56 protein-coding genes and 1 pseudogene (2 of these 57 running past the window's edge) are annotated in these 56269 nt (G+C 70.3%); 38 read left to right on the forward strand and 19 right to left on the reverse strand.

Going from position 1 to position 56269, the window contains the following annotated elements; translation table 11 throughout:
• Window positions 1–672, forward strand: the 3' portion of a protein-coding gene (locus FG385_RS33765) for an IniB N-terminal domain-containing protein (protein WP_268815897.1). Its footprint begins 516 nt before the window's first position; only the last 672 of its 1188 coding nucleotides appear in the window; the start codon falls outside the window, past its left edge; the stop codon is at window positions 670–672.
• Window positions 673–726: 54 nt separating this feature from the next.
• Here the strand turns inward: FG385_RS33765 and FG385_RS03405 are convergent, their stop codons facing one another.
• Window positions 727–1749 carry an LLM class flavin-dependent oxidoreductase gene (locus tag FG385_RS03405; protein ID WP_139095090.1) on the reverse strand — a complete coding sequence of 341 codons (1023 nt, stop codon included), beginning with the start codon at window positions 1747–1749 and terminating at the stop codon, window positions 727–729.
• Between the two features lie 426 nt (window positions 1750–2175).
• On the opposite strand from FG385_RS03405, the gene FG385_RS03410 reads away from it, so the two are divergent.
• Window positions 2176–2466, forward strand: a complete 291-nt coding sequence (locus FG385_RS03410) for an aromatic acid/H+ symport family MFS transporter (protein ID WP_139095091.1) — start codon at window positions 2176–2178, stop codon at window positions 2464–2466.
• 8 nt (window positions 2467–2474) lie between these two features.
• Here FG385_RS03410 and FG385_RS03415 read toward each other — a convergent pair whose 3' ends face one another.
• The 4 genes from FG385_RS03415 to FG385_RS03430 form a co-directional block, all read right to left on the reverse strand.
• Window positions 2475–3866, reverse strand: a complete 1392-nt coding sequence (locus FG385_RS03415; RefSeq protein ID WP_139095092.1) for an FGGY-family carbohydrate kinase — start codon at window positions 3864–3866, stop codon at window positions 2475–2477.
• Window positions 3863–5194, reverse strand: coding sequence for an MFS transporter (locus FG385_RS03420; RefSeq protein WP_139095093.1), 1332 nt, complete (start codon window positions 5192–5194; stop codon window positions 3863–3865). Before FG385_RS03420 ends, FG385_RS03415 begins: the two co-directional genes overlap by 4 nt.
• A 72-nt stretch (window positions 5195–5266) precedes the next feature.
• Window positions 5267–6055 (reverse strand): DeoR/GlpR family DNA-binding transcription regulator, encoded by a 789-nt coding sequence (locus FG385_RS03425; protein ID WP_139095094.1) that lies wholly within the window; start codon window positions 6053–6055, stop codon window positions 5267–5269.
• 13 nt (window positions 6056–6068) lie between these two features.
• Window positions 6069–6674: a histidine phosphatase family protein gene (locus FG385_RS03430; protein WP_139095095.1), complete on the reverse strand. Its 606-nt coding sequence runs from the start codon at window positions 6672–6674 to the stop codon at window positions 6069–6071.
• A 68-nt stretch (window positions 6675–6742) separates the two neighbouring features.
• On the opposite strand from FG385_RS03430, the gene FG385_RS03435 reads away from it, so the two are divergent.
• The 10 genes from FG385_RS03435 (at window position 6743) to FG385_RS03480 (ending at window position 16792) form a co-directional block, all read left to right on the forward strand.
• A complete protein-coding gene (locus tag FG385_RS03435; RefSeq protein WP_139095096.1) occupies window positions 6743–7420 on the forward strand; it encodes an HAD family hydrolase in 678 nt (225 codons plus the stop codon).
• Window positions 7417–9102 (forward strand): dihydroxyacetone kinase family protein, encoded by a 1686-nt coding sequence (locus FG385_RS03440; protein WP_139095097.1) that lies wholly within the window; start codon window positions 7417–7419, stop codon window positions 9100–9102. Before FG385_RS03435 ends, FG385_RS03440 begins: the two co-directional genes overlap by 4 nt.
• Entirely contained in the window at window positions 9093–9557 is a 465-nt protein-coding gene (locus FG385_RS03445; RefSeq protein WP_139095098.1) for a ribose-5-phosphate isomerase, read from the forward strand. Before FG385_RS03440 ends, FG385_RS03445 begins: the two co-directional genes overlap by 10 nt.
• 29 nt (window positions 9558–9586) lie before the next feature.
• Entirely contained in the window at window positions 9587–10615 is a 1029-nt protein-coding gene (locus tag FG385_RS03450; protein WP_139095211.1) for a 2-hydroxyacid dehydrogenase, read from the forward strand.
• Between the two features lie 75 nt (window positions 10616–10690).
• Window positions 10691–12139, forward strand: a complete 1449-nt coding sequence (locus FG385_RS03455) for an FGGY-family carbohydrate kinase (protein WP_200834275.1) — start codon at window positions 10691–10693, stop codon at window positions 12137–12139.
• Entirely contained in the window at window positions 12136–12789 is a 654-nt protein-coding gene (locus FG385_RS03460) for a class II aldolase/adducin family protein (RefSeq protein WP_139095212.1), read from the forward strand. Before FG385_RS03455 ends, FG385_RS03460 begins: the two co-directional genes overlap by 4 nt.
• 895 nt (window positions 12790–13684) lie before the next feature.
• The gene (locus tag FG385_RS03465) at window positions 13685–14422 is read left to right on the forward strand and encodes an IclR family transcriptional regulator (RefSeq protein ID WP_139095100.1); all 738 of its coding nucleotides are present in this window, start codon (window positions 13685–13687) and stop codon (window positions 14420–14422) included.
• 98 nt (window positions 14423–14520) lie between these two features.
• Entirely contained in the window at window positions 14521–15501 is a 981-nt protein-coding gene (locus tag FG385_RS03470; RefSeq protein ID WP_139095101.1) for a thiamine pyrophosphate-dependent dehydrogenase E1 component subunit alpha, read from the forward strand.
• 26 nt (window positions 15502–15527) lie between these two features.
• On the forward strand, window positions 15528–16562 hold the full coding sequence (locus FG385_RS03475) for an alpha-ketoacid dehydrogenase subunit beta (RefSeq protein ID WP_139095102.1): 1035 nt from the start codon (window positions 15528–15530) through the stop codon (window positions 16560–16562).
• Complete coding sequence (locus FG385_RS03480) at window positions 16559–16792, forward strand: biotin/lipoyl-containing protein (RefSeq protein WP_139095103.1); 234 nt, start codon at window positions 16559–16561, stop codon at window positions 16790–16792. The genes FG385_RS03475 and FG385_RS03480 overlap by 4 nt, the downstream gene beginning before the upstream one ends.
• Before the next feature lie 14 nt (window positions 16793–16806).
• Here the strand turns inward: FG385_RS03480 and FG385_RS03485 are convergent, their stop codons facing one another.
• Entirely contained in the window at window positions 16807–16998 is a 192-nt protein-coding gene (locus FG385_RS03485) for a hypothetical protein (protein ID WP_139095104.1), read from the reverse strand.
• A gap of 206 nt (window positions 16999–17204) precedes the next feature.
• On the opposite strand from FG385_RS03485, the gene FG385_RS03490 reads away from it, so the two are divergent.
• Complete coding sequence (locus tag FG385_RS03490; RefSeq protein WP_139095105.1) at window positions 17205–17981, forward strand: SDR family NAD(P)-dependent oxidoreductase; 777 nt, start codon at window positions 17205–17207, stop codon at window positions 17979–17981.
• Between the two features lie 10 nt (window positions 17982–17991).
• Here the strand turns inward: FG385_RS03490 and FG385_RS03495 are convergent, their stop codons facing one another.
• Window positions 17992–18711 carry a hypothetical protein gene (locus tag FG385_RS03495; protein ID WP_139095106.1) on the reverse strand — a complete coding sequence of 240 codons (720 nt, stop codon included), beginning with the start codon at window positions 18709–18711 and terminating at the stop codon, window positions 17992–17994.
• Window positions 18712–18867: 156 nt separating this feature from the next.
• Here FG385_RS03495 and FG385_RS03500 point away from each other — a divergent pair, with 156 nt between their 5' ends.
• Together FG385_RS03500 and FG385_RS03505 are read left to right on the forward strand one after the other, a co-directional pair.
• Window positions 18868–19230, forward strand: a complete 363-nt coding sequence (locus tag FG385_RS03500; RefSeq protein ID WP_139095107.1) for an ArsR/SmtB family transcription factor — start codon at window positions 18868–18870, stop codon at window positions 19228–19230.
• Window positions 19227–21218, forward strand: a complete 1992-nt coding sequence (locus tag FG385_RS03505; RefSeq protein ID WP_139095108.1) for a heavy metal translocating P-type ATPase — start codon at window positions 19227–19229, stop codon at window positions 21216–21218. Before FG385_RS03500 ends, FG385_RS03505 begins: the two co-directional genes overlap by 4 nt.
• Window positions 21219–21242: 24 nt before the next feature.
• On the opposite strand, the gene FG385_RS03510 is transcribed toward FG385_RS03505, so the two are convergent.
• Genes FG385_RS03510 through menC form a run of 3 tightly spaced genes read right to left on the reverse strand, consistent with a single transcriptional unit; the run spans window position 21243 to window position 22915 of the window.
• Entirely contained in the window at window positions 21243–21563 is a 321-nt protein-coding gene (locus tag FG385_RS03510; protein ID WP_139095109.1) for an SDR family oxidoreductase, read from the reverse strand.
• 29 nt (window positions 21564–21592) lie between these two features.
• Entirely contained in the window at window positions 21593–21775 is a 183-nt protein-coding gene (locus FG385_RS03515; RefSeq protein ID WP_139095110.1) for an SDR family NAD(P)-dependent oxidoreductase, read from the reverse strand.
• Between the two features lie 36 nt (window positions 21776–21811).
• Entirely contained in the window at window positions 21812–22915 is a 1104-nt protein-coding gene (gene menC, locus FG385_RS03520) for an o-succinylbenzoate synthase (protein ID WP_139095111.1), read from the reverse strand.
• Window positions 22916–23079: 164 nt separating this feature from the next.
• On the opposite strand from menC, the gene FG385_RS03525 reads away from it, so the two are divergent.
• Entirely contained in the window at window positions 23080–23901 is an 822-nt protein-coding gene (locus FG385_RS03525) for a serine hydrolase domain-containing protein (RefSeq protein WP_139095112.1), read from the forward strand.
• Complete coding sequence (locus FG385_RS03530) at window positions 23880–24320, forward strand: hypothetical protein (RefSeq protein ID WP_139095113.1); 441 nt, start codon at window positions 23880–23882, stop codon at window positions 24318–24320. The genes FG385_RS03525 and FG385_RS03530 overlap by 22 nt, the downstream gene beginning before the upstream one ends.
• A gap of 521 nt (window positions 24321–24841) precedes the next feature.
• Here FG385_RS03530 and FG385_RS03535 read toward each other — a convergent pair.
• The 5 genes from FG385_RS03535 to FG385_RS03555 form a co-directional block, all read right to left on the reverse strand.
• Window positions 24842–25159, reverse strand: a complete 318-nt coding sequence (locus FG385_RS03535) for a hypothetical protein (protein ID WP_139095114.1) — start codon at window positions 25157–25159, stop codon at window positions 24842–24844.
• Between the two features lie 434 nt (window positions 25160–25593).
• The gene (locus FG385_RS03540) at window positions 25594–26832 is read right to left on the reverse strand and encodes a hypothetical protein (RefSeq protein ID WP_139095115.1); all 1239 of its coding nucleotides are present in this window, start codon (window positions 26830–26832) and stop codon (window positions 25594–25596) included.
• 13 nt (window positions 26833–26845) lie between these two features.
• Window positions 26846–27184, reverse strand: a complete 339-nt coding sequence (locus FG385_RS03545; protein ID WP_139095116.1) for a hypothetical protein — start codon at window positions 27182–27184, stop codon at window positions 26846–26848.
• Window positions 27185–27194: 10 nt separating this feature from the next.
• Complete coding sequence (locus FG385_RS03550; protein ID WP_139095117.1) at window positions 27195–27866, reverse strand: SAV_915 family protein; 672 nt, start codon at window positions 27864–27866, stop codon at window positions 27195–27197.
• Between the two features lie 254 nt (window positions 27867–28120).
• Window positions 28121–28747 (reverse strand): TetR/AcrR family transcriptional regulator, encoded by a 627-nt coding sequence (locus FG385_RS03555; RefSeq protein WP_200834276.1) that lies wholly within the window; start codon window positions 28745–28747, stop codon window positions 28121–28123.
• 82 nt (window positions 28748–28829) lie between these two features.
• On the opposite strand from FG385_RS03555, the gene FG385_RS03560 reads away from it, so the two are divergent.
• From FG385_RS03560 to FG385_RS03590, 7 genes are all read left to right on the forward strand, one after another.
• Window positions 28830–30299, forward strand: a complete 1470-nt coding sequence (locus FG385_RS03560) for an MFS transporter (RefSeq protein ID WP_235022365.1) — start codon at window positions 28830–28832, stop codon at window positions 30297–30299.
• A gap of 139 nt (window positions 30300–30438) precedes the next feature.
• A complete protein-coding gene (locus FG385_RS03565) occupies window positions 30439–31962 on the forward strand; it encodes an FAD-dependent monooxygenase (RefSeq protein ID WP_139095118.1) in 1524 nt (507 codons plus the stop codon).
• Complete coding sequence (locus FG385_RS03570; RefSeq protein WP_139095119.1) at window positions 31959–32705, forward strand: maleate cis-trans isomerase family protein; 747 nt, start codon at window positions 31959–31961, stop codon at window positions 32703–32705. Before FG385_RS03565 ends, FG385_RS03570 begins: the two co-directional genes overlap by 4 nt.
• Window positions 32702–33427 (forward strand): TetR/AcrR family transcriptional regulator, encoded by a 726-nt coding sequence (locus FG385_RS03575; protein ID WP_139095120.1) that lies wholly within the window; start codon window positions 32702–32704, stop codon window positions 33425–33427. The genes FG385_RS03570 and FG385_RS03575 overlap by 4 nt, the downstream gene beginning before the upstream one ends.
• 85 nt (window positions 33428–33512) lie before the next feature.
• Window positions 33513–34142, forward strand: a complete 630-nt coding sequence (locus FG385_RS03580) for a VOC family protein (protein WP_139095121.1) — start codon at window positions 33513–33515, stop codon at window positions 34140–34142.
• Window positions 34139–34387, forward strand: coding sequence for a hypothetical protein (locus FG385_RS03585; RefSeq protein WP_139095122.1), 249 nt, complete (start codon window positions 34139–34141; stop codon window positions 34385–34387). The genes FG385_RS03580 and FG385_RS03585 overlap by 4 nt, the downstream gene beginning before the upstream one ends.
• The gene (locus FG385_RS03590) at window positions 34384–35634 is read left to right on the forward strand and encodes an alpha/beta fold hydrolase (protein WP_139095123.1); all 1251 of its coding nucleotides are present in this window, start codon (window positions 34384–34386) and stop codon (window positions 35632–35634) included. The genes FG385_RS03585 and FG385_RS03590 overlap by 4 nt, the downstream gene beginning before the upstream one ends.
• Here the strand turns inward: FG385_RS03590 and FG385_RS03595 are convergent.
• The 4 genes from FG385_RS03595 to FG385_RS03610 are packed head-to-tail and all read right to left on the reverse strand — an operon-like array spanning window position 35610 to window position 39130.
• Window positions 35610–36587 carry an AraC family transcriptional regulator gene (locus FG385_RS03595; protein WP_139095124.1) on the reverse strand — a complete coding sequence of 326 codons (978 nt, stop codon included), beginning with the start codon at window positions 36585–36587 and terminating at the stop codon, window positions 35610–35612. The two genes, FG385_RS03590 and FG385_RS03595, sit on opposite strands and share 25 nt — an antisense overlap.
• A gap of 41 nt (window positions 36588–36628) precedes the next feature.
• A complete protein-coding gene (locus FG385_RS03600) occupies window positions 36629–37801 on the reverse strand; it encodes a cytochrome P450 (RefSeq protein WP_139095125.1) in 1173 nt (390 codons plus the stop codon).
• A complete protein-coding gene (locus FG385_RS03605; RefSeq protein WP_160148717.1) occupies window positions 37794–38918 on the reverse strand; it encodes an NAD(P)/FAD-dependent oxidoreductase in 1125 nt (374 codons plus the stop codon). The genes FG385_RS03600 and FG385_RS03605 overlap by 8 nt, the downstream gene beginning before the upstream one ends.
• Window positions 38915–39130 carry a ferredoxin gene (locus FG385_RS03610; RefSeq protein ID WP_235022366.1) on the reverse strand — a complete coding sequence of 72 codons (216 nt, stop codon included), beginning with the start codon at window positions 39128–39130 and terminating at the stop codon, window positions 38915–38917. Before FG385_RS03610 ends, FG385_RS03605 begins: the two co-directional genes overlap by 4 nt.
• A gap of 166 nt (window positions 39131–39296) precedes the next feature.
• On the opposite strand from FG385_RS03610, the gene FG385_RS03615 reads away from it, so the two are divergent.
• The 14 genes and pseudogenes from FG385_RS03615 to FG385_RS03680 form a co-directional block, all read left to right on the forward strand.
• A complete protein-coding gene (locus FG385_RS03615) occupies window positions 39297–39992 on the forward strand; it encodes a TetR/AcrR family transcriptional regulator (RefSeq protein WP_160148718.1) in 696 nt (231 codons plus the stop codon).
• 206 nt (window positions 39993–40198) lie between these two features.
• A pseudogene (locus FG385_RS35550) lies at window positions 40199–40687 on the forward strand (CoA-transferase); the annotation flags it as partial.
• Window positions 40688–40925: 238 nt separating this feature from the next.
• A complete protein-coding gene (locus FG385_RS03625) occupies window positions 40926–41771 on the forward strand; it encodes a CoA-transferase (RefSeq protein ID WP_139095128.1) in 846 nt (281 codons plus the stop codon).
• Window positions 41768–43078, forward strand: coding sequence for an acyl-CoA dehydrogenase family protein (locus FG385_RS03630; RefSeq protein ID WP_139095129.1), 1311 nt, complete (start codon window positions 41768–41770; stop codon window positions 43076–43078). The genes FG385_RS03625 and FG385_RS03630 overlap by 4 nt, the downstream gene beginning before the upstream one ends.
• Window positions 43056–43964 (forward strand): enoyl-CoA hydratase, encoded by a 909-nt coding sequence (locus FG385_RS03635; protein ID WP_139095130.1) that lies wholly within the window; start codon window positions 43056–43058, stop codon window positions 43962–43964. Before FG385_RS03630 ends, FG385_RS03635 begins: the two co-directional genes overlap by 23 nt.
• Window positions 43961–46078, forward strand: a complete 2118-nt coding sequence (locus FG385_RS03640; protein ID WP_139095131.1) for a hydantoinase/oxoprolinase family protein — start codon at window positions 43961–43963, stop codon at window positions 46076–46078. Before FG385_RS03635 ends, FG385_RS03640 begins: the two co-directional genes overlap by 4 nt.
• A gap of 70 nt (window positions 46079–46148) precedes the next feature.
• The gene (locus FG385_RS03645; protein ID WP_139095132.1) at window positions 46149–48452 is read left to right on the forward strand and encodes a hydantoinase B/oxoprolinase family protein; all 2304 of its coding nucleotides are present in this window, start codon (window positions 46149–46151) and stop codon (window positions 48450–48452) included.
• The gene (locus tag FG385_RS03650) at window positions 48442–50070 is read left to right on the forward strand and encodes a (2,3-dihydroxybenzoyl)adenylate synthase (protein WP_139095133.1); all 1629 of its coding nucleotides are present in this window, start codon (window positions 48442–48444) and stop codon (window positions 50068–50070) included. The genes FG385_RS03645 and FG385_RS03650 overlap by 11 nt, the downstream gene beginning before the upstream one ends.
• Entirely contained in the window at window positions 50067–51083 is a 1017-nt protein-coding gene (locus FG385_RS03655; protein ID WP_139095134.1) for a phosphotransferase family protein, read from the forward strand. The genes FG385_RS03650 and FG385_RS03655 overlap by 4 nt, the downstream gene beginning before the upstream one ends.
• Before the next feature lie 18 nt (window positions 51084–51101).
• Window positions 51102–52421, forward strand: a complete 1320-nt coding sequence (locus tag FG385_RS03660; protein ID WP_235022368.1) for an acetyl-CoA C-acetyltransferase — start codon at window positions 51102–51104, stop codon at window positions 52419–52421.
• The gene (locus FG385_RS03665) at window positions 52418–53527 is read left to right on the forward strand and encodes an NADH:flavin oxidoreductase/NADH oxidase (protein ID WP_139095135.1); all 1110 of its coding nucleotides are present in this window, start codon (window positions 52418–52420) and stop codon (window positions 53525–53527) included. Before FG385_RS03660 ends, FG385_RS03665 begins: the two co-directional genes overlap by 4 nt.
• The gene (locus tag FG385_RS03670; protein WP_139095136.1) at window positions 53524–54099 is read left to right on the forward strand and encodes a flavodoxin family protein; all 576 of its coding nucleotides are present in this window, start codon (window positions 53524–53526) and stop codon (window positions 54097–54099) included. The genes FG385_RS03665 and FG385_RS03670 overlap by 4 nt, the downstream gene beginning before the upstream one ends.
• Entirely contained in the window at window positions 54096–55226 is a 1131-nt protein-coding gene (locus FG385_RS03675; protein ID WP_139095137.1) for an FAD-dependent monooxygenase, read from the forward strand. The genes FG385_RS03670 and FG385_RS03675 overlap by 4 nt, the downstream gene beginning before the upstream one ends.
• A 117-nt stretch (window positions 55227–55343) precedes the next feature.
• On the forward strand, window positions 55344–56269 hold the 5' portion of the coding sequence (locus FG385_RS03680; protein ID WP_139095138.1) for a hydantoinase/oxoprolinase family protein. The gene runs 1192 nt beyond the window's last position; the window shows 926 of its 2118 coding nt (coding positions 1–926); it begins with the start codon at window positions 55344–55346; the stop codon falls past the right edge of the window.

The raw sequence follows: 56269 nt of genomic DNA on the forward strand, positions 1-56269 counted from the left end.
GAGCACGTGGCCGACGGCAAGCTCGTCGGTTCGGTGGTCGACGCGGCGACGAACCACCTCGGCGACGCCCAGTTGACGCATGCCGCGATCAACACCGTGAGCTCGCTGCCGGGTGTCGGCGGCCCGCTCGGCGACCTGGCCGGCCAGGTCCGGTTCGACGGCGGCGCGGCGCTCGGCATCGGCAACGAGACCCTCGGGTCCACGCCGGTCGGCGTGCCGAGCGGGCAGGCCCTCGCGAGTCAGTTCCTCGGCGGCGACTTCGGCCCGAACGGCGACCTGTCCAGCACGCTGGACCACGCCGCGGCCACCCTCCCCGCGGCGCCTGCCGTTCCGGCACTCCCGGCCGTGCCCGCCCTGCCGGCGGTCCCCGCGGTTCCCGCGGTGCACGCGCTCCCGGCCGTGCCGGCGGTTCCCGCCGTGCCCGCGGTGCCGAACCCGAGCGACGCCGTCAGCACGGTGACCGGCACCGCGAGCGGTCTCGCCGCGCACGCGCCTGTCGCGGGCCCCGTCGTGGACCACGCCCTGAGCTCGTTCGGTGGCTCCGGCGTCACCGACCTGCATCACGACGTGAGCGCGGTGCAGGATCACGTCAGCAGCATCGCTCCGCACACCGACGCGCTGGACCTGCACAGCGCGGAGACCCCGCTGCACGACCTCGGCCTCGGGCTCTGATCGTCGGCACCACGGGCCCGGACCTTCCCCGCGGAGGTCCGGGCCCGTCGCTGTTCAGCGCCAGCCGAGTTCCGGTGCCACGTAGGTGAGGATGTTCTCGAGCAGGTGGGCGTTGTAGTCGACCCCGAGCTGGTTCGGGATCGTCAGCAGCAGCGTGTCCGCGGCCTGGATGGCCTCGTCTTCCTTGAGCTGGGTGACCAGCACGTCGGGCTCGGCGGCGTAGGAACGTCCGAAGATCGCCCGCGTGGTTTCGTCGATCATGCCGATCTGGTCGTGCGAGTCGCCGTCGTGGCCGAAGTAGGCCCGGTCGGTGTCGGTGGTCAGGGCGAAAATGCTGCGGCTGACCGACACTCGCGGCTCTCGCGCGTGACCGGCCTTTCGCCACGCTTCGCGGTAGGCCTCGATCTGCTTGCGCTGCTGGACGTGCAGCGGCTCGCCGCCTTCGTCGTTCTTGAGCGTGGAGCTCTGCAGGTTCATGCCCAGTTTGGCGGCCCAGACACCGGTCGCGTTCGAACCGGAGCCCCACCAGATGCGCTCCCGCAGTCCTTCGGAGTACGGCTCGATCCGCAGCAGGCCCGGCGGGTTGGCGAACATCGGCCGCGGGTTCGGCCGCGCGAAGCCCTCGCCCTCGATCACCTTGAGGAAGACCTCGGTGTGCCGGCGGGCCATATCCGCGTCGGACTCACCGTCGGCCGGGGCGAAACCGAAGTAACGCCAGCCCTCGATGACCTGCTCGGGGGAGCCCCGGCTGATGCCGAGCTGGAGCCGGCCGCCGGAGATGAGGTCGGCGGCGCCCGCGTCCTCGGCCATGTACATCGGGTTCTCGTAGCGCATGTCGATCACGCCGGTGCCGATCTCGATCTTCGAGGTGCGCGCCCCGATCGCCGAAAGCAGCGGGAACGGGCTGGCCGCCTGGCGGGCGAAGTGGTGCACGCGGAAGTACGCGCCGTCGGCACCGAGCTCCTCGGCGGCGACCGCCAGATCGATCGACTGATGCAGGAAGTCGGCGCCGGACCGGGTCTGCGAGTGCGGGCTCGACGACCAGTGACCGAACGAGAGGAATCCGATCTTTTTCACGCCACCTCACAGCGCCCGGCGGCCGGGTTTGATTCCCGCGTGCCGCCACAGTGTGAGCAGGACGTGAGATCGCCAGCCGGCATTTCACCCTTGCCGGTGGCGGAAGGCACTTCAGCGTAGGCCACTCGCCACACCAGGCTCCTTCCGCGTCCGGCGTGCCTCAGTGCCTAGTGTCGTGTGATCCTGTCCGGTTTACGTTGCCGTGTTTGCCCGTAGGGTCGTTGGGTTTGTCCGCTGCGGTGTCGAGTTGGCTGGTCCGGTCGCTGACTGTGCCCCCGGCGACAGCGGCCGGCCAACTCGATAACGCCCCGAGCCAACTCTGCGACGCCAAGGGCCAACTCAGTAGCCTGGCAAACAAACACACCCGCGCGCAAAGACAACAAGATCACGAAACACTAGACGAGATCCTTCGGCACAGTATCGATCGTGGGTGGCGCGAAGGTGGCCGGTATCGGCCGGGGCGCGGTGTTCTACCCGCCGGACGCGCGGTCCACGGGCGTCAGCTGGGCACTCGTCGTCGGCCGGGACGGCGGCATCCTCGGCCCGCTCGTGGCCGGTGCCGCGCTCGGCGCCGGCTGGGCTGGGATGCACGCACAGCGTTCCTCATGCTCGCGGTCCCGGTGGTGGCTTCGGCGATCACGGTGCGCTACCTCGGCCGCCGGTCTCGCCGCACCGCGGTCACGCGGGCCGCGAGGCGAGCAATCGTCGGCGGGCTGAGGGGTACGTCAAGTCAGCCAGCCGCGCCTCCGCAGTTCGCCGAGGAACCGTTGGTAGGACTCGGCAAGCGCATCGGACTCACGCGGATCCGGGTCGATCACCGTCCCGCCCCGGGGCAGCCGGGCACTCGCTTCCGCCAGCCCACCCGGTGCGACCGCGGCCGCGGCCAGCAGCGCGGCACCGTAGGCTGTCTCCGCGTGCGGGGAGACGCGAAGGCTGAGCCCGGTGACGGTCGCCCGGATCCTCGTCCACAGTGGACTTCTACTGCCCCCGCCCGCGGCGAGCAGCGGGCCGCGCACCTCGATGCCGAGTGAATGCAGGTGCTCCAGCGCGAGCCGTTCGACGAAGGCGACCCCTTCCAGCCGTGCCCGGTGCAGTTCCCCTTCGCCGGCCGGGGTGCCGAGCACGAAACCACGCGCGTCGGGCGCGACGAAGGGGAAACGCTCGCCGGCCCGGGCCAGCGGGTAAGCCACGATCCGCGCCGGGCCCCGGCCGGCCAGCGCGTCAAGGGCCGCCAGATCCTCGCCGCGGAGGCCTTCCCCGCCGGTGTTGGACGCACCGCCCGGCAGCCACCAGCCCTCGGGATGCCGGTGGCTGTACATGGCGCCGCCCGGATCGGGTACGAGCCGCTCGGTCACTCCTTTGAGGACATAGGTGGTACCGAGGATTCCCGCGAACGTGCCCGGCAGCACCGCACCCGTGGCCAGTTGCCCGGCGCAGCCGTCGGTCATCCCCGCCACGACCAGACATCCCTTGGGCAGCCCGGCGACCGGCCGCTCGACCTCACCCAGCACCGATACGGGGGCGACGACCTCGGGCAGCCATCCACGCGGCACCCCCAGCGCGTCGAGCACCTCCCGCGCCCACTCGCCGGCCAGCGGGTCGTAACCGCTCTTCAAGGCGTGCGACCAGTCCGTCGCGACCGGCCCCCCGGTCAGCTTCGCGCAGATCAGGTCCGGGGTGTGCCGGACACCTGCCGCCTCCGGGAAGGCCGAGTGCAGCCACGAGATCCGGCCGAGTGCGGCGGTCGGTGACACCGACATGCCGAGTGCGTGCCACCGTTCCGCGCCGAGTTCGGCGGCTTTGGCGTTGTCCTGGGCGCCGCGCCGGTCGTCGTACATCAGCGCGGGGGACACCGGTTCCCCCACACCGTCGACCGCGACGACGGTGCCCGACGTGGCCGAAACCGCGACCGCCTCGACCGTCAGGCCCTCGCTCACCTCACGCACCGCGGATTCGACGGCGGGCCACCACGCCCGCGCGTCCTGTTCGCTGCGCCCGCCTTCGGCCCGCACCGGCCCGGGCAGCGACCGCGCCGCCCGAGCCAGGACTCGGCCGTCGTCGGCCACCGCGAAGGCGCGAACCCCCGCGGTGGCGACATCGATCCCGATGACGGTCAATGGACCACCGCCGAGACATCCTGCAGGTTGGCGTCCTTGGCAATCGCCCGCTCGGTGGCCTCCGGCAGCTTCAGGAACCGCACGATCACGGCCGCGACCAGGTACAGCGCGGCGAAGATGATCACCACTCCGGCCGCGCCGGCAGGGCCGAGGAACAGGCTTACGATCGCGGGCCCGACGAACGCCGCGGCACCGGCGCCCAGGTTGAGCAGCGCCATCGCGCCGCCCTTGTTCTCCGGGGCGAGCGAGGGCAGCAGCGCCGAGATCGGCACGAATCCCGCGAGCGTGGCACCGTAGAGCGCCCCGACGATCAGCGCGAGCCAGTAGTAGTTCGCGCCCATCGCGGTCGGGACGAAGTACAGCAGCAGGATCGAGATCGCGCAGCCGATCGCGCCGAACCAGAAGATCGTGGTGCGCCAGCCGATCCGGTCCGAGGCCAGGCCGAAGATCAGGTTGAAGAAGATGTTCGTGCCGTAGATGACCGATACCAGCAGCAGCCACCGTTCCTCGCCGAAGCCGATCTTGTCGGAGAAGATCGTCGGGAAGAACACCAGCATGCCGAACTCGGGGGCGGTGTTGATCACGCGGGCGATCATGCCGAGGCCCACCCGCGGCTTCTGCCACGCGATCGACACGCTGGAGACGAGGCTCTGCACGGGTTTCACCTCCGGCGGTGCCAGGCGCTGGTAACCGACGCGCTCCCGCACGCCCACTACGGCGATCAGGCCGCCGACTGCCAGGATGCCGACGGACAGCCACAACGTGCCGTAGTGGCCGAAGATCGGGTTGGTGATACTCGCGACGAGCGAGCCGAGCGTGGGCAGGCCGCCGGTGAACGCGAAGTAGAACCAGCCGACCGCGGCACCGAGCCGCGCGACCGGCGCGACCGCGGTGATCCAGACCAGGAAGCCGAACGCGAACATCGGGTACCCGAAGCCGCGGATGCCGTAGAAGATCAGCATCAGCGGATAGTTGTGGCCGCCCACCGCGAGCGCGAGGAACAGCACGTCGAAGACCACCCAGACGCCCAGCCCGACCAGCATCACCCGCCGAGGGCCCCACAGTTCCGACAATGCGCCCGACAGCCACGACGCGAGCATGACGGCGACGCCGTACACGGTGATCACATAGGACGCGTGGATCTCACTGCCCGCGCCGTTGCCGGCCATATACGGCGCGATGAAGCCGGACTCGACGCCGTCGCCGACCATGAACAGGAGCAGGCCGGCATATCCGAACAGCAGGGGCGCCGGAAGCCCCCACCTGTTGAGGAGCCCGGCGAATCCGCTGCCGGGCTCGGACAACCTCGATGTTGTCATCGCACTCATCACGCCTCCATGGGTGTCGATACCCGAAGTATCATGACCCATGTGAAGTTCACATGCAAGATGTGAATTGAGTCAGAGGGGCGCGACCTCCACCTCGGTCCGGCCGCGCAGCTCCTCGACCAGCACTTTCGGGGCCTTGTCGTCCACGATCAGCCGGTGGTACTCGGTGACGGGTGCGAGCCGGTGCAGCGCGGTGCGCGGCATCTTGCTGGAGTCCATCAGCAGGACCCGGGTCTGCGCGGCGGCCAGCATCGCTCGCTTGACCATCACGATCTCCGGTTCCTGGTGGTAGGTCATCTCGGCGTTCATCGCGGAGGTGGACACGAACACCACGTCGACGGTGATCCGCTCGATCGCCTCCAGGCACGGCATGCCGAGGAACGAGTCGTGCGTCGACGAGTAGTCGCCGCCGATGCAGATCAGCCGCACGTTCTCGATCTCCTTGAGCACGTCGATGGCCTGGAGGTAGTTGGTCGCGACGGTGAGCGGCGCGTACTGGGTCAGCAGCAGCCTCGCGAGCGCGAGCGCGGTCGTCGAGTCGTCGAGCATGACCGACATCCCCGGTTCGACGTGGTCGAGCGCCTTCCGCGCGATCGCCGCCTTCGCCTCGACATGGGCGTTGAGGCGGTACTCGGAGTTGCTCTCGAACACCGTCGAGGGCTGCGCCGTCACGCCGCCGCGGAACTTGCGCAGCAGCCCGCGCCGGGCCAGTTCGTCCAGGTCCCGGTGCACCGTCATCAGGCTCACGCCGGTCAGTTCGGCCAGTTCGGCGGCCGACGCGGATCCCCTGTCGACCACGTAGTCGGTGATGCGCTGCTGCCGGAGGCTCCGCGAGCGCGCGCTGCCTGACGAGTCGTTCATGGGCGCAAGGATCTCACTCCACGGGTGCATTGAGGCGCCGCAGGCTCGTGGTGTCGCCGTCGATCCAGATCTCGGTGATCGCCCCGTTGTCCAGGCGCGGGAACACCGTGCGGTAGGCGCCTACCGGGATGCCGAGCAGCCGGCACAGCGTCACCCGTAGCAGCGTGTTGTGCGCAACCACCAGCACAAGTCGCCCGTTCTCGCGTTCGGCGATACCGCGCAACGCGGCGGCTCCTCGCGCGGCGGCCTCGTCCGGTGGCTCGGCACCGGGAAAGGCTCCGGCGATGGGGTCGGCGCGGAAACGTTCGGCCAGGTCGGCGGGCAGTTCGCGGAGCAGCCGGCCCTCGGCGATGCCGAAGCCGGTCTCCCGCAGCGCGTCGACCGTCTCGATGGTCAGGTCCAGCGCCTTCGCCGACGGTTCGGCCGTGCGCCTGGCGCGGCTGAGCGGTGAACAGTACAGCGCGGTGGGGCGCTCGGGCCGGGCCGACAGGTAGTCGGCCAGCTGCTCGGCCTGGCGGAGACCGGATTCGGTCAGCTCCACGTCGCTGGTACCGGCGTAGCGGTTTTCGGCGTGCCATTCGGTCTCGCCGTGCCGGACCAGCAGAAGCCGGGTTCGCATCAATCCTCCCATGACAGATCTCGCGGTCTGTGTTAATTTAACACCAATGACGTGAAAGGGGAGTCTTCATGGGGTTTGCCGCGGTGGTGTTCGACCTCGACGGGGTGCTGGTGGAAAGTGAGCACCTCTGGGAGGAGAACTGGGCCGCCTACTCGGCGCGCCACGGCGTCGAGTGGACAACCGGGGACACCGCGACGGTACAGGGCATGAGTGCGCCGGAATGGGCCTCCTACCTGGCCCGTCGCAGCGGTACCCCGGAGACCCCCGAGCAGGTGGAACGCGCCGTGGTGGACGGGATGATCGCCTCGATCGAGGCGGGCGAGGCCCCGCTGCTGTCCGGCGCCAGGGCGATGGTGCGCGACGTGAGTGCCCGCGTGCCGGTCGCGCTCGCGTCGTCGGCGGCCCGGCGCGTCATCGACGCGGTGCTCGCCACCCACGGTCTCACCGGAGAGTTCACCGCGACGGTGTCCAGCGCCGAGGTGCCGCGCGGCAAACCGAGCCCGGACGTCTACGCGGAGGCGGCCGCGCGCCTGGGGTTCCGTGGCGAGCAATGTCTCGGCGTCGAGGACTCGAGTAACGGTATCCGCGCCGCCGCGGCGGCGGGGCTGACCGTGATCGCGCTGCCGAACCCGGCGTACCCGCCCAAGCCCGACGCGCTCGAACTCGCCGCGGAGGTCGCGGCGAGTAACGACGACGTCCGCAGGACGCTGCTCGCCTACCTCACCGGGGAGCTGGTGCGATCATGACCGTTCTTGGCGCAGCCGAGACGTTCAAACGCGACTGGCTGGACGGTTTCGTCACCGCCTACGGGCGCGAGGTCCGCAAGGTGCCGGAGGCGTACGGGGTGGTCGGCCGGCACGTACCGCGCCGGGGCAAGGTCGCCGTCGTCATCGGCGGTGGTTGCGGGCACTATCCGGCGTTCGCGGGACTCGTCGGCCCCGGCCTCGCGGACGGCGCCGTGGTGGGTGACGTGTTCACCAGTCCCAGCGCGGAGCAGGTCTACCGCACGGCACGCGCGGCCGACGGCGGGGCGGGTGTGCTGTTCGGCTACGGCAACTACCAGGGCGATGTGCTGCATTTCGGGCTCGCGGCGCGAAGGCTCGCCGCGGAGGGCATCGACAGCAGGACGATCCTGGTCACCGACGACATCGCGAGCGGGTCCGCGGACAAGCCCGAGGACCGCCGTGGCGTGGCGGGCGGCTTCCTGGTGTTCAAGGTCGCGGGTGCGGCCGCGGAACGGGGGGACGACCTCGACGGCGTATACGCGGCCGCGGTGAAGGCGAACGCGAACACGCGCACGTTCGGCGCGGCCTTCGGCGGGTGCACGCTGCCGGGCGCGGGTGGACCGCTGTTCACCGTCTCCGACGCCGAGATGGAGCTGGGGCTGGGCATCCACGGCGAGCCGGGAGTGCGGACGGTCGGCCGCCTCGGCGCCGCCGGCCTGGCCGACGAGTTGGTCGACGGCATCCTGCCGGAGCTGCCCGCCGGCGACGGCCGGGTCGCGGTAGTGCTCAACGGGCTGGGGCGCACGAAGTACGAGGAGATGTTCGTGGCCTACAAGCGGGTGCACGAACGTCTCGTCGCCGCCGGGCTCGATCCGGTGCACATCGAGGTGGGAGAGTTCGTCACCTCGCTGGACATGGCGGGCGTGTCCCTGTCGGTGATGGCGCTCGACGACGAGCTGGCGGAGCTGTACGGGGCACCGTGCTCCTCGCCGGCGTACCGCGGCGGCGGGCTGCGGCTGGAATCCGTGCCCTTGTCGTCCACAGTGGACGACACGCTGGCCAGGCCCGATGGCGACGGCAGGGAGGTCGCCGATCGGCTGCTCACCGCGGCCATGCGCACGATCGAGCAGAACGAGGCCGAGCTGGGCAGGCTCGACGCCGTGGCCGCCGACGGTGACCACGGGCTGGGCATGACGCGCGGTATGCGGGCGGCCGTGGCGGCGGCGCGGCTGGTCGACGGGCAGTCCATTGCGGACAGTCTGCTCGCGGCGGGCACAGCGTTCGCGGACGCGGCTGGTGGCGCCTCCGGCGCGCTGTACGGGGTGTTGTTCGCGGAGACCGGAGCGGGGCTGCGTGGGGAGATCACTGCGCACACGCTGGCGGGCGCGGTCGATGGAGCGGTCCGTGCCTTCGTGGAGCTGGGCAAGGCCAGGCCGGGGGACAAGACGATGCTCGACGCCATCGAGCCGTTTCGTGTCGCGCTGCGGGAGCACGCCGGTTCGGGCGTCGCCGAAGCGTGGCGCAAGGCCGCGCAGGAAGCCGTCGTGGCCGCACAGGCGACGGCGAACCTGGTGCCTGCCAAGGGCCGCGCGGCCCGGCTGGCGCAGCGAAGCCGGGGGCATGCCGACCCGGGAGCCACGTCGTTCGCGCTGATCGTCACGGCGATCGGCGAAGTGCTGGGAAGGGAAGACCGATGCGGGTAGTGGTGGCCGCCGACAACGCGGGTGTGCTGCTCAAGAACGAAGTTCGCGACCTGCTGAAGAACGACGAGCGGGTGTCCGAGGTGATCGACGTGGGTGTCGAGAGCCTCGACGACGACCGCGCGTATCCGGTGCTGGGGCTCGCGGCGGCGGAGAAGATCGCGAATGGCGAGGCGGACCGCGGGGTGCTGGTGTGCGGCACCGGGATCGGGGTGGCGATTTCGGCGAACAAGGTGCCCGGCGTGCGGGCCACGGTCGCGCACGACTCGTACTCGGCGGAGCGCTCGATCAGGTCGAACAACTGTCAGGTCATCACGTTCGGCGCGCGGGTGATCGGGCCCGAGCTGGCGAAGAAGATCGTCACCGAATGGCTCGGCTACGAGTTCGATCCGGCCTCGGCGAGCGCGGCGAAGGTCGCGCACATCACCGAATACGAAGAGGTCCACGCCGCGAGCTGAGCTCGTGAAACAGTGAGAGGACAATGACGTTGCTGGTACTCGCTGCGGGAGACGAGTTCGTCGGGACGGAGCTTCTGGTCGGCGCGGTCCGGGCCGAGGTCGCCGAAGCGGAGTTCGCCCGGCTGTCGTCGCGGTGGCCGGTCGAACCGTTCGGTCCGGTCGGCGGCGTACAGGAGGCGAGCGGCACCGAGGAGCAGGTGATCGAGGCGCTCGGCGGAGCCGAAGTCGCGGTCACCCAGATGGCGCCCTTCACCAAGACGGTATTCGCCGCGGCGCCGCGGCTGCGCATGGTGTCGGTTTCGCGCGGCGGGCCGGTGAACGTGGACCTCACGGCCGCGACGGAGGCCGGGGTCGCGGTCACCTTCGCGCCGGGCCGCAACGCCGCCGCGGCGGCCGAGTTCGCGGTCGGTCTGATCCTCGCGGCCATGCGCCGCATCCCGACCGCGTCCGCCGAACTGCTGGGCGGCCAATGGCGCGGTGACTACTACGCCTACGCGAACGCGGGTCTCGAACTCGAGGGCAGCACCGTCGGTCTGGTCGGCTACGGCGCGATCGGGTCCCGCGTGGCCAGGGTGCTGCTGGCCTTCGGTGCGCACGTGCTGGTGGCGGACCCGTTCGCCGATCCCGCCCGCATCGCCGCCGACGGCGCGGAGCTGGTCGAACTGGACGAGCTTCTGCGCCGGAGCCCGGTGGTCAGCCTCCATGCGAGGCTCACGGAGCAGACCCGCCATCTGGTCGACGCCGAGAAGCTCGCGCTGTTGCCCGAAGGCGCGGTGCTGGTCAACTCCGCGCGCGGGGGCCTGCTTGACTATGCCCCGCTCGCGGGCATGCTGCGCAGCGGCAGGCTCGGCGCGCTCGCGCTCGACGTGTACGACGTGGAGCCCCCGCCGGCCGACTGGGCCCTGCGCGATGCGCCGAACGTGATCGCCACCCCGCATCTCGCCGGCTGCAGCAGGCAGACGGCGGAGCGCGCGGCGCGTATCGTCGCGGCCGAGGTCGGCCGCTACGCCCGCGGAGAAAAGCTCCTCAACGTCGCGAATCCGGACGTGCTGCGATGATTCCCGGCCCGCGTTCGCGATCCGCGACTCGCCGTGAAGACAAGACCGTCAATGTTGCCGGATCGGAGTGCAGTAGTGATCATCGGCGTCGACATCGGGACATCACTGACGAAGGCCGTGGTCTTCGACGCGTCGGGGGTGTCCATCGCCCAGGCCAGCACCCCCTCGGAGATCCGCCAGGTGCCGGGCGGGCGGGTCGAACAGGATCTCGATCAGGTCGTCGGCACGGTGGCAACCGTGGTCCGCGAGGTCGCGGGCGCGATCGACGGGCCGGTGACCGCGCTCGCGCTGACCGGGCAGGGCGACGGCGTCTGGCTCCGTGACGAGGACGGCAACGCGGTCCGGCCAGCCATCTCCTGGCTCGACGGCCGCGCCAACGCACTGCTGGAGAAATGGCAGGCGGCCGGGGTCACGCGCGAGGTGTTCCGCCGCACGGGCTCCGGGATGTTCCCTGGCTGCGCCGCCACCATTCTGTCCTATCTGGACGAATGTGAGCCCGGTGTGCTCGACCGCGCCGCCGTCGCCGGGTACTGCGTGGATGCGGTCGTGCAGCGGCTGACCGGCGAGATCACGGTCGACGTGTCGGATGCCTCGCTGCCGTTCCTCGATCCCGCCACGCGCCGCTACGACGAGCAGGCGATCGCGGCTTGCGGGCTGTCGCACCGGCGTGGCCTGCTCGCCGAGCCTGCGGCACCGAACGCCGTGTTCCACCTCAACGCGTGCGGCGCCGATCTGCTCGGCCTGCCCGCGGGGCTGCCGGTCACGGCGGGCCCGTTCGACCTGCCCGCGAGTGCGATCGGTGCGGGGGTGCGCGACCCGGGCGACGGGATCCTGACCGCGGGCACCACGCTGGCCTGCCAGGTGCTCACGGACAATGCGGCCTTCGACGCCGAAGGCGAGCCGGCCGGCATGTTCCTGTCCACACCGAGAGCCGGCGAGTTCCTGCGCGCGATGCCCGCGATGGTCGGCACGGCGAGCATCGACTGGGCGTGCAAACTGGTGGGTATCGAGGTCGAGCAGGTCGGCGGGCTGCTCGCGTCGAGCCCACCCGGCGCGAACGGTGTGCGGGCGCTGCCGTTCCTGTCGGCGTCGGGGGAGCGCGCGCCGTTCGTAGACGCCGCCGCCCGGGCGCAGTTCTCGGGGCTGAGCCTGGAGCACGGGCGGGGTGACGTGGTGCGCGCGTTGTGCGAGTCGATCGCTTACGCCGCAAGGCACTGCTTCGAAGCGGCTGGATTGTCGGGCCGGTTGTACGCGTGTGGCGGCGGGATGCGCTCGGCCGAGTGGACCCAGATCTTCGCCGACGTGCTCGGTCACTCGATCGTGATCCCGAGCGATCCGGGAGTGGGGGCGCGGGGCGCCGTGCTGGTCGCGGCCGAATCACTCGGCACACCGTTCGATGTGGAGGCGTGGGCGAGCAATTCGCGTACGGTGGAGTTCGTGCCGGAGAACGTCGACCTGTACCAGCCGGGGTACGCCGACTACCAGGCTTCGCTTTCGGCGGCGAGGGGGTTGTGGCGGCTGTGATCCTGGCGGAAGAACGGGCCGCGGTCTGCGAGTACGCGCGGCGGCTGGCGGCGGACGGGCTCGTCGTCGGCACGTCCGGCAACATCTCGGTGCGCTCGGACGACCTCGTGGCGGTCACGCCGACGGGCGTCGACTACGCGAACATGCGCGGTGAGGACGTGCCGGTGGTGTCGCTCGAAGGGGCCATCGTGGAGGGTGCGCTGCGCCCGACGAGTGAGCTGCCGATGCACCTGAGCGTGTACGGCGAGGCCGCCGATCCCGACGGGGCACCGGTGAACGCGGTGGTGCACACGCATTCGGTGTACGCCACGGCAGTGTCCACTTTGGTCGATGAGGTCCCGCCCGTTCACTACATGCTGGCCGCGATCGGCCCCAGCGCGCGGGTCGCGAAGTACGCCACCTACGGCACGCTCGAACTCGCGGACGCGATGCTGGCCGCCCTCGACGGCCGCCGTGGTTGCCTGCTCGCCAACCACGGCACGATCGCGTACGGCGAAAGCCTTGCGGTGGCGTACAACCGGGTGCAGCAACTGGAATGGGTGTGCCAGGTGTGGCTCATCGCCCGGTCGGCCGGTGCGCCGGCCCTGCTGCCTGGGGACGAGATCCGGCACGTCATGGAGAAGTTGAAGGGGTACGGGCAGGCGAGGTAACGCGGATACCGCCAGCGGCGCTGGCGCCGACGTCCATCCGGTAGGGGTTGCGGGTGCAGCCTGAGGTGGGTTGCGGGTGGGTGGCTGCGAGGGGCCATCGGTGGGGGTTGAGGTGGGTTGCGGAAGGCGGCTGCGATGGGTCACCGGCGGTGGCTGAGTCGGATTGCGGGTGGGTGGCTGCGAGGGGTCAGCGGTGGTGGTCGAGGCGGGTCGCGGGCGGGTGGCTGCGACGGGTCACCGGTGGGGGTCGAGCCTGCGGGGGCGGCGAGATCGGGCTCGGTGATCCGGGTCGAGCCCCCGCAGCAGGTCTGGCCGCGCGACCAGCGCCGGGGTCGGCCAGACCCGACGGTTGTTGACCTTGGTGGCGCTGGTCAGCGGCGCGGTCCGCCAGCGCGGGTTCGCGTGGTAGCCGACCGCGGCCAGCCACAGCAGGGGTGCTCTGCGGGATTTCGCCCGCCCCGGCGCCGATCGGCACGCTGAACGTACAGTCGCCTTCGGCGTCGGGCACGCGGGTGGTGTCCGGGGTCGCGGAAGTTGAGCCGTCGGGTCCGGCTGTGGCGTCCGCGGGCCGCGTGCGGAACAGCCCGTATGTCGCGCCCGCGAGCGGTTCGATGGTCGTGGCGCTCGCGCGCTGGTTGCCGATGCGCACGCGCCAGTACCGGGCTCGGGGATCGCGGCCCGTGCGGGGGCCCGGGGATCAGTGCGTTGCGCCCCAGGCTCGATGGATCCGGATTGTGCGCATGAGCCGCTGTCCGCTCTCGTCGGGTCACGGTCATGTCGCGACCCGCATGTCGCGGACCCGGGCGCTTTCCGCGCCGGGCGCGGGCACCTTGCCCGCCCGCCCGTCGCGCAGCATCCTGGTGGGAGCGGCGACGGTGACGCGGAGGTGATCGGAATGGCGGGCGGGCCCACCCTGATCGGTTCGGTACAACGTGCGCTGCATCTGCTCGACGCGGTGGGCGCCAGCGAGCGGCCGGTCACCGCGAAGGCGCTCGCGCGAGCAGTCGGCCTCCCGCTGCCGACGACCTACCACCTCCTGCGCACCCTGGTGCACGAGGGTTACCTGTGCCGGCTCGACGACGGCTACGTACTGGGCGAGCAGGTCACGGGGCTGCGGCGGCGCAACGGCCGGCAGGCGCTGCTGCCGAGGATCCGCCCGGTACTGCGTGCGTTGCGGGACGAACTCCACGCCGCCGCCTACCTCTCGCTCTACTCGGGCGGCGAGATCCGGCTGATCGACGTCGTCGACGGCCCGGCCACCCCGTCGGTGGACCTGTGGGTGGGCGTGCACGAGGCCGCGCACGCCACCGCGTTCGGCAAATGCATCCTGTCCTGCCTGGACGCCGAGGGCCGGCGTGCCTATCTCGCGCAGGCCCGGCTCGCGGACCTCACGCCCAACACCATCACCGACGCCCGGGTCCTCGAACAGCGCCTCGCCGAAAGCGGCGACGTCTTCAACGACCGTGAGGAGTACCTGCTCGGCACGGCCTGCCTCGCGACACCGGTACGAGCGCCCGGCGTGATCGGCGCGATCGCGATCTCGCTGCCCGCGCGGCGGCTCCGCTCCGCTCAGCCGCTGTCACTCCGCCGGGCGTCTGCGCGGGTGTCGCGCACCTTTGCCATGACGCCCTGACCTGCGTGAACCCGCGCTTTATCACCATCTGAAATCCGCGGCGTTGTCCGCCGCCGCGGGCGCCGCGAAAGTGACTTCCACAGCCGCAGGGAGGTCAGATGGAACCGGAGCGCAGGCTCGAGGCGTACCGCACGATGGTCCTCATCCGCACCTACGAGGAGGCCATCCTCCGCGAGTACCACGCGGACAAGAAACCGGTCTTCGACATCGGCGCCGGGCTCGTCCCGGGGGAGATGCACCTGTCGGCGGGGCAGGAGCCCGTGGCCGCGGGCGTATGCGCCCATCTGACGACCGAGGACGCGGTCACCGCGACGCACCGGCCGCACCATTTCGCCATCGCGCACGGGGTGAACCTCGAGAAGATGACCGCCGAGATCTTCGGCCGGGCGACCGGTCTCGGCAGGGGCCGCGGTGGGCATATGCACCTGTTCGACCCGGAGACGCACTTCTCGTGCTCCGGCATCATCGCCGAGGGCTACCCGCCCGCCCTGGGGCAGGCGCTGGCGTTCCAGCGGCGCGGCACCGACCGGGTCGCGGTCGCGGTCACCGGTGAAGGCGCCGCCAACCAGGGCGCCTTCCACGAGTCGCTCAACCTGGCGGCGCTGTGGCGGCTGCCCGTCGTGTTCGTCGTCGAGGACAACGACTGGGGCATCTCGGTTCCGCGCAGCGCTTCGACCTCCGTCACCTCGAACGCGGTCAGGGCAGCCGGATACGGCATCCCGGGCGAACGGGTGAAGGACAACTCGGTGGAGGAGGTGCACCGGGCGGCGGGCCAGGCGGTCGCGCGGGCGCGCGCCGGTGAGGGACCGAGCCTCATCGAGGTGCACACGCTGCGCCTGTGGGGGCACTTCGAGGGCGACGCCCAGGGGTACCGGTCCGACTTGGACAGTGTGCCGAGCCGGGACCCGTTGCCCGCTTACGAACAGCAGTTGCGTGCCGACGGGATCCTCGACGATGCCCTGGTGTCGGGCATCTCCGCGGAGGCCGGTGAGCGCGTCGAGGCGGCGATCGCCTTCGCCAAGCAGAGCCCGGAACCGGATCCGGCCACCGCTGCCGACTTCGTCTTCGCCTCCGCCTGACCCACCATCGACGAGGAGATGCAGTAATGACGCTCACCGACGCGGCCACCCCGGTACGCCGGAAGCTCAGCACCGCGAAGGCGATGGTCGAGGCCATCGCCCAGGAGATGGAGCGCGACGAGAACGTCTTCGTCCTCGGCGAGGACGTCGGCGCCTACGGCGGCATCTTCAGCTCCACCACGGGGCTGCTCGAGAGGTTCGGGCCGAAGCGCGTGATCGACACCCCCATCTCGGAGACCGCGTTCATCGGCACCGCGATCGGGGCCGCGGTCGAGGGACTGCGCCCGATCGCCGAGTTGATGTTCGTGGACTTCTTCGGCGTGTGCATGGACCAGATCTACAACCATATGGCGAAGATCCACTACGAGTCCGGCGGCAACGTCAAGGTGCCGATGGTGCTGACCTCGGCCGTGGGCGGCGGGTACTCCGACGGCGCCCAGCATTCCCAGTGCCTGTGGGGCACCTTCGCGCATCTGCCCGGGATGAAGGTGGTCGTGCCGAGCAACCCGGCCGACGCCAAGGGCCTGATGACCGCCGCGATCCGCGACGACAACCCCGTGGTCTACCTGTTCCACAAGGGAGTCATGGGCCTGCCGTGGATGGTCAAGAACCCCCGGTCCATCGCACCGGTGCCGGAAGGGGACTACGAGGTGCCGATCGGGAAGGCGGCCGTCGCGCGGCCCGGCACCGACGTCACCGTGGTCACCCTGTCCCTGTCGGTGCATCACGCGCTCGACGTGGCCGAAGAGCTTGCCCCGCAAGGAATCGAGTGCGAGGTCGTGGACCTGCGCAGCCTCGTCCCGCTCGACACGGACACGATCGTGGAGTCCGTCGCCCGCACCGGCCGGCTGCTCGTGGTGGACGAGGACTACCTCTCGTTCGGGGTCTCCGGCGAGGTCATCGCCCGCGTCGCCGAGCGCGACCCCAGCCTGCTCCGCGCGCCCGCGGCGCGGGTCGCGGTACCCGACGTGCCCATCCCGTACGCCCGCCCGCTGGAGTACGCGGTCCTGCCGACCGCGGACCGCATCCGCCGGGCCGTCCTCGGCCTGGTGAACGCATGACGGAGATCGCCTTCCCCGTCCTCTCCGAGACCGACCCCGATGCCGAAGGCGTGCTCGCGACCTGGTTCTTCGGCGACGGCGACAGCGTGGCCGAAGGCGATCTGATCGCCGAGGTCGCGGTCGACAAGGTCGACATGGAGATACCCGCCCCGGCCCCGGGGGTGCTGCGCCTGCTGGTCAAGGAGGGAGACGTCGTCAAGCAGGGCGCCGTGATCGCCCGGATCGAGTGAACGCCGGGTGCTCGTCAGGAACGCTTACCCTGCCCGAGCACGATCATCGCGATGCCGATGATCACCACGACGCCGATCGAGAGCGCGCCGATGCCTCCGGTGGCGACGGTGAACAGGACGCTCGCGGCGAGTAGGGCGACCCAGGTGAACGCGGCGGCCGAGTGACCGCGACGCGGGCCGGTGCTGGTTTGCCGAGGGGCGGTCATGACGCCCTCCTCTGGTCGGAATCTCCGGTACAACTCGGCATACTCCGGCACCTCCTGGCGGCTCGCGACGGCCGTTGGTCAGCGTTCCGGGTGCCACTGGTCATGTGCCTGGCACTGCCGTTCCCAGGAACGCGGGGTACTGGCTGGTGCCCGCGGTCGCGCGGACGATCGAGGACGGGAAGGCAGCCACCGGAAGGGAACCCGTCATGAGCAAGCTCGCACTCGTCACCGGCGCCACGTCGGGCATCGGCAAAGCGTTCGCCGGGCGGCTGGCGGCCGGCGGCTACGACCTCGTCGTCGTGGGCCGCGACGAGGACCGGCTCAAGGACCTGGTCGGCGCGCACCCGCGGGTTTCGGTTCGTCCCGTCGCCGCGGACCTGGCCACCGAGGCCGGTATCGGCGCCGTCGCGGACATCGCCGCGGCCGAACCGCTGGACCTGCTGGTCAACAACGCCGGGGTCGCCCACTACATGCCGCTCGCCGACCTGCCCGCGGACAAGGCGCGCGAACTGGTGCACGTCAAGGTCGTCGCCCCGACAATGCTCACGCGGGCCGTGGTGGGCGGTATGCAGGAGCGTGGTGCGGGCGTCATCATCAACGTCGCCGGGATGATCGCGTTCTCCGGACCCGCCCCGAGTTCGGTGATGCCGCGCCGCGCCGTCTACGCCGGTGCCCTCGCGAATCTGGTCGCCATGTCCCAGGCACTGGCCGCGGAACTGGAAGGCACCGGCGTGCGGGTCCAGGCCCTCGTGCCGGGTGTGGTCGCCACCGAATTCCACTCGCGTCAGGGCATGGATCTCAGCGCCGTGCCGCGGATGAGCGCCGAGGACGTGGTCACCGCGAGCCTGCGGGGGCTGGAGCTCGGGGAGGTCGTCGTCGCCCCGGGCGTGGACGACGCGAGCCTCCTCGACGCGGTCTTCGACGCGGACCTGGCGGCGTTCGGCGCCCAGCGCCCCGAACTCGCCGCCCGGTACCGCGGCTGACCGGCGCGGCTTACCGGGCCCGCACCCATTCCCGGTGCGATCCGTCCGGGGTCAGATGGTCCCGCTCGCCGGGCTGATGATGGATCGGCACGAACGTGCGGCTGCCGGCCTCGCCGAATTCCCCGAGGGCGCTCAGCGTCGCGGACTCGGTCCACTTCGCGGCCTGGTCCGGCGAATCCCAGTGCGTCAGCAGGAGGTACCGGGCCGGTGCGAGCTCCGGTGCCTCCTGCAGCGGGCCCACGAACTGGTACGGCTGCGGCTCGAACCGGCCGATCAGCGTTTCGAAGGGGCGCGGGCTGTAGGAAGGCAGCGCTTCGTCCACTATGGCCAGTGCTGAGGCCAGCTCGGCCTCCGCCAGGGGCTGCGGGCGGCCCAGCGACGTTTCCACGAGGACCCGGCCGGTCACCGCCTCGCCCTCCTCCGGAAGGCGCCATTTGCGGATGTAGTACGAATCGAACCAGGTCTCGTGTGCCTTGTCCTGCACCGTGCGGTGCTTCCGGCTGTGGTGCCAGTCGTCCATGTCCGCGGGGGTCGCGAAGATCCCGCCGAAGTACAGCCAGGACGAGTTCGCGATCGGACCGCCGAGCACGCCCCGGAAACCGGGAGCGGCGGCGGCGATCGGCCCGAACCGGTCCTGGGCGGGCCAGAACTCGCCCTCCACACCGGGAGCGAGCGTGAAGCAGGCCTCCATCATGGTCAGTGTCTGAGGTATCCGGGCCGGTGCTGACATGGCGCACCCCTCTCCTGGATGTTCCGGGGCTCGAAGCGTATCGCGTTCATGTGACGACCGTCAACACAAAGGAATGGGCGACCACGTCCCAGGCACGGGCGCGTTACTGGCCGCGCCTTCTTGTCCGAACATATCGACGGTTGTTAGATTGTTCAGGTGAGTGACGACCGGTGTGAACTGCTGTGCCTCGACCTCGACCGTGCCGAGGCGTTGCGGGTGGCGCTGCCCCAAGGCGATCTGGTGGCGCGGCGCGCGGAGCGCCTGCGGGCGCTCGGTGACCCGACGCGGTTGCGGATCGCGCACGCTCTGCATGTGGGGGACGAGCTGTGCGTGTGCGATCTGGCCTGGATCGTCGGCTCCTCGCAGGGGCTGGTGTCGCACCATCTGCGGCAGCTGCGCTCGGCCGGGCTGGTCGCTTCGCGCCGGGACGGGAAGCTGGTCATGTACCGGCTCAACGCCGCCGGTCACCGGTTGCTGACCACGATCACCGAGCCCGCGACGGAGGTGGACCCGGTATGAGCGACGCCTGCTGCGGCACGGGCGAGAAGCCCGAAGAGACGGCGGAAAGCCAAGCGCCGCAACAGATCTGGCAGGTACGGGAGATCCGGTTCGCCGGCGTGGCCGGGGTGTTCCTGCTCGCCGGGTTCGTGGCGTTGTGGCTCGGTTCGCGGCCCGCGGGTACCGGGCTGCACCTGGCCGCCGCGGTGGCGGGCGGGTGGACGTTCGTGCCGGGCACGGTGCGGGCGTTGTGGCGGCGCCGGATCGGCGTCGGCACCTTGATGACGATCGCACTGTTCGGTTCGTCACTGCTGGGACAGTTCGCCGAGGCGGCGATGCTGGCGTTCCTGTTCTCCATCAGTGAGGCGCTGGAGGACTATTCGCTGTCGCGGACCCGCCGCGGGCTGCGGGCGCTGCTGGCGCTGGTGCCGGAGAAGGTCACCCTGATGCGCGGCGGTGCCGAGGAGACGGTGGCGCCCGGGGAGCTGCGCGCCGGGGATCTCATGCTCGTGCGAGCGGGAGCGCGCGTCGCCAGTGACGGCGTGGTCCGTAGTGGACGGTCCAGTCTGGACAATTCGGCGATCACCGGCGAGTCCGTGCCGGTCGAGACCGGGCCCGGCGGCGAGGTGTTCGCCGGCGCGATCAACGGCACCGGGGTGCTCACCGTCGAGGCCACCGCCACGGTCGCGGACAACTCGCTCGCCAAGGTCGTGCGCGTGGTGGAGGAGGCGCAGCAGCGCAAGGGCGCGCGCCAGCGGCTCGCCGACCGGATCGCGCGGCCGCTGGTGCCGGCGGTGATGGTGCTGGCCGTGCTGATCGGTGGCGTGGGGGCGCTGCTCGGCGATCCGGCGACGTGGCTCGAGCGGGCGCTGGTCGTGCTGGTCGCCGCCGCGCCCTGCGCGCTGGCGATCTCGGTGCCGGTGACCGTGATCGCCGCGGTCGGCGCGGCCGGCAGGCTCGGCGTGCTGGTCAAGGGCGGCGCCGCGCTGGAGACCCTCGGCGCCGTGCGCACGGTCGCGCTGGACAAGACCGGCACGCTGACCCGCAATGCCCCGGCTGTCACCGAGATCGTCCCCGCCGGCGATGGCGGCGCCGCGCGGGTGCTCGCGGTCGCCGCGGCGCTCGAGGCGCGCAGTGAGCACCCGCTCGCGGCGGCGATTCTGGCCGCCGCGCCCGAACCCGTCCCGGCCGGCTCGGTGGCGGTGGTGCCAGGCGCGGGCTTGGCGGGTGTTGTCGAGGGCACGCCGGCGCGGCTGGGGAAGCCCGGCTGGATCGACCCGGGCCCGCTGGCCGCCGATGTCGTGCGGTTGCAGGAAAGCGGCACGACGGTCGCGGTCGTCGAACACGGTGGCGTGGTGCTGGGACTGGTCGGCGTCCGTGACGAGTTGCGTCCCGAAGCGGCCGAGACGGTCACCGAACTGCGCGGCGCCGGGATGACCGTGGCGATGCTGACCGGTGACAACGCGCGCACCGCCGGGGCGCTCGCCGCGCGGGCCGGGATCGGTGACGTGCACGCCGAGCTCACCCCGGCCGGCAAGGCCGGTGCCGTCCGCCGGTTGCAGGACGGCGGGCGGGTGGCGATGATCGGTGACGGGGTCAACGACGCCCCCGCCCTGGCCACCGCCGACATCGGCATCGCGATGGGCGCCATGGGCAGCGACGTGGCGATCGAGACCGCCGACGTCGCCTTCATGGGCAGCGACCTGCGTCATCTGCCCCAAGCCCTGCGGCACGCCCGCCGCGCCCGGGTGATCATGCTGCAGAACATCGGGCTCTCCGCCGCGATCGTGCTCACCCTCGTCCCGCTGGCGGCGCTCGGGGTGCTCGGGCTGGCCACGGTCGTGTTCATCCACGAACTCGCCGAGGTCTTCGTCATCGGCAACGGCGTCCGCGCCGGGCGACTACGCCCACTGCGCGGCGTGGCCGGCCCGGAACCCGTTCCCCCGCAACGTGTATCGCTCGCCGCGTCCGTGCGCGTGCCGAGCACGCCGGAGCGGTCCGGCCGGTAGCCGCCGGGTGTCGCCGCGCTCCCGCTACTCCGGGCGCGCCAGGTTCGCGCGCGCCCACGTGGCGGTTCGGCGAGTGATCTTCTCGACCACTCCCGGCATGAGGCGCTGCATCAACCACTGCAGCCTGGCCGAGCTTGGCGCGATGATCACCGCTCGGTTGCGCTCCACCGCCCGCAGCACGTCGAGCGCGAACCGGTCGGCCGGGTACGGCCGTCCCACCCGGGTGACCAGTTCGCGTGATCCGCCGGCCAGCATCCCGGACGCCAGCGGCGGCAGATCCGGCGGGTTGCCTTTGTCCAGGATGGGCGTCTCGATCACGCCCGGGCAGATCACGCTGACCCGCACGCCCCGCGCCGCTGCCTCCCCGCGCAGGCTCAGGCGGCCACCGCGGTGCCGGCGAACCCCGCGAGCTGCCCGGTGACGCGCGCGAGCCGTGCGCTGTCATTGTCGGCGAGGATCACCGTGTGACCACGCCGGCACAACTCGCTCGACAACGCCTGACCGATTCCCGAGGCCGCACCCGTTACCAGTGCCACCTGCCCCGTTTGACTGACCATAGGCGCCAAGGTAAACCCGGCCGGGGTTCCCGAGATCTACAGCGGTAGCCACTCGGCAGATTCGGTCACCGCGTCAAGGGCTCCGGGGAGCGGTCGCACCCCGAGACCCGGCCCGCCGGGCACGGCGAGGGTTCCGTCGTCCAGGACGAACGGCTCGGTGATGTCGGTGCGGTAGTACCGGTCGGACGCCGACGTATCGCCGGGCAGGGTGCAGCCGGGCAGCGCGGCGAGCGCGAGATTCGCCGCCCGGCCGAGTCCCGTTTCCAGCATCCCGCCGCACCAGGCCGGCACGCCGTGCGCGAGGCACACGTCGTGGACGCGGCGTGCCTCCAGGTAACCGCCGACCCGGCCGGGCTTGATGTTCACCACCTCGCAGGCGCCCAGTGTGATCGCGGCGGCGGCGGACCGCGCCGACGTGATCGATTCGTCGAGGCAGATCGGCGTCCGCACGAGTTTCGCCAGTTCGGCGTGCCCGAGCACGTCTTCCTCCGGCAGCGGCTGTTCGAGCAGCAGCAGGTCGAACGGGTCGAGCCGGGCCAGCAGCCGCGCGTCCGCCGGCGTGTAGGCGGTGTTCGCGTCCACCTGCAGCAGGATGTCGCCGAAGCGCTCACGGACCGCGCGCACGGGTTCGACGTCCCAGCCCGGTTCGATCTTGAGCTTGATCCTTCGGTAGCCCTCGCCGAGGTACGAGCCGACCGCGTCCAGCAGCGCGCCGATCGAGTCCATGATGCCGACCGAAACCCCGCACGGCACCCGGTCCCTTGTCGCGCCGAGTTCACGCGCCAGCGGCACCCCGCGCGAGCGCAGTTCGGCGTCGAGCACCGCCATCTCCAGCGCCGCCTTCGCCATCCGGTGCCCCTGGAACGGTGCGAGCGCGGGTGCGACCGCGTGCGCGTCCAAGCGTTCCGCGGCCGCGACCGCGGGGATGAGGAAGCGGCGCAGCACGTCGGCGGCGCCGTCGACGTACTCCGCGGAGTAGCGCGGTTCGGCCAGCGCGGCACATTCGCCCCAGCCTTCACCGTCGGCGGTGACCACGCGCAGCAGCAGGGCCGGCCGCGTGGTCTGCGTCCCGAACGAGGTGCGGAACGGGGACACCAGCGGCAGCGCCACCCGTCGCAGCTCGATCCCGGTCAGGTTCACTGTTTCTCCTCCGTCTGGGCAGCCGCCCGATTGTCACCGCGGCCGTCCCGGTCGCACTTCCTCGAATCGGAGGAACGAGGGGCCGATCGCTCGTGCGAACCGACGATGCGGTGGCCGCTTCCGCGCGCTTAGCAGCTCCGAAACACCGACAGCCAGGAGGAGCAGTGACCGGAGCGAACGAGCTGACCGACCGGCTGCGAGCGCTGACCGCGAAGCACGGGGTACCCGCCGCGCAGGCCGCGGTGCTCGCGGGCGGCGAGGTGACCGACGCCGCCGTGGGCACGCTCAGCCTCGCGACCGGCGTCGAGGCGACCACGGACTCGGTGTTCCAGGTCGGCTCGATCACCAAGGTGTGGACGGCCACGCTCGTCCTGCAACTGGTGGACGAGGGCCTCGTCGAGCTCGACTCCCCGGTCTCGGAATACCTCGACGGGTTCGGTCTGGCAGGCGGGACGATCACCGTCCGGCAGCTGCTCAACCACACCGCCGGCTTCGAGGGCGACCTGTTCCACGACACCGGCAGCGGTGAGGACGCGGTCGCGAAGTTCCTCGACACGATCAGCGAGGCGCCCCAGCTGTTCGACCCCGGGGAGCGGTTCTCCTACTGCAATGCCGGATACGTCGTCCTCGGCCGGCTTGCGGAAGTCCTGCGCGGCAAGCCCTTCGCGCAGGTGCTGCGGGAACGGCTGGCGCAGCCGCTCGGCCTGACCCACCTGGCCACCTCGGCGGGTGAGGCGATCCTGTTCCGTGTCGCGGTCGGCCATCTCGACCTGCCCGGTGCGCCGGGCCTGGTCCCGGCGCCCGTGTGGTCCCTGCCGCCTGCCATCGCCCCGGCGGGCTCGAGACCGCCGACCGGTTGCCGACATCATTCACGCCGCCGACCTGGTCGCCGAAGACCTCTACCCACCTTCCGGCGCGGTCGTGCGTTCCGGCTGGCAGTACACCGCGAGCGCGGTGCGCGCTCGTGGTCGGCTGGGACAACGTGATCATCGGACTCCGGCAGGACATCAGCGTGGAGATCTTCAACTCCGGCGTGATCACCGACGAGACGCTACCTGCTCGTCCACCCGGTCACCGACAACACCATCGTGACACGGTTTGCGTGCCCGGCGACTCCCTGCCCGCGCCGCGTGGGAGGGGAGGGGTGACCCCGAAGGCCGCCGATGGCGACACCGTCAGGCCCTGTGGCGGCACCACGATTGCGTATAGCCGTCAGTTACTTCCAAGCGTCAGGTTCACCGTCTGGTGCGCCTCAGACGCTGACACCACCCGGGTCCCTCGATGCGATACCGTCACCGAATACGACGCTAAACCATCTGGAACGTCCGGCACGTCGAACGGCATCGTGCACGATGTCATCACGTTCGCTGCGGAAATCCCGACCAGAGGTGCGGACATCGTCTGATACGTCGGCTGCCCATCGAGGAGTTGGCCGGTTGCGATCGTCTGTCCTCGTGCGTCTTGGACGATTACGGCGGTTCCTGGGGTCATATCGCTATAGCCACGGACGCCACGGCATCCGGATCCGGCCGCCTCGTACGACGGGTCGGGGTAGCTCAGGGACATGGTGATGGACCCATGCATTGTGAACGCGCTGGGTGCTGCGGGGCCGTTCGGGCTGGAATTGCCGGTGACGGAGACGGCCACCGCCACGGCCGCACCTGCGACCGCAACCGCAACCGCAACGATCCACGGCCACCGCTTGCGCCTGTTGACCGGATCTTGGCTAGGCGGCAGCGCGGCCGGAGTACTCATGACAAGTGTTTCCCTCAAGATCGGGTGCCCCCGTGGACGCACTCGCCACCATCTTCGGCTCGATCTTGAGCCTCGTTACCGGCCTCGGCAAAGACAGGCCGAGAGACCCTATGCTCTGTGGCCAAACGGCCCACGCTTGCGCAACCACGCGACGCGACAGGCAAGCCGGGACTACCCGTCGTCGCGGGCTTCGCGCAGCCGCAGCGCGGGCGAGTTCTCCAGATGCAGCATCTCGACGGCGAGGCTGTTGATCTCGCACCCGTTCGCGATGGAATGCTGAATGCCGTTGTACATCAGGTCCCAGATGCGCCGATCCGGGTGCAGTTCGGTCCTGGTGCGGTCGATGCCCCGGCCGTCCTCGTCCACGATCCGCACGTACAGGACGGCCCCGGCGCCGTAGCCTTCGATCTTGGTCAGGCGGTAGATCTTGAGGAACGTTCCCCGGTCTCGGCGCCGCTGGTACCACTTCGGCCGCCGCTTCCACTGCACCCAATCAGCACCCGCTGAAATCGTCTGACGAGCCAGAGGGTCCGACATCAGATAGGCGCCAACGATGATGATAAGCCAGATCTGCCAAGATAAGAACCAGTCAAATTCGTGGTATTGGAGGAAAACCACGATTGTGATGCCCACGATGAGGATCGCGAGCGCCCAAAAATAGCCTCGGACTCCTTCTTTCGCTCCGTATTGTCGCCATGCGAGCGCTGGCCCCATTCCGTCGGGTGGGTTAGCCTGGCGTGGCGGCGCACCCGTCATAGGCTTTCTTTCTTGACCTCCGGGTAGATCAGGCCCCGTGTAGTGGGGAGCCTCGGGAGGGAAAGGTTCTCCGGTTTGGGAGTTGGGCTCCGGCGGCAGCTCCGCGAATGACTCGTTTGACAAGCGGTCCGGCTCGCGCCGGTGTTTGCCGCCACCGGTCGAGTTGTTCATTTCGCGCTCACCGCGTTTGAGAAGCCTTGCACGATGTCGGTTGCGAACTTGGCGCCACCGAATCCACCCAGGACGCCTAGGATCAAAGTCCCACCTGGACCGAATGCGGAACCCGCGACCGCCCCGGTGAGCGCGCCACCGAGCGCGCCACCTGCGATGGCCGCGCCAGTATCAGCCGCAGCCCTGCCCCACGACTGCTCGCCCTTCCAAGCTCCGAATGCTTCGCTGCCGGCCGTCAGAATTGAACCGACGTACGGCAATGATCGTGCGATGCGCGCCGCACCAGCAGGCAATTTCACATCAGATGAGTGCTCAGTCAGGTTCTCGGAAGCTGAGCGGCCAGGATAAGCCGTGAGCTGCTTCCGAACATCTTCCGGCACCGTCTTGACCCATTGCTCGAATTGTTGAGCGCGGGTTTCGAGTTTCCCGCCGTCGTCCGCCATCTTGGCGGAGCGCTCAAGCAGAGCTTTCGCCCAGTCGGGGTCGTCGACCTGCTTCCCGAGGGCGAAATTCCGATAGAATTCGGCCTGGGTCTTGAGCCGATCCGCCTGGCTCTGGGCAAGGCGCCGGGTGTTTTCCATCGTGCCCACGAAGCCGCGCGCCTGGGATGCGGTGGTGAACGCGATCTTGGTCATGTCGTTCTGCACCGCTTTGGCGGCCGCGCCCACAGCCTGCTCCAACGCGTTGTGCGCGTTGGCCTCCATCGTGCGGGCGTCGGTGACGATCGCTTTCGCCTCGTTGTGGACCGCGACCTTTGCGTTGTAGTCCGCGATGACCTGGTTGTGTTGGGCGATGGCCTGCTGGTTCTGGTCCATGATCCGCTGCGCCTGGGCGGTGCCGCACGGGCCGGTGGGCAGGATCGGCGCCGGTCCTGGCGGGGTGGGGGAGACGATGAACGGCCCGTCCACCTCCAGCCCGCCCTCCTTCGCCCCTGCCAGCGCGTTGCCCACGCGCGCGAGGATGGCTTCCAGCGAGTCGGCGAAGTCGTTCAAGGCCCACTGCACCTTGAACGCCCGATCCGACAGCGCGTCGATCTCCGGACGCACCCCGTTGACCTGATCGGCGAACGCATCGTGCGCCGGACCGTGCCAGGTCGCATCCGCCGTCGTCAGCGCGCTTCGGAACTCAGTTCCCGCCTGATACGCCGCGTCGTAGAGCTGCCCGAGGACCGTGGCGGTCTCCCGGCAGGTGCCCGCCGAGCCGTTCACGGTGGTGTTCAACGCCTGCCCCGTCATCGCGTCCCCTCGCTCACAGCGGGCCGTTGTAGTTCTGCATGATCTCGTCGTAAGGCGCCATGCCCTTCTGCGTCTCGCGCATCGTGGCCCCGGCCTCGTTATTCTCGAACGCCCCGTACGCGCCGTTCGCGGTGTTGACGTCCGCCCCGGTCTGCTCCGCGACCGACGCCGCGCCCACGGCCGCGCCAATCAGGTCCGAGATCGCCTGGGCCACCACATCGGAGGATGCACCTGCGTCCGGTGCGGTGATCTGCGTATCGGCCGCCCCGGTGAGGTGGTCGCAGGCGGTGGTCAGGTGGCCCGCCACCTGCGTGAGCCCGTTCGGGTCGTAGCTGTATCCGCCATCCGGCATGTCGGTCCCCTCAGTCGCGCTTCTCGCTCGTCACGCCATCCCGCCAGTCCCGCACCGGGGCAGTGTGCCGGGACTCCGCAGCCAGGATCGGATTGAACAGCACACCGTCCGCCCCTGAGCGCGCTACAGCCTCCCCGACCAGATTGGAGGGAATGGCCACCCACGCCTGGTGCGGGCCGCACCAGGCCACCAGCTCCTCCTCCGAGGTGTAGGCGAGCACCATCAACCGGCCGCGCTTGTCCGGCTGGAGTTCCAATTGGACAAGATCGGTCCAGGAGCGCATCGGGCGGGACGCGACATACAGCAACTGACGCTCCACCGGCTCCCAAGGTTCCAGATCCGGCACCTCGGCCACCTCCGGCTCCGGGTAACGGTGACCCTCCGGCGGCGCCACGTCCAACCCCACCAGGGTCACGCCCAGTTCGGCGCACACCTCGGCCAGCACCTCGCGTGACATCGGCACCCACGGCTGACCGGCCCCACACGCCCCCACCAGGCTCTGGATGGCGGAGAACGCGAGCACCGCCCGCTCGCCGCGCGCGGTCCGCCACACCTCAACCCCACCGCCGCGCCCATCATCAGCCGGCAGCACCAACATGAACAGGCCGTCCGGCAGCCGCTCGGACAGGTCATCGACCAGCACCAACCCGGCCGCCGAAGTAGCCACCGGCCGCTGACTCATCGAACCCCGCCCCGACTACTCGGCTCACTCTCCCGAATGCTGACTGTAGCGTCATCCGAGGCTTAACACACTACGTTCGGCGAAAACCCGCAGCTCAGGGACCAGGAACCTTGGTAAACCACGAGGTTGCGAGGATCGGGTTTAGAGTGTCGAAAACCACCCCTTGCTGAGGGAACGAGTTCTGCGTCCTGGCCCCAAGACAGCTGGCGGGATGGCCACCTGTGGCTACGGGGGCGAACGCGCGCGCGACGGGGTCAGGCGGGCAGCAGTTGGGTGGTGAGGGCGTCGGCGACCCAGTGTTCCCAGCGTTCGGGACTCCAGCCGCGGCGTGCGGTGAGGAACTGGTAGGTCTCGGGGGTTTGCAGCGCGAGGGCGATGTCTACGGCCGTGGTGGTATCCATGCCGGCGCGCAGCGTGGTCTTGCCGGCCAACGCTTCGATCAGGTGGTTCTGAACCGTGGCCCGCTGGGCGTTGTTGGTCTCCCAGAGTTCGGCGATCTCCGGGTCGGCGCTCGCGGCTCCACGCATGACAGCGAGCACGGGCGCGACACGTTCGTAGATTTCGCGGGCGGCGCGGGCTTGGAGCCGGAGTTGCTCGACAGGTTCGGCGGCGAGCGCACGGGCGACCCAAGGACGTTCAAGAGTCGGGACGGGATCGTCATCTCCGGCCACCGCGGTATCGAGGATCTCGGTGAGCAGCGCGCGTTTGGTGCCGAAGGTGAAATACAGCGTCTGCACCGCTACTCCCGCGCGCCGGGCGATGGCCTGCATCGAAGAGGCCACATACCCCTGCTCGACGAACAGGTCCAGGGCGGCCCGGCGCATCCGCACACGGGTGGCTCGCGCCTTCTGCGCCCGGATCCCGGTACCGACCGTCGCCATGCGGTCCAGGCTAACACTTGACTAGAGTTCTCCACTAGTGCATTACTAGAGTGAAACTCTAGTCAAAGTGGAGGGTGCCGTCGTGACGCAGCGATTCGGGCGGGTCTGGGCGCCGTTGCTGTTGCTGACCAGCGTCGAGCTGATGGTGTTCCTGGACACCACGGTGGTGAACGTGGCGCTGCCCTCGATCGGCCACGGTCTCGGGCTGGGCGAGTCCGGCCTGGCCTGGGTGGTCGGTGCCTATCAGTTGACTTTCGGTGGTTTCCAGCTGGTCGGGGGGAGAGCGGCCGATCTGCTCGGTCGGCGCCGGCTCTTCCTGGCCGGCGTGCTGGTGTTCACCGCGGCGTCGCTGGCGGCGGGGTTGGCGCCGAGTGCGGCGGTGTTGCTGGCGGCCCGCGCGGCCCAGGGGGTCGGGGCGGCGCTGGTGGTGCCAGCGGAGATCTCGCTGCTAGCGGTCACCTTTCCGGACTCGCGAGACTATGCGCGGGCGTTCGGCGTGTGGTCGGCGATGGGCGCGGCCGGGGCCGCCGCGGGTACGGCCTTGGGTGGCATTCTCACCCAGGGGCTGGGGTGGCCGTCGATCTTTCTGATCAACCTGCCGATCGGTGCTGCGGCCGTGGCGTTGACTCGGCGGCTGCTCCCGGCCGACGCGGCGGGCGTGGGCGGGCGGCACCCATGGCGGCGGCTGGACCTGCCAGGCGCGGCGTTGGGGACCGGCGGTCTCGTCCTGGTCGTGTATGCGATCACCGCGTCCGCCGGCCGCGGCCTGGATGTGGCCACGATGACCACGTGCGCGCTGGGGCTCCTGCTGCTGGCAGGGTTCAGCTGGCACGAGACGCATGCGGTCCGACCGCTGATGCCGCTGCGGCTGTACCGGGTCCGCAACGTCACCGGCTCCACGCTGGTGAACTTCCTCGTCGGGGCCGCCCATGTGCCGGCGTTCGTGCTGTTGGCGCTGTATCTGCAGCATGTGGCTGGGTACAGCCCGATGACCTCCGGTTTCGCCGTGCTGCCTGTCGCCGTGGTCAACATGGCCGTCGCCCGCACCGTGCTGCCCGCCGCGCTGGCACGTTTTGGCGCCCGCGTTGTCCTCACCGGCGGGATGGTCCTGCTGGCGATCGGGCTGGGTGGGCTGGCCCGTGTGCCGGTACACGGCTCGTATCTGCTCGACGTGCTCCCGGCCGGCCTCGTGTTCGGGGTGGGGCTGCCAGCTGCGTTCGCCGGGGTCACGATCCCCGCCGTCACGTCCGTGGCCGAGGTCGATACCGGCATCACTGCCGGCATCGTGCAGACCGCGCAACGCGTCGGCGCGGCCCTCGGCGCGACCGCCGCCACAGCGCTGGCCGCCGCCTGGACCGCAGGCCACACCGGCCCGCCCCTGCAAACGTATACCGGCGGACTCCGCGTCGCGTTCGCCGCCGCCGCGGGCACAGCCGCGCTCGGTGCTGTCCTCGCCGCGACCATCATTCGTTCGCCTGGCACGCCACGCGTTGAACACGACAATCACGACGCCTCGTTCGATGAGCAAGCACCGTCACGGCAGGAGCGGTGACCCGGTCACGGGTCGAGCACGCCGCTGCGGGAGATCGTGTTCCGCTGCACGCCTTTTCGATGGGGCCAGGTCTTGACAGGTATCTTGTCCTTATCGTCAAATAGTCGTCGTCGATGTAAAACCGAGCCGGGAGGGCCGGATGCAGCTACGTCGTGCCGCGGTGCTGGGTGGGGGGCCTGGCGGGCTCTACGCCGCGCGCCTGCTCAAGCTGGCCTATCCCGCCTGCGACGTCGTCGTTCACGAGCAGGGGGACCCGGACACGACGTTCGGCTTCGGCGTCGGGCTCGCCGCGGGGACGCAGCGCAAGCTCGCCGCCGCGGATCCTGACACGCTGCGGGATCTCGTCGCGGCGGGGCGCCGGCACGACATGACGATGCGGGTCGGCGGGCGCGTCGCCCGGGTGCGCAACGACCGCCTCATCGGCATCGCTCGCACGGAGCTGCTCGCCGTGTTGCGGCAGCACGCGGAGAAAGCCGGGGTGCGGCTGGAGTTCGGCGCGCGCCGGACCGCCGACGAGTTGGACGCCGACATCGTGCTCGCCGCGGACGGGGTGAGCAGCGCGACGCGGGAGTCCGGGCCGTTCGGCGGCCGGATCGAGAGCGGCCGCGGCCTGTATCTGTGGTGTGGCACCGATTTCGCGCTGACCGACGCCGTGTTCGCGCCGGTGCGCACCGAGCACGGCGTCTTCGTCACGCACGCCTACCCGTATTCGGGCGGGCGCAGCACCTTCCTGATCGAGACCGACGAGGACACCTGGCGTCGTGCCGGTTTCGACTCCTCGACCGAGGCTACGCCGGTCGACGCGTCCGACGAGAAGTCGTTGCGGTACCTGGAAAACGTCTTCGCCGAGCAGCTGCGGGGCCGCCGGTTGATCGGCAACCGCACGCGCTGGCTGCGGTTCCGGACCGTGCGGTGCGACACCTGGTCGGCAGGGCGCACGGTGCTACTCGGGGACGCCGCGCACACCGCGCACTTCTCGATCGGCTCCGGCACCAAGCTGGCGATGGAGGACGCGATCGGCCTCGTCGAGGCGCTACGGGAGGAACCGGATCGCGCCGCCGCTTTCGCGCGCTACGAGACCGTCCGCCGCCCCGCCGTCGAGCGCCTGCAGGAACTCGCACGCCGCAGCCGGCTGTGGTGGGAGTCGTTCCCGTCGCGCCTGCACCTGCCGGTCGAGCGGCTGATGGTCGCCTACATGTCCCGCGCGGGCAACGTGCCGCTCGACCGGTTCGCCGCCACCAGCCCCGATGTCGTCGGAGCCGCGCTCGAGCAGTTCGCCGGCGGCCCCGGTCCCGCCGACCCGGCCGCCGTCACCGACTGGGTCCTGCGGCACGGGACCGGCCGCGGCGGCGGGAACCTCGTCACCATCGATGAGGCGCCGACCGACCCGTGGGACGGGACGGGGGACGCCGTGGTGGCGCGGGCGCGGCGCGCGTTCGACGACGGAGCCGAAGGGTTCCTGTTCACCGGGCCGCCGGGCCGGTCGGCCCTGCTGACACGGCTGGACCTCGCCGAACGGGTCCGCACCGAGGTCGGCGGCCCTGTCGTGGTGGAGGGGCCGGCCGCGCTTCGTGACGACCTCGCCGCCGGGCTGGTCAGCGGCCGTACCGACCTGGTGACGCTCGTCAACGACCCGGCCGGAAACCCTGGAAGGAACTCATGACCTCGCACCGGATCGGGCTCGTCGTGCCCAGCTCGAACGTGACCGTCGAGACCGAGATCCCGGCGCTGCTCGCGCGCCACGCCGAGGCCACGTTTTCGTTCCACTCCAGCCGGATGCGCATGCACCAGGTCTCGGCCGAAGAGCTGCGCGCGATGAACGCGCAGCGGGAGCGCTGTGTGGACGAGCTGGCCGACGCCGGCGTGGACGCGCTGCTCTACGCGTGCCTTGTCGCGTTGATGGCGCAGGGGCCCGGCGAGCACCGGCGCACCGAGGCCGCGGTGGCGCGGCAGCTGGCCGGGCGGAAGACGGCGGTCCTGTCGAGCGCGGGCGCGCTGGTCGAGGGTCTTACTGCTCTCGGTGCGCGGCGCATCGCACTCGTCACCCCGTACCTGCGCCCGCTGGCGAAGCAGGTCGTCGGCTACCTCGAGGCCGAAGGGTTCGAGGTGCTGGGCTGGGCGGCTCTCGAGGTCGGGGACAACGCCGAGGTCGGTTGCATTCCCGGTGACCGGGTCATGGCGGCCGCTCGCGGGCTGAACCTCGACGGGGCCGACGCGCTGGTGATCTCCGCGTGCGTGCAGATGCCCTCGCTCGACCTCGTCGCGCCCGCTGAAGCGGAGTTCGGGCTGCCCGTGCTGTCGGCGGCGACCGCCGGCGCCTATGCGCTGCTCCGCAGTCTCGGCCTGCCGCCGCGGCTTCCCGGTGCCGGGCGATTGCTCGCCGCACCTTTACCATCGCAGCTATGAGCGGCAAGAAGGCGGCGCGTGACACCGAGGCCAAGCCCGCGCGGATGAGCACGGCGCGGCGCGAGCTGGTGGAGAACGAGCTGTACGAGCACGCCACCCGGCTGTTCGCCGAACGCGGTTTCGCCGGCACGAGCCTGCAGGACATCGCCGACGCGCTCGGCATCACGCGGCCGGCGCTCTACTACTACGTCAAAAGCAAGGACGAGCTGCTGGCCAAGCTGGTCACGGAGGTGACCAACGGGCCGCTGGACGAGCTTCGCGCACTGGTCGCGCGCAAGGAGCTGGACGCGGTCGCGAAGCTGCGCGGGGTCGTCGAGGTGATCGTGGCACGCCGCACGAACCAGCCCGCCCGCTTCCGGTTGCTGATCCGCTCCGAGGCCGAACTGCCTGAGGAGCTGACCGCGGCCTACGACGACAGCCGCCGCGCGGTGCTCAAGACCATCGCCGGTGTGATCGAGGAAGGCGTGCGAGCGGGCCAGTTCCGGCCGGTGGACTCCCGCGTCGCGGCGCTGGGCGTGCTCGGCATGTGCAACTGGGTCGCGTGGTGGTTCCATCCCGGCGGGCGCGACACCGCCGAAGCCGTCATCGAGCAGCTCGCTGACATGGCCGTCGGCGCATTGCAGCGCCCGGACGGCCACGTTCTCGACGGGGGCGGGCCCACCGCGGCGCTGAAGATGCTGCGCCAGGACCTCGACCACCTGGAGCGCATCCTCGACATTTGAGCACATTCGTCAAACTGTTGACTCAAACGTTGAATCGGGCGTACGGTCGAAGTGTCCGCACGACCCGACGTCGAGGAGGCAGGAAATGACCGAGCTGGAGCACCGGGTGCGGGGCGTCGACCATGTCGCGTTCCCGACCTTCGACCCGGCCGCCACGGTCCGCTTCTACCGGGACGTGCTGGGTTTCCCGGTCGTGCACTCGATCTGCGCGGCGGGCTGGGGGCCGGAGGACCATCCGGACTTCATCCACTTCTTCTTCGATATCGGCAACGAAGACCGGATCGCGTTCTTCTACTACTTCGGCACGAGCGCGGAGATCGGTGGCGCGCCCGGCGCGAAGGGCGATGCCTACGCGCGTTTCGGGCCGGAGGTCCCGGAGTTCTTCGTCCGGTCGCGCCATCTGGCGATCCATGTCGAGGACGAGGCGGACCTGCTGGAGTACCGGCGCCGGCTCGACGCCAGTGACTGGCCGGTCGAGATGCAGATCCAGCACGAGACCATCGAGTCGATCTACACCCACGACCCGAACGGCTATATGTTCGAGATCACCCGCGCGATGCGGCCGGTGACCCCGCAGGAGGATCTCGACGCGAACCTCACGATCGACGCGCTGCTCGACGTGGTCGCCGGAGCGGAGCCGACCTTCGGCAAGCTCCTGGCGCGTAAGGCAGAACTGATCGTGGAGCGCGCGGCCGAATGGGAGCCGGCGCGATGACCGTGCTCTACGTTCTCGACGTCCCGGAGAACACCGCGGTCGCGAAGGTCGCCGCGGCGGATCCGGCGGTGACCGTCGGGAAGATCGGCCCGTACTTCGAGATCAGCGCGGCCGGCCCGATCGTGGTCGACCGGCGCGCGACCGGCTGCCGGCACGCCGTGTGGTACTCCGCGGTCGGCGGGGTCGCCCGCGACAGCCGGATCACCCAGCACGACAAGGACGCGCTGCGAGTGGAGCCGGCGTGACCGCGAGCGCCGCCCGCCTCGGCGCCGGCCGCTACCTCGCCGCCGGAGAACGTCCCGCGCAGGCTGCGGCGTCCGTGCACGAACTGACCACTTCGGACGGTGCCACGGTCCGCGGCGTGCTGTCGATGGCCCCGGGTGCCCGGACGGTCGTGTGCCTGATGCACCCGCGCCAGGACGTGACCCACCATCCGCTCGTCCCGCCGCTGCTGTGGGCCGGGGCGGCGGTGTGGACGCAGCACACGCGCTCGGTCAACAACGACCTGACGCTGGTGCACGAGCAGGCACTGCTGGACGTCGCCGCGGGCCTGGACTTCCTGCGGGAGCGTGGTTTCGACTCGATTGTCCTTCTTGGACACTCCGGTGGTGGCACACTCTACGCGTTCTACCTCGAGCAGGCCGGGCTCGCCCCGGCCGAGCGGGTCGCGACGACTCCCGGCGGTCGCCCGGTGCGGCTCGCGGAGGCGTCGATGCCGGGTGCGGACGGTGTGGTCTTCCTCGCCCCGCATCCCGGTCAGGGCAAGCTGCTGCTCGCCTGCATCGACCCGTCCGTCGCCGACGAGTCCGACCCGTTGTCGGTCGTACCCGAGCTGGATCCGTTCGACCCCGCCAACGGTTTCGCGGAGCCGCCGGGAAGTTCTTCCTACGGCGAAGAGTTCCTCCGGCGCTACCGGGCGGCGCAGCGCGACCGCGTCAGCCGCATCGACGCAGTGGCGCGCGAGTACCTCGGGCGGGCCGCGGAAGCCCGCGCCGCGTTCAAGGCTTCCGGTCACGCTTCGGACCGGCGGCGCTCGCTCGCGCCCCGGATCATCACGGTGTTCCGCACCGACGCCGATCCGCGCACCGTGGACCTTTCGCTGGACCCGAGTGAGCGGCCGTCCGGTTCGCTGTTCGGCAGGCGGCCCGATCTGATCAACTACGGGCTGACCGGGTTCGGGCGGCTCACCACCCCCGAGGCGTGGTTGTCGACCTGGTCGGGGCTCAGCTCCAACGCCGACTTCGAGCGCTGCGCCCCGGGGGTCACGGTGCCGGGCCTGTTCGTCGAACTGACCGGCGACCAGGCCGCCTTCCCCGCCGATTCGCGCCGCATGATCGAGGCTCTCGGAACGCGGGACCTCACCACGGCGAGAGTGCGCGGGCTGCATTTCGGCGCGCCCATCGCCGAAGGCGAGCCCTCGGGCAACGACCTCGCGGCGGCGGAGATCGCCGGCTGGCTGGCTGAGCGCTACGAACTGGCGCCGCCCGGCTGACGGCGCCGGAGTGTGGCGGCCGGGTTCGTCCCGTACTGGGTGCGGTAATGCCGTGCGAAACGTCCGTAGTTCGTGAAACCCCACCGGTGCGCCACGGCTTCGATGGTGGTGTGCGAGTGGTCGCCGCGTAGCAGGTCTTCGTGCGCGCGGCGCAGCCGCACCGAACGCAGGTGGGCCGCCGGGGTCGTGCCCAGTTCGGTCCGGAACACCTCCTGCAGCGTGCGGACGCTCACCGCGGCCGCCTTCGCCAGGTCCGGAATGGACGGTACGGCCTGGGCTTCCGCCGCGGCCAGCGCACGCCGCAGGATCCGGCTTTTCGCCGGGGACGGCACCGCCGTGTCGCGTCCCACCGCGCTGAGCACGCTGCCCAGCGCGAACCCCGAGAGGTGATCTGCCACGGGCCCGCTGGTCAGCGCGCCGCTCGGCCGCTGCATTTCCGCGGTGAGCAGGTGCATCACCCAGGCCAGCGCCCGCGCGCCGTCGTCGCGCAGGTCCACCGGGAGCGGCCCGGCGGACTCGTGCAGGACGTGCTCCGCCTCCAGCGGATGGTGCGCGGACACCACGGCGTTGTCGATGCGGAGTGTGGTCAGCCGGGTGTCCGGACCCCATTCCTCATACCGGAGGAAGGGACCGGGCGGCAAGAAGACCAGCGCGCCCGGGGACACCCGGAGCGTCTCGCGGCCGGCGCAGCTGATCGTGACCCCGCCCCGCACCGGGCGGAGCACCACGCAGCAGGTCCGTGGCGACGGGGCTTCCAGCCGGATGTCACCGCTGATCCGGACCGCGCCGACATCGGCGTGCGGCAGGCGCGTGGTCGCCAGCCGGAGTTCGAGCCGTGCCGCTCGTCCCATCATGGTGAGCGAGTTGGGTGCGTAGGCCGCCTCCAGGATCGAACTGGCCTCGCCGGGATCGGTGATCGCGTGGCCCGGTCCTCGCGCGTCGAGGTGACCCATTTCACTACAGTGTAGGATTGTCTACCGTTCTGTCAACCCGTTCAGGCGAGTACCACCCGCAGGCTCGCCGGCCGCCGCATCATCGGCGCGCGGACCTTCTCCCAGCGGTAGGACTCCGCCAAGCGCAGCGAGGGATACACGCCGAGCAACGCGTCGATGGCGCACACGCTCTCCAGCCGGGCCAGCGGTGCGCCGATACACGTGTGGATACCGCGTCCGAAGGCCAGATGCGCCGAGGCGGCGTCGCGATCCAGCCGGAACTCCGCGGCGTCCGCACCCCAGGTCCGCTCGTCCCGGTTGGCCGACTGCAGGCTCACGAGCACCTTCGTCTCGGCGGGGATGACGGTGCCGCCGACGGAGTCGGCCCGGTTGGTGGTGCGCAGCACGAACTGCAGGGGGGTGTCGTGCCGGAGGCTTTCCTCCACGGCGTTCGGCACCTTGCTCCGGTCCCGCGCCAGCGCCTGCCATTGATCCGTGGCGAGCAAGGAGTGGACCGTGTTCAGGATCAGGCTTCGGGTGGTGGCGGTCGCCGCGAGAACCAGTTGCATGAGGTGCGTGACGGCCTCCACCTCGCTGAGTTCCGCCTCGCCGTCCTGCGGATGCAGCAACCCGTCGATGGCGTCCCGCCGGGCCGGAGGCTCGGCGCGGCGTCGCTTCACCACCTCGGTGAGGGCCGCGATCATCTTCCCCATCTCCGGAAGGTCGATCAGCGGCTCGGGCATCCGCTCGGTGATCACGTCCGTACAGTTCTGCAGGTCCTGCCACACCGGTTCGGGCAGCCCCAGGAACGCGAACACCACCGACGACGGGATCGAGCGCGCGTACGACTCGTACAGGTCCACCTCACCGGTGGGCGGTAACCCGGCCAGCGCCTTCGCCACAATGCGTTCCACCTCGGGCCGCAGCGCCCGCAACCGGGCCGGGGCGAACCAGCGCAGCAACCGGCGGCGCAGTTCGGTGTGCTCTGGCGGGTCGATCATCGTGATCAGTTGGGCGGGCAGTTCCAGTTCACCGTCGATCGCGAAGTTGCCGCGGTTCGAGTAGGTCTCGGGATGACCCAGCACGTGCTGGACGTCGTCGTCGGTGACGACGCAGGCCAGGCCGGGGCGCGGGAACGACACCGGGCATCGCGCCCTGGCGGCGCCCAGCGGCCCGTCGGGATCGTCGAGGTGCGCGGGGTCGAGCGGGTTGAACGGCGCGTGCTGGTCAGACATGACTGGTCTCCTCTGCTCGATCGTCGAGAGCGCGGCGGAGCCGCCGCAGGGGGATGGGGTGGTTGATCGCGGCGGTCGCCCCCGTCCAGGCCACGACCGCGGCGGCGCTGTCGAGGTCGCCGTCGATGACGCGGAGGCCGCCGCGCACGGGCAGCGCACCGAGGACCCGCACCGAAAGCCCGAACACCTCCGTCCAGAAGTAGCCGGGCGCGGGCGCCGGGGCGGGCATACCCAGGAGCGTGCGGGCCGCTCGCCGCCCGTCCGCGATCGCGGCCGACCAGTACGGGGTGCGGCTGGTCGACATGCGGACGTCCCCGGCCGCCACGACGTGCTCACCAACGCGTCCCGACCGGTCCGAGAGGACACTTCCGTTGGTATGCAAGGGAATTCCGGAACCGCGCAACCATTCGGCGGCGGGCTCGTCGCCGACGGCCTCGATGAGGAGATCGGCGGGGAGACGCCGTCCCGAACGCAGCCGGAACCCCCGCGCGGCGTCCTGATCTTCGGCGATACCGCCCGGTTCCAGAACGAATGTCGCCCCCGCCTCGGCGAGTCGGCGGGAGACCAGCGCCGAAATCTCCTGTCCCAGCAGGCGCCGCAGCGGCGGCTCCCGGTCGATCACGGTCACGGCCGCCCCGTGCCGCACCGCCGCGGTGGCGAGTTCGAGGCCCAGAAAACCCGCGCCCACCACGACGACCTGGATGTCCGGGCGCAGCGCCGACGCGAGCGCGGTGGCGTCCTCGATCGTGCGGACCGTGAGCGCGCCGAACGCCGGTGGCAGGATGCGGCGTGGACGGCATCCGGTGGCGACGACCAGCCCGGCGTAGCGCAACGACGCGGTCGCGCCCGTGGTGTCGCGAAAGGTCACGGTGCGGCGCCGAAGGTCCACCGCGGTCGCGGTAGTCCCAGGCCGGAACTCCACGCCCGCAGGCAGATCCGGGAGCGAGACCGCTCGCGCGTCGCCCGCGAGGAACTGTTTGGACAGGGCGGGACGGCTGTACGGCGGATGCGGCTCGGCCCCGAGCAGCACGACGCGCCCTTCGTGCCCGAGCGCGACCAGTTCTTCGACGGCGCTCGTCCCGGCGGCTGACGCGCCGACCACCACGATCGGGCTCATGAGCCGGATCGCGGTTCGAGACGCAGCGCCGCCACCGGGCATACGCGCACGGCCGCCCGCACGCCGGGCAATTCGTCGCCGGTCACCACGTCCTCGGTGATCGCCACGAGGTCGTCGTCCATGCGCAGGTGGCCGGGGGCCTCCTCGACGCACAGGCCGTGACCTTCGCAGCGCGCGAAATCCGCGGTCACCGTCCACATCCGGTCACCCATGGGGCCTCCTTGCCCGTCGTTCGGCGAACAAGGCTACGAACTCGCGGCGCCCGGGGGCGGACCGTTCGCGCAGAGTTCCGGACGGATCGCGCACCGGCCCGCTTCGGGTCTCCGGTCCGTCCGGGCTAACGTGGCTTACGACCAGTCGAGAAGGGTGAGGTTCGTCGTGACGGGTGGTGCCTCGCGCCGGCAGTTGGTGGAGAACGAGCTGCTCGACCGTGCCGCGGCGCTGTTCGCCGAGCGGGGTTTCGAGGGCACGACGCTCAAGGACATCGCCGAAGCCATCGGCATCACCCGCCCGTCCCTTTACCACTACATCAAGAGCAAGGACGATCTGCTCGGCATGCTCGTGGCTGGCTTGACCGAGACCGCGGCCGCCGAGCTGGCCGAGATGGAAGCGAGTGACCTGAGCTGGTCGGAGCGGCTGTCCCGGGCCGTGCGGTCGGTGACCCTGCGGATCTGCGCGCATCCGTCCCGGTTCCGGTTGCTCGATCGCAGTGAGCACATCCTGCCCGAGTCCTTCCAGCGCAGGCATCAGGCGGGGAAGCGGGAGATCCTCACCCATCTGAGTGCGATCATCGACGGTGGCGTCAAAAGCGGTGAGTTCTGGCCGACGGACGTGCGCGTCGCGGCGTTTTCGATCCTGGGCTCCTGTAACTGGGTGGCCTGGTGGTTCCGTCCCGACGCCCGTGGCGCGGACCCGCAGGCAGTGGCGGACCAGTTGGCCGTGATGGCGCTGCGCTCGGTGGCGCGCACCGATCGGGCGTCCTCTCCGGCCGGGCCGAGGGCCGCGCTCGCGGCCATTCGCGCCGACCTCGAGTACGTCGAGCGGCATCTGCCGGCCGAAGACAGCTCTTCCTGATCCGCACGCCCTGATTCACGCGACCCGGCCGGGTCGCGCCTTTCGTGCTGCGCCTTGACAGCCGGAGCAGGCGTTATCTACAGTCCCGACTCAACAGTTGATTAAACGACTCAAGAGTCGGAGGCGCGATGGACAAGGTTGTCCCGCTCGGCGAGATGGCAGCCGCCGTCGAGCCGCACTCCCTGGTCTCCTTCGGGGGCGGGGGAATGCTGCGCAAGCCGATGGCGGCCGTCGCGGCGCTCGCGCTGCGGCGGACACCGGTGCGGCTGGCGGTTTTCCTCGGTGGTCCCGATGTAGACCTGATGCTGGGCGCGGGCGCGGTCGAGCAGCTGCAGTTCGCCTACGTCGGTTTCGACGCGCTTGGCCTGTCGCCGAACTTTCGCCGGGCACGGGAGTCCGAGGGGCTGCCGGTCGTCGAGTGGACCGAAGCCATGTTCATCGCCGGGGTCGAGGCCGCGACCCGGCGGGTTCCGTTCATGCCGACGGTGAGCGGTCCCGGGGTGGACGTGATGGACGTGCCGGGAACCCCGTTCCGGCGGTTCGCCTGCCCGCTCACCGGCGAAGAGCTGACGGCCGTTCCGGCGATCAGGCCGGACGTGCTTTTCCTGCACGCAGGCGAAGCCGACCGCGAAGGCAACGTCCGCATCACCGGTGACGGTTTCCTCGATCCTCAGCTCGCGCGAGCGGCATCCACGGTCTTCGTGACCGCCGACCGGGTCGTCGACCAGCTCGGCGAAACCATCACCGAGCACGAGACGACCATTTCCGCCTGTGGGTCACCGGTGTCGCCGAGGTTCCGCGCGGGTGCGGGTTCACCGCGTCCTTTCCGGACTGGCCGCTCGACTACGCCGCCGCTACCGACTACGCAAGCCACTGCCGTGACCGCGACTGGCTGCGCGAGCACGCGGGAATCCTCGCCCAGGGAGCGGCGCGATGACCGGGTTCACCGTCGAGGAGCAGGTGATCAGCGTGCTGGCGCAGATCTACCGCGGCGAGGTCATCGCCGCCGCGGCGACGGTCTCCGCCGATATCGCCGCCCGGCTCGCGAAAGCCTTGTATGCGCCCGAAATCGTGCTGATGGCTGGCGGCAGCATGGCCGGATTCGACTGCGCGCCCACCGCGAAAGGGCTCAACGACGAGTGGATTTCGTCCGCCACCGCGGTCCGCGGGTCGGACTGGATCGAGACGTTCGATCTCATCTCGGCGGGCAAGTACGCGATCTGCATGGGACCGGTGCAGGTCGATCGCACGGGTTCCTGCAATATCTCCGTGCTCGGTGACTGGGAGCGGCCGAAGGTCGCGATGATCGGTTCGCGCGGTATCCCCGACGACCTGGTCCGGCTGTCCGAGCTGACCTTCCACGTGCGCAGGCACACACCGCGTGCGCTGGTCGAACGGGTCGATTTCCGCTGCGGTCTCGGTTTCGGGCCCGATCGCGACCGGCTCGGTCTCACCATGGGCGAACCGCGGATGCTGGTGACGGACCTCGGCGTGTTCGACTTCGACCGCGACGGCGCCGGGATGCGGGTGCGGTCGCTGCACCCCGGAGTGAGCTTCGGGGACGTCGTGAAGGCCACCGGCTTCGAACTGCTACCGCCGCGAGGCGCCGTCCCCGTCACGCCGCCGCCGACCGAGGAGGAGCTGTACTGGATCCGTGAACGCCTCGACCCGCTGGGCGTTCGCCGGCTCGACAGCCCCGAACCGCCGCCCGGGCTGCTCGCCGAACTGGCGGAGCGGGAGCGGTCGCTGTGGACCACGCCTGCCGGAGGCGCGCGATGAGCTGGGACTTCAGCACCGATCCCGAGACGGAAGCCGAGCTTGCCTGGATCCGGGACTTCATCGACACCAAAGCCATCCCGCTGGAGGCCCTCGAGCTGCCGGTCCGAGAGTTCGACCGGGCGGCCGCGCCGCTGATCGACGAGGTGAAGGCGCGCGGTCTGTGGGCCGCCCACCTCGGCCCCGAGCATGGCGGGACGGGCCGCGGACAGCTGCGGCTCGCCCTGATGAACGAGATCGTCGGGCGGTCCCGCGTCGGGCCGACGCTGTTCGGCACCGCGCCGCCGGACTCCGGCAATCTCGAACTGCTCGCCCCCCACGCCACCCCCGCGCAGCGCACCCGGTATTTCCTGCCACTGCTGGAAGGTTCCGTGCGCTCGTCGGTCGCGATGACCGAACCCGGCGCCGGTGCCGACCCGACTTTGCTCAGCACCCGGCTGGAGCGCCACGGGAACGGCTGGGTCCTCAATGGACACAAGTGGTTCGCCACGAATGCGTCACTCGCCGATTTCCTGCTCGTGCTGGCGGTGTCCGATCCGGACGCGCATCCGAAGCACCGGGCAACCGTGGTGATCGTGGACCGGGACGCCCTCGGGGTCGACGTCCGCCGTGACATCCCGTCGATGGAGGACCCCGAGCCCCGCCCGGCGCAGATCGAGAACCATTGCGAGATCACGTTCACCGACGTCGCGCTCCCCGCCGACGCCGTGCTCGGTGAACCGGGCCGGGGGTTCGCGATGATGCAGGAGCGGCTCGGCCCTGCCCGCGTGCACCACTGCATGCGCTGGATCGGGCAGGCCCAGCGGGCGCTCGACATGCTCTGCGAGCGCGCCACCTATCGCTACTCGCACGGGTCCACGCTCGCGGACAAGCAGACCGTGCAGAACTGGATAGCCGATTCGGCCGCCGAGATCGCCGCCGCGCGCCTGCTCACCCTGCACGCGGCGTGGCGGATCGACACGGTCGGGTCGAAGGCGGCGCGCGAGGACATCGCCCTGATCAAGTTCTACGGCGCGAAGGTCCTGCACGACGTCATCGACCGGGCCGTGCAGGCCCACGGGTCGCTCGGCTTCTCGGCCGACCTGCCGCTGGAAGCGATGTACCGCCGGGCCAGGGCGGCCCGGATCTACGACGGGCCCGACGAGGTGCATCGCCAGAGCGCCGCGCGACTGATCCTGCGCGGGTTCACACCGCCCGCGGACGGGATCCCCGCCGAACACCTGCCCACCCGCCGGCAGGCCGCCCGCGAACAGTTCGCCCACCTCCTGTCAGATCGAAAGGTTGCCGATGACGTCATCCGTTCGCTATGAGATCCCCGAACCCGGGATCTGTGTGATCACGTTGGCCCGGCCGGACAAACGCAACGCGCAGGACGTCCGGATGACCTACGAGCTCAACGAAGCCTTCGACCGCGCCGCACGCGACGACACGGTCAAGGTGATCGTGCTGGCCGGTGACGGCCCGCACTTCTCGGCCGGGCACGACCTGAAAGACGTTGTCTGGCACGAGGAATTCGATCAGGTCGGCACGTGGGGCGGGTTCGGCGAGCCGGGCGCCGAGGGCTGGGTCGCCCGCGAAGAGGAGATCTACCTCGAGATGTGCGCCCGGTGGCGCGCCATCCCGAAGCCGACGATCGCCGCGGTGCACGGCAGGACCATCGGCGGCGGGCTGATGCTTGCCTGGGTGTGCGACCTGATCGTCGCGGCGGACGACGCGACGTTCGCCGACCCGGTGGTCTCGATGGGCATCTGCGGTGTCGAATGGTTCGTGCACCCGTGGGAACTCGGGCCGCGCAAAGCCAAGGAACTCCTGTACACGGCCGATTCCTGGACCGCCGACGAGGCCTATCGCCTCGGTATGGTCAACCACGTCGTGCCGCGCGACGGGCTGACCGGGTTCACCCTCGCGCTCGCCCGCAAGATCGCGGCGAAGCCGATGTTCGGCCTGCGGCTGACCAAACAAGCCGTCAACCAGGCTGTTGACGCGCAGGGCCAGCCGACCGCGATCCGGTCCGCGTTCACGCTGCACCAGCTGGCGCACACGCACAACCTCGAGCGTTACGGGATCTGCCTCGACCCGTCGGGCATCCCGCCCGCGCTGCAGGAGTCGTTCCCCTCCACCGAACCAGATGACGAGCTGCGGGTGAAACGACGCGCTGCCCGCGCCGCGACCTCCGACGGAAAGGCGAAATCATGAGCTACGTGATCGGCGTCGACGTCGGCGGAACGTTCACCGACGCGGTCGCCTCCCGCGACGACGGCACGATGATCTCGACGAAGACCCCCTCGACACCCCCGAACTACGCGGACGGCGTGCTGCAGGTGCTCGAGGGACTGGCCGACCGCGCCGGGGTCAGCCTGCCGGAGCTGCTGGCGGACACCTCCTACATCGCGCACGGTACGACCTCGACGCTCAACGCGCTCGTGATCGGGGACGTCGGCAAGGTCGGCTGGCTGACCACCGTCGGCCACCGTGACTCGATCTACATCATGAACGTCGTCGGCCGCTACGCCGGCAACAGCCCGGAGCAGATCCAGGACATCCTCGCCACCCGCAAACCGGCGCCGCTGGTGCCCAAACGCCGGGCGAAGGAGGTCGTCGAGCGGATCGACTACAAGGGCAGCGTCGTGGTACCGCTCGACGAAGACCAGGCGCGGCAAGCAATCCGGGAGCTGCTTGACGAGGATGTCGACGCGATCGCCGTGTCGCTGCTGTGGTCGTTCCGCAACTCCGCCCACGAGCGGCGGCTGCGGGAGCTCATCCACGAGCAGGCGCCCGAGATGTACGTGACGCTGTCCAGCGAGCTCTCGCCGCGGATGCGCGAGTTCTCCCGCAACGCGACCACGATCATGAGCACCCAGGTGGGCCCGACGCTCGCCCGCTACCTGGAGCCGCTGACGGATCGGTTGCGGGACAACGGGTTGCGCGGTCCGCTGCTGATCATGCAGGGGACCGGCGGCACGCTCGCCGCGCACGAGGCGCCGAAGACGGCGATCACGACGGTGGGCTCCGTGCTCACCGGCGGGGTGACCGGGGCGACCCGGCTGGCGGGGCAACTCGGGCATCGCAACGTCATCTGCACCGACGTCGGCGGGACGACCTTCCTCGTCGGGCTCATCGTCGATGGCGAACCGCTGCAGACCACCACCGCGGTGATCAACCAGCACGAGATCGACGTCCCGATGCTCAAGGTGCAGGCGATCGGCAGCGGCGGCGGTGCCATCGCGTGGGTGGACGCCGGCGGCAACCTGCGGATCGGCCCGCGCAGCGCGCAGGCCGTGCCGGGGCCGGCCTGCTACGACAAGGGCGGCACCGAGCCCACCGTCACCGACGCCGATCTGGTGCTGGGCATCCTCAACCCGGACAACTTCCTGGGCGGCCGCACCAAACTCAACGTGGCACGCGCCCGCGAGGCCATCGACAGGCACGTCGCCACCCGGCTGGGACTGAGCATCGAGGACGCCGCCGCCGCGATCTTCGCCGTGCAGAACGCCCAGACCTCGGACCTGGTGCGCAAGGTCGTGGTCGAATCGGGTGAGGACCCGCGCCACTTCGTCGCCTACGCCTTCGGCGGCGCCGGGCCGGTGCACTGCTTCGCCTACGGTGCCGACCTGGGCGTGAAGTCCACCGTCGTGCCACTCGGCCCGTCGGCGGCGGCGTTCTCCGCCTACGGGCTGGCCGCCAGCAACGTGGCCGTCGTCAAGGAGGTCTCCAAGCCCGCCACTTTCCCGGTGCCCGCCGACGAGGTCACGAAGACCTTCGAGGAACTCGAAGCCGAGGCCCGCACGGCACTGGAGCAGCAGGGCGTCGAACTGGTCGACATCGTGCTGCGGCGCGAGGTCGACGTGCGCTACACCATGCAGCTGGCCGAACTGCCGACCCCGGTGCCGTCCGGGACGGTGACGGACGCCGACCTGAAGGGCGTCCTCGGGGAGTTCGAGGCGCGCTATCACCGCACCTTCGGGGAGGGCACCGGCTACGGCGACGCCGGCTTCCAGTTCATCACCTACCGCGTGCACGCGACCGGCGTGCTCCCGTCCCAGGTTGTCCTGCCCGAGGCCGGTCCCGCGGCCGGACAGTCCATTGAGGACGCCCTGACCGGACGGCGGCCGGTCCTGCTCGATCCGGCCCGCGGGTTCGAGGACACCCCCATCTACGACTACCTCCGCCTCGCGCCGGGGCACCGGATCACCGGTCCGGCGATCGTCGAGGTCCCGACCACGACCGTCACGATCTCGCGCCGCGACACCGCCGAGATCGACCGGTTCGGCAACCTCGTTCTGCACCACACCACCAAGGAGGACGCGTGAGCGACAATCGCGCAGCCCCGCTCATGCGGTCCGACCGGGTGCGGGTGTCCCGCAAAACACAGGAGGACGCGTGAGCAGCCCGATTCCCGGAGCCGAGGTCTACCACAGCCGCCCCGTGGACCCGGAACAACTCCGCGTGAGCGTGCCGGCCAGCCTGCGGCTGCACACCGTCGGCCAGGACGCCATCGACAATCTGGACCCGCTCACCTATGAAGTGATCCGGCACCGGCTCTGGTCGATCACCGACGAGATGGGCGAGACGCTCAAGCGCATGTCCGGCTCGGTGGTGGTCACCGAGGCCAACGACTTCGACTTCGCCCTGTGTGACGAGGTCGGCCAGGAGGTGCAGATCGGGCTCTACAACACCTTCCTGTCCGCGTCGCTGGACCTGGCCGTCTACTGGACGCTGCAACATCGCGCGGACAACCCGGGCATCAACGAGGGCGACATGTTCCTCTGCAACGATCCCTGGGTCGGCGGTGGGCTGCACCAGAACGACGCCACCGTGTTCGCGCCGTTCTTCTTCGACGGCGAGCTTTTCGGCTGGTCCTCGGCCGTGGCGCACCAGCTCGACGTCGGCGGTGTCGCGCCCGGTTCCTGGACCCCGCGCGCCCAGGACGTGTTCTGGGAGTCGCTGCCCACCCCGCCCATCAAAGTGGTGCGGGACAACGTGTTGCAGCGCGACGTGGCGGACATGTGGACGCGCCGCTCCCGCACGCCGATGCTGGTCTCGCTCGACCTGCGGGCGAAGGTCGGGGCGAACCACACCGCGCAGGCCCGGCTGCGTCGGTTGCTCGAAACCTACGGGCCCGACACGGTCAAGGCCGTCATGAAGCGGATCATGGACGACGCGGAGCAGCGGCTGCGCGCGAAGCTGCGGGAACTTCCCGACGGCACCTGGCACGCCACCGGCTACCAGGAACACTCCGGCCAGGGCGACCGCGGCCTGTACAAGATCGTGCTGGCGATGACCAAATCCGGCGATCGGCTGACGTTCGATTTCCGCGGTACCGCGGCACAAACCGGCATGATCAACTGTCCCTATTCCGGTGTGCGGGCCGGCATCATGTCCGCGCTGCTGCCGGTGCTGGCCGGCGACATCCCCTGGGCCGGCGGCGGCCTGATGCGCTGCTTCGACATCATCGCCGAAGAGGGCACGATGATCAACGCGTCGTTCCCCGCCGCGGTCGGCAAGGGCCCCGTCGGCCCCGCGTGGGCGGCGGGCAACCTCGTCAACGAGTGCCTCGCCAAGATGCTCGATGCCCGCCCGCATGCCCGCAAGTCCGTGCAGTCGGTGTGCGGCGGCACCTTCGACATGGTCGCCCTCGCGGGCCTCGACCAGCGGCAGTACCCGTTCGTCTCGCTGGTGATGGACGCGATGGCGGGTGGCTACGGCGCCGGGGTCGACCGGGACGGCGTCGACACCGGCGGGGCGTTCGTCATTCCCATGGGCCGTGCGCCCGATGCCGAGATGACCGAGTTCACTTCGCCGGTGCTGCTGTTGTGGCGTCGCGAGGAGACGGACTCCGGGGGCCCCGGCGCCCAGCGGGGCGGTGTCAGCGGGTCCGTTTGCCTTGTCCCGCATGACACACCGGCCCCGCTGGCCGGGGTGTTCTCCGGCACGGGTAAGGCGACAACGCAGAACGCCGGCCTGGCCGGTGGGTATCCGGGCAACACCCAGCTCGACATCGTGCTGCGCGGCAGTGATGTGCTCGGTACGCTCGCCGCCGGCCGGGTTCCCCGCAGCCTCGACGAGATCACGGCCACCCGCGATGTCATGGGCGGTGAGGTCGAAACCTTCATCGGCCTCGAAGACGCGGTGTACGTGCATTGGCAGAGTGGTGGCGGCTACGGCGACCCGCTGCACCGCGACCCGGCCGCCGTGGCCGAGGACGTGCGCGAGGCGAAGGTCTCCGAGCGGGCGGCGCACGAGATCTACGGCGTCGTCCTGAACCCCGACGGCGCCGCGGATGTGGACGCGACTCGGCGCCAGCGGGAACAGCTGTCGGCCGCGCGCCGCAGCGCGGCGGGCATCACGGAGGCCCGTGGGCGCCGTGCGGACGTGACGGGCGCGGAGACCTTGGACGTGAACCAGGCGCTGGTCGACGGGCAGACCGTCGTCTGCCGTCACTGCGGCACCGGACTGGGCACGCTGGGGGAACCGTATCTTGCCGCGCTGCCCCGGATCGAGGCCGAACCGGCCGCCGCGGGGCCGCACGTCTGGCCGGACTCGGCGACCTACATCGACGAGCGGGTCGTCTTCCGGCAGGCGTTCTGCCCCGGCTGCGCGACCGCGCTGCTGAGCCAGGTCGTGCCCGCCGATCACCCGATGCCCGCCGACAGTTTCGGGGCCGGGAGCGGAAATGACCGCTGAGCGGCCGTTTCCGCACCACGCCGAGGCTCTCGCCGCGCGCTACCGGGCGGCCGGCGCCTGGGGCAGGACCACGATCGGCGCGGAGCTGAGCGCCACCGCCACGCGTTTCCCCGAGCGCGTGGCGGTGGTGGACGGCGACCGGCGGATCACCTACGCGCAGCTCGACCGGCAGGCCACCGCCATCGCGTGCGGCCTGCTGGACCGCGGGCTGTGCCCGGGTGACGCCGTGGTCGTGCAGTCCGCCAATGTCGTGGAGACACTCGTCGCGTTCTACGGCCTGCTCAAGGCCGCGCTGGTGCCGGTGTGCTCGTTGCCGCAGCACCGCAGGCGTGAGGTCGGTGACCTCGTCGCGCTCACCGGTGCCCGCGCCCATCTGATCCAGGCGGACTGGCCGCGAGCCGACCTTCCCGCGCTGGCGGCCGATCTCGCCGGGGCTCACGAGAGCCTCCGGCTCACGATCACGACGCGGGGGAGCGCGCGCGGGGGTGTCGCGCTGGACGAACTCCTCGCGCATCCGCCCGGGCCCTTGCCCGAGCCGCACAGCGAAGATCTGGCCGCACTGCAGCTGTCCGGCGGCACCACGGGCACGCCGAAACTCATTCCCCGGCTGCACTGCGACTACCTGTGCAACGCGCGAGCCTGGGCGGACCGGTGGGGCTGGGACGAGCGGACCGTGGCCATGCACGCCCTGCCGGTCATGCACAACGCCGGCGTCGCACTGTGCGTCCTGCCTGCCCTGCTCACGGGCGCGACCGTCGTACTGGCGCCGCGGGCGGACGCCGAAGTCATCGCCGGTTTCGTCGAACGCGAACGGGTCACCGACATGGTCGCCAACGCCACCGTCGCCTACCGGCTGCTCGAATCGGACGCGGCGCGCTCGGCCGATCTGAGTTCGCTGGCCCGCCTGAGCGTCGGTCCGCAAACCCCCGAATACGCGGCCCGGCTGGAAGCAGAGCTCGGCATCCGCGCGCTCGGCGTGTTCGGCATGGGCGAGGGAATGATCATGTGCACCCCGTGGGACGCACCGGCGGACACCCGCCGTACCACGGTCGGCACGCCGATCCACCCGCTCGACGAGGTGCGCATCCTCGACGACGAACTGGCCGAGGTGACCCCGGGCGAGATCGGGGAGCTGGCCTGCCGCGGCCCCTACACCATTCCCGGCTACTACGCCGCGGACGAGCACAACGCGGTCGCGTTCACCCCGGACGGTTTCTTCCGCACGGGAGACCTCGCACGCGCTCACGACATCGACGGCACGATCTTCTACTCGATCGAGGGGCGCATCAAGGACAACGTCAACCGGGGCGGCGAGAAGATCCACGCGGACGAGCTGGAGCGGCTCCTGGTGACCCACCCCGCCGTCGCCGAGGTCGCCGTCGTCGGCATGCCCGACCCGGAGCTGGGCGAGCGGGTCTGCGCCTATGTCGTGCCCCGCGGGGACGCTCCGACACTGGCCGACCTGGCCGATTTCCTTCTCCGGCAAGGGGTCGCGAAGTTCAAGCTCCCCGAGCGGGTCGAAGTGCGCTCGGACCTTCCGGTCACGAGCGTCCGGAAGGTCTCGAAGAAGCACCTGCGCGAGGACATCGCGGCGAAACTCGCTCAGGAGCGGCAATGAGCACGGCGACCCTGCCCGTGGACCGGCTCGCTTCCTGGCTCGAGCCGCGGGTCCCGGATCTCGAGCTGCCGCTCACCTCGACCCTGATCGCGGGTGGCCGGTCCAACCTCACCTACCGGGTCAGCGACGCGGCGGGCCACCGGTTCGCGCTGCGCCGCCCGCCCGGCCTGATCGAGGTCGAAGGCGCACACGACGTCGCCAGGGAGTTCCGGATCCAGCAGGCCCTGTCCCGGCGGTCGGGCGTCCGGGTCGCCGCGCAGATCGCCTTCTGCGAGGACGAAAACGTGATCGGGGCGCCGTTCTCGGTGATGGAGTTCGTCGACGGCAGCATCGTGCGTGACGCCGCGAGCGCGGCGACGCTGGACGAACGCGCCCGGCGCGGGGCGGGCCACGCCCTCGTCGGCGAACTCGTCGAGCTGCACCGCCCCTCGCCCGCCGAGCTGGGGCTCGCCGATCTCGGCCGGCCCGAGGGATATCTGAGCCGGCAGCTGCGCCGGTGGTCGGCCCAGATCCACGGCGAGTCCGCCACCACGACCCTGCTCACCGAGGGGCATCTGCGGCTCACCCACCGGCTGCCGCGCCAGCAGCGCACCGCCTTGCTGCACGGCGACTTCCGGCTCGACAACGTGATCCTCTCCCGTGCCGGTGACGTTCGCGCGGTCCTCGACTGGGAACTGTCCACTCAGGGCGATCCGCTGGCCGACCTCGGGTGGTTGCTGCTCTACTGGCAACCGGAAGACCGGCCGGCCAAGGTCCTGCCACGAGGGAGCGAGCTTCCCGGCTTCCCCACGGCAGCGGAGCTCACCGCGCGTTACGCCACCGGAACCGGGCTCGATCTCACCGAACTGCCTTACTACATCGCGTTCGCGGCCTGGCGCCTGGCGGTCATCACCCTGGGCGTCGCGGCTCGCTATCGCGGCGGCGGGCGGGCCGGTTCCGACCTCGCCGTCGACGAGCTGACCGCCGACGCCGGCGTGCTGGCCGAGCATGCCCTGACCCTGCTGGACGCCTGAGCCGAGGAGGCCCGTCACATGCCCGACGCCGTCATCGTGTCGACCGCCCGTTCGCCGGTCGGTCGTGCGGTCAAGGGATCACTCGCCGCGATGCGCCCGGACGACCTCGCCGCCGCGATGGTCTCCGCGGCCCTGGACAAGGTCCCGGCGCTCGACCCCGCACACATCGACGATCTGCTGCTCGGCTGCGGCTGCCCCGGCGGTGAACAGGGCCACAACATGGCGCGTGCCGTCTCTGTCCTGTTACTAATCCGGCCAAAAGTAGGCGGACACCGAGCACTACGTAACCGTTGCCACGCAAGCCGGATAGCCGTGACTGTGGTCGGATTAGTAACGAACGGCACAGTAGGACTGGACACGGTCCCGGGGGCCACCGTCACCCGCTACTGCGCGTCCAGCCTGCAGACCCTGCGCATGGCCTGTCACGCCGTCAAAGCAGGCGAAGGCTCGGCGTTCGTGGCCGCGGGCGTCGAAACCGTCAGCCGCTACGACAAGGGCAACAGCGATTCCTTGCCGGACACCATGAACCCGAAGTTCGACTACGCTCGCGACCGCACCGCGCGTGCCGCCGACGGCGGTGTCGAATGGCGCGATCCCCGCGAGACCGGCGAACTGCCCGACATCTACATCGCCATGGGGCAGACGGCGGAGAACGTCGCACAGCGCTACGGGGTGAGCCGGGAGGACCAGGACGAGTTCGCCTGCCGCAGCCAGCACCGCGCGCAGGAAGCCATCGCGAGCGGCTTCTGGGAGCGGGAGATCACCCCGGTCCGCACGCCGGACGGTGAGCTGGTGTCCCGCGACGACGGACCCCGACCGAATGTCACCCTCGAGGGACTGGCTGGGCTCAAACCGGTCTTCCGGCCGGACGGCACGGTGACCGCGGGCAACTGCTGCCCGCTCAACGACGGCGCCGCGGCGCTCGTGGTCATGAGCGGCACACGGGCCCGCGAGCTCGGGCTGGCGCCACTGGCCCGCGTGCTCGCCACCGGCGTGTCCGGGCTGAGCCCCGAGATCATGGGCGCCGGCCCGGTCCAGGCCTCGGCGAACGCGCTCGCCCACGCCGGGATGACCATGGCGCAGATCGATCTCGTCGAGATCAACGAAGCCTTCGCCGCGCAGGTCCTCGCGTCACAACGGGAACTCGGGATCGACCTGGAGCGGCTCAACGTCAACGGCGGGGCGATCGCGGTCGGGCATCCGTTCGGGATGACCGGGGCGCGCCTGGTCACCACGATGATCAACTCGTTGCGGTGGCACGACAAGCAGACCGGCCTGGTGACCATGTGCGTCGGCGGGGGACAGGGCATGGCCGTCGTACTGGAGCGGCTGTCGTGAAACTGTTCTCACCCCTGCGGCTACGGGAACTCGAGCTGAAGAACCGGGTGTGGCTGGCGCCGATGTGCCAGTACAGCGTCGAATCCCGCGACGGCGTCCCGGCGGACTGGCACTTGGTGCATCTCGGTGCCCGCGCGGCCGGAGGGTTCGGACTCGTCCTGACCGAAGCCACGGCCGTCCTCCCGGAAGGACGGATCAGCCCGCAGGACACCGGTCTGTGGAACGACGCCCAGCAGTCCGCCTGGGCCCGGATCACCGCCTTCGCCCACAGCCAGCACACCGCGATCGGCGTGCAGCTCGCGCACGCGGGACGCAAGGCGTCCACCTGGGCGCTCGCGCTCCGCCGGGCCGGGACGATCCCCGCGGCCCAAGGCGGCTGGCCCCCGGTGGGCCCGTCGCCGGTGGCTCTCGACGGTCTCGACACTCCCCGCGAGATGACCCGGGACGACATCACCGACACCGTGCGGGCCTTCGCCGCCGCCGCGGCTCGCGCCGACCGTGCGGGCTTCGACGTCGTCGAACTGCATGCGGCACACGGCTATCTGATCCACCAATTCCTTTCGCCGCTGTCGAACTTCCGCACCGACGACTACAGCGGATCGTTCGACAACCGGACCAGGCTGCTGGTCGAGATCGTCGAGGCCGTCCGCAAGGAATGGCCCGGCCACAAACCACTTTTCGTGCGGTTGTCGGCGACCGAATGGGTGGACGGCGGCTGGACGGTCGAGGACACCGCCGAACTCGCCGCACGGATCCAGCCCCTCGGCGTCGATCTGATCGATGTCTCGTCCGGGGGAGTGGTGGCGCCCGGTCGCATCACCGTCGGCCCCGGATACCAGGTTCCGTTCGCGCGGCAGGTGCGTGCCGCTGCCGGGATTCCCACCGGCGCGGTCGGCTTGATCACCGAACCGGAACAAGCGGAGGGCATCCTCGCCGACGGCTCCGCGGACGCGGTCCTGCTGGCTCGCGCGGCGCTGCGCGAGCCCTCATGGCCATTGCGGGCGGCCCACGTCTTCGGCATCGCGCGCGACGAGACGCCCTATCCCACCCAGTACCTGAAGGGGGCGTGGCCGGTGACACGTGCCACGAGAACGGAGGACCGATGACATCAGTCGGAATCGTCTACCACAGCGGCTTCGGCCACACCGCCGCATTGGCGCGTGCGGTCGCCGAAGGAGTCGTAACCGTGCCAGGAACCAGCGCGCGCATGGTCTTCGCGGAGGACGCCGCCGGTGACCCGCACCAGCTTGACGGCTATGACGCGCTCGTACTGGGGTGCCCCACCTATATGGCTGGGCCGTCCGCCGGGTTCAAGGAGTTCATGGACGCGACGTCGGGGATCTGGCTGAAGCAAGGGTGGAAGGACAAACTCGCGGCCGGCTTCACCAACTCCGGTGGGTACAGCGGCGACAAACTCAACACGCTCGTCCAGTTGATGCTGTTCGCGATGCAGCACGGGATGGTGTGGGTCGGTTTGGGTTTGCCAGACGGCGGCAGCACCTCCGCCTCGGCCGGCTTGAATCGATTGGGCTCCTACGCGGGCGCGATGGCGAAATCCGATGTCGATCTCGGAATGGACGGAACGCCGGAAAGCGACGTGGCGACGGCCGAAGCACTTGGCCGCCGGGTCGCACTCGCAGCGCTTCGCTGGCGGGTCTCAGAGAGGGTTGAGAAATGAAGGTCTTGGTAGTCGGTGGGGGGCCGGGTGGGCTCTTTTTCGGGATCCTGCTCAAGCGCGCGAGGCCGGATATCGCGGTGCACGTCGTGGAGCAGAATCCCGCGGACGCGACCTACGGATGGGGAATCGGGCTGACGGACTCCGCGCTCGACGCCCTGCGACCCTCAGCCCCCGAGGTCGTTTCCGATCTGTCCGATGGCGCCGATGTCACCGACGAGATGGAATTCACGCTCGACGGCAAGTCGTTGCGAGTGCACGCGTCCACCTTTTATCGCGTCGCGCGCATCGTCCTGCTGGAAAAGCTCCAGCAGTGGGGACGAGCGGCGGGCGTGACATTCGCGCACAACGAACGAGTCGAAACGAGTGACGAGCTGGCGGGCTGGGACCTCGTCGTCGGCGCGGACGGTGTCAACAGCCGGGTTCGCGAGATGTTTTCCGAGGTGTTCAAGCCGGATATCAGCTATGGGAACAACTGGTTCGCGTGGTACGGGACAGCCCAGCTGTTCGGGACCCCGTCGCTGATTTTCCTGAATCGTCCTGAGGGGGTCTTCGTCGGCCACGCCTCCCAGTACTCGCCCGACCGGAGCAATTTTCTGGTGGAGTTGTCCCCGGAGGCGTACTACGGCGCGCGCTTCGACACTCTCGGCGAAGAGGCATCGCGGCTACGTTGTGAAGAGATCTTCGCCGAGTCCCTGCACGGCGGTCGTCTCTACACCAACAAGTCGCTCTGGTTTCAACCGAAGTTCGTCCGGTGCGCGGGATCGTGGAGCCACGACAACGTGACGTTGCTCGGGGACGCGCTGCACACCGTCCATCCTTCCCTGGGGTCGGGAACACGTTTCGCCATGCGTGATGCCGTATACCTGGTGGACGCTCTCGTCTCCGCCAGCTGGGACGTACCGGCGGCGTTCCGCTCGTACGAGGAGAGCCGCCGTGACGTCGCGGAAGCCTTCCAGCGGGCCGCCGTCCGCAGCATCGGCTGGTACGAACGGCTCCAGGACCGGCCGCCCCGCGATCTCGCCAAGATGACGCTGGAGTACGTCATGCGGACCGGCCGGGTGCGCTACGAGGAGTTCCGGCGCAGGAATCCCGAGATGATGAGCGCATACGAGACGCCGCAGCCCTGACACCCGGCCAGGCACACCGCTTGACATGTTGTCGGTGACGTTTAAGAATCGACGAGTCCGTCAAGTCGGGAGTGGTGACTCCCCTTCGCCCGAGCGCGCACGAAGGAGTGCACTGCCATGGCCTATGTGATCGGAGTCGACGTCGGTGGCACGTTCACCGACGCCGTGCTCGACGACAACGAGGGCACGCTCATCGCGGCCAAGTCGCCGTCTTCACCCCCGGACTACTCCGTCGGCGTCGTCGACGCCCTCGATGCCCTGGCCGGGCAGCTGGACCTCAGCCTGGAGGACATGCTCGCCGACACCCACCACATCGCGCACGGGACGACTTCGTCGCTGAACGCGCTGGTGACCGGCAACGTGCCGGCGGTCGGGTTCCTCACCACGGCGGGCCACCGGGACTCGCTCTACATCATGAACGTCGAGGGGCGCTATCTGGGTCGTTCTCCGGACCAGCTGCAGAACGTGATGGGGCAGACGAAGACACACGCCCTCCTGCCCAAGAAACGCGCGCTCGAAGTGATCGAGCGCATCGACCGGGACGGCAACGTCGTCGTTCCCCTGAACGAGGACGCCGCACGCGACGCGATCCGCGCGCTCGTGGCCGACGGCGTCGCCGCGATCGCGGTCTCGTTGCTGTGGTCGTTCCGCAATCCCGTCCACGAGCGCCGGCTCCGGGAGCTGGTCCACGAGATCGATCCGGTCGTGTTCGTCAGCCTCTCCAGCGAGGTCAGCCCGCGCATCCGGGAGTTCTCGCGCAGTGCCACCACGATCATGAGCGCACAGATCGGCCCCGGCCTGCGCGACTATCTCGGCGAGCTGGAGACCAAGCTGCGCGACCACAAGCTCGCCGGCCCCCTGCTGGTGATGCAGAGCAACGGCGGCGCCATCGCGGCCGCCGAAGCGCCGCGAGGCGCGATCAGCACGGTGGGCTCGGTGCTTACCGGTGGTGTGGTCGGCGCGCTGTCCCTAGGACGGCAACTGGGCCACCGCAACATCATCGCCACGGACGTGGGCGGCACGACGTTCCTCGCCGGACTGAT

It is taken from the genome of Amycolatopsis alkalitolerans (genome assembly GCF_006152065.1).
GTDB lineage: Bacteria > Actinomycetota > Actinomycetes > Mycobacteriales > Pseudonocardiaceae > Amycolatopsis_E > Amycolatopsis_E alkalitolerans.

What these genes read in the sequence shown, in the direction of transcription:
- FG385_RS03495 (WP_139095106.1), bottom strand. Translation starts at nt 18,711, where the DNA reads ATGTCAGCACCGGCCCGGATACCTCAGACACTGACCATGATGGAGGCC.
- FG385_RS03505 (WP_139095108.1), top strand. Translation starts at nt 19,227, where the DNA reads ATGAGCGACGCCTGCTGCGGCACGGGCGAGAAGCCCGAAGAGACGGCG.
- FG385_RS03570 (WP_139095119.1), top strand. Translation starts at nt 31,959, where the DNA reads ATGACCTCGCACCGGATCGGGCTCGTCGTGCCCAGCTCGAACGTGACC.
- FG385_RS03475 (WP_139095102.1), top strand. Translation starts at nt 15,528, where the DNA reads ATGACGCTCACCGACGCGGCCACCCCGGTACGCCGGAAGCTCAGCACC.
- FG385_RS03655 (WP_139095134.1), top strand. Translation starts at nt 50,067, where the DNA reads ATGAGCACGGCGACCCTGCCCGTGGACCGGCTCGCTTCCTGGCTCGAG.
- FG385_RS03630 (WP_139095129.1), top strand. Translation starts at nt 41,768, where the DNA reads ATGAGCTGGGACTTCAGCACCGATCCCGAGACGGAAGCCGAGCTTGCC.
- FG385_RS03610 (WP_235022366.1), bottom strand. Translation starts at nt 39,130, where the DNA reads ATGGGTGACCGGATGTGGACGGTGACCGCGGATTTCGCGCGCTGCGAA.
- FG385_RS03550 (WP_139095117.1), bottom strand. Translation starts at nt 27,866, where the DNA reads ATGAGTCAGCGGCCGGTGGCTACTTCGGCGGCCGGGTTGGTGCTGGTC.
- FG385_RS03430 (WP_139095095.1), bottom strand. Translation starts at nt 6,674, where the DNA reads ATGCGAACCCGGCTTCTGCTGGTCCGGCACGGCGAGACCGAATGGCAC.
- FG385_RS03425 (WP_139095094.1), bottom strand. Translation starts at nt 6,055, where the DNA reads ATGAACGACTCGTCAGGCAGCGCGCGCTCGCGGAGCCTCCGGCAGCAG.
- FG385_RS03640 (WP_139095131.1), top strand. Translation starts at nt 43,961, where the DNA reads ATGAGCTACGTGATCGGCGTCGACGTCGGCGGAACGTTCACCGACGCG.
- FG385_RS03635 (WP_139095130.1), top strand. Translation starts at nt 43,056, where the DNA reads ATGACGTCATCCGTTCGCTATGAGATCCCCGAACCCGGGATCTGTGTG.
- FG385_RS03585 (WP_139095122.1), top strand. Translation starts at nt 34,139, where the DNA reads ATGACCGTGCTCTACGTTCTCGACGTCCCGGAGAACACCGCGGTCGCG.
- FG385_RS03600 (WP_139095125.1), bottom strand. Translation starts at nt 37,801, where the DNA reads ATGTCTGACCAGCACGCGCCGTTCAACCCGCTCGACCCCGCGCACCTC.
- FG385_RS03575 (WP_139095120.1), top strand. Translation starts at nt 32,702, where the DNA reads ATGAGCGGCAAGAAGGCGGCGCGTGACACCGAGGCCAAGCCCGCGCGG.
- FG385_RS03445 (WP_139095098.1), top strand. Translation starts at nt 9,093, where the DNA reads ATGCGGGTAGTGGTGGCCGCCGACAACGCGGGTGTGCTGCTCAAGAAC.
- FG385_RS03625 (WP_139095128.1), top strand. Translation starts at nt 40,926, where the DNA reads ATGACCGGGTTCACCGTCGAGGAGCAGGTGATCAGCGTGCTGGCGCAG.
- FG385_RS03565 (WP_139095118.1), top strand. Translation starts at nt 30,439, where the DNA reads ATGCAGCTACGTCGTGCCGCGGTGCTGGGTGGGGGGCCTGGCGGGCTC.
- FG385_RS03670 (WP_139095136.1), top strand. Translation starts at nt 53,524, where the DNA reads ATGACATCAGTCGGAATCGTCTACCACAGCGGCTTCGGCCACACCGCC.
- FG385_RS03545 (WP_139095116.1), bottom strand. Translation starts at nt 27,184, where the DNA reads ATGCCGGATGGCGGATACAGCTACGACCCGAACGGGCTCACGCAGGTG.
- FG385_RS03470 (WP_139095101.1), top strand. Translation starts at nt 14,521, where the DNA reads ATGGAACCGGAGCGCAGGCTCGAGGCGTACCGCACGATGGTCCTCATC.
- FG385_RS03515 (WP_139095110.1), bottom strand. Translation starts at nt 21,775, where the DNA reads ATGGTCAGTCAAACGGGGCAGGTGGCACTGGTAACGGGTGCGGCCTCG.
- FG385_RS03480 (WP_139095103.1), top strand. Translation starts at nt 16,559, where the DNA reads ATGACGGAGATCGCCTTCCCCGTCCTCTCCGAGACCGACCCCGATGCC.
- FG385_RS03465 (WP_139095100.1), top strand. Translation starts at nt 13,685, where the DNA reads ATGGCGGGCGGGCCCACCCTGATCGGTTCGGTACAACGTGCGCTGCAT.
- FG385_RS03650 (WP_139095133.1), top strand. Translation starts at nt 48,442, where the DNA reads ATGACCGCTGAGCGGCCGTTTCCGCACCACGCCGAGGCTCTCGCCGCG.
- FG385_RS03485 (WP_139095104.1), bottom strand. Translation starts at nt 16,998, where the DNA reads ATGACCGCCCCTCGGCAAACCAGCACCGGCCCGCGTCGCGGTCACTCG.
- FG385_RS03420 (WP_139095093.1), bottom strand. Translation starts at nt 5,194, where the DNA reads ATGAGTGCGATGACAACATCGAGGTTGTCCGAGCCCGGCAGCGGATTC.
- FG385_RS03540 (WP_139095115.1), bottom strand. Translation starts at nt 26,832, where the DNA reads ATGACGGGGCAGGCGTTGAACACCACCGTGAACGGCTCGGCGGGCACC.
- FG385_RS03440 (WP_139095097.1), top strand. Translation starts at nt 7,417, where the DNA reads ATGACCGTTCTTGGCGCAGCCGAGACGTTCAAACGCGACTGGCTGGAC.
- FG385_RS03660 (WP_235022368.1), top strand. Translation starts at nt 51,102, where the DNA reads ATGCCCGACGCCGTCATCGTGTCGACCGCCCGTTCGCCGGTCGGTCGT.
- FG385_RS03555 (WP_200834276.1), bottom strand. Translation starts at nt 28,747, where the DNA reads ATGGCGACGGTCGGTACCGGGATCCGGGCGCAGAAGGCGCGAGCCACC.
- FG385_RS03595 (WP_139095124.1), bottom strand. Translation starts at nt 36,587, where the DNA reads ATGGGTCACCTCGACGCGCGAGGACCGGGCCACGCGATCACCGATCCC.
- FG385_RS03580 (WP_139095121.1), top strand. Translation starts at nt 33,513, where the DNA reads ATGACCGAGCTGGAGCACCGGGTGCGGGGCGTCGACCATGTCGCGTTC.
- FG385_RS03675 (WP_139095137.1), top strand. Translation starts at nt 54,096, where the DNA reads ATGAAGGTCTTGGTAGTCGGTGGGGGGCCGGGTGGGCTCTTTTTCGGG.
- FG385_RS03605 (WP_160148717.1), bottom strand. Translation starts at nt 38,918, where the DNA reads ATGAGCCCGATCGTGGTGGTCGGCGCGTCAGCCGCCGGGACGAGCGCC.
- FG385_RS03435 (WP_139095096.1), top strand. Translation starts at nt 6,743, where the DNA reads ATGGGGTTTGCCGCGGTGGTGTTCGACCTCGACGGGGTGCTGGTGGAA.
- FG385_RS03490 (WP_139095105.1), top strand. Translation starts at nt 17,205, where the DNA reads ATGAGCAAGCTCGCACTCGTCACCGGCGCCACGTCGGGCATCGGCAAA.